This is a genomic window from Glycomyces buryatensis, assembly GCF_004912275.1.
Classification (GTDB): Bacteria; Actinomycetota; Actinomycetes; order Mycobacteriales; family Micromonosporaceae; genus Glycomyces; species Glycomyces buryatensis.
In genome coordinates, this window is sequence record NZ_STGY01000083.1 from 306,913 (window position 1) to 357,601 (window position 50,689).

A 50,689-nucleotide genomic window follows, 5' to 3' on the forward strand; every position below is an offset into this window, starting at 1 on the left:
CGAAGGGCGCAGTGGACCGCGGGACCCGATAGCACCAGGAGCTGAGAACCACTGCCCCAGCAAATGAGGCCGGTGTTCTCGGAATCAGTCAGAAGGCGTCTCGGCCAGAGGCTTGGCGTAGTCTGCTTACACCTGCTCGACTGCTGTACTAATTCCATATCTCTGTGCGTACCTCAATACTACTTTTACGTCACAGACCGATCCACTAACGACAAAGAGGCGTGGGTCACAATAACCTCGTGGAGTGACTGCGGCACAACACCTCTCGCCATGACTGCCGCCGGCACCGCCCCGCATCCCGCACCCTCGCACTCCGCCACCCCCTCACCCCGCGGCCGGGCGTGTCGCCCACTGAGGTCCCCCGTTGCAACCATGCCCGACAGGTCCGACATCCCGACCCTCCGCACCGACAGCCGGGCGGCCGGGCACGGAGGCCGCCCCCGTCCTCCCCGCTTCCGTCGTCGATGCCTTTAACGCAGCCCGACCATCCACCGACACCACTCCCGCCAGCGCCCCCACCCCCAATGCAGGCCTCCCCAAGCGCGACAATCCTACGAATCAGGCGGAGTCGCGCACCACCAGCTGCGTCGGCAGCGTCACCGACTCGACCTCCTCCTCGTCCATCAGGGCGATGAGGAGCCGCACGGTCTCCTCGGCGACCTTCGCGAGCGGTTGGCGGACCGTGGTCAGGGCCGGCCGCGTCGCCGTGGCGATGGCCGAGTCGTCGAAGCCGCCCACGGCCACATCGCCCGGAACGCTCCGCCCGGCAACGTGCAGGGCCTGAAGCGCGCCGGCGGCCATGAGGTCGGAGGCGACGAACACCGCGTCGAGATCGGGCACCGTCGCCAAGAGCTTTCGCATCGCGGACTCGCCGCCGGCCTGCGTGTAGTCGCCGTGGACGACCATCTGCTTGCCGGCCTTGCGGCCGAGCACGCTGGTGAAGCCCTCCAGGCGGAGTGAGCCGCCGGGCGTGTCGAGCGGGCCGGTGATCATGCCGATCTTGCGGCGGCCCTGCTCCACCAGATACTCGGTCATGGCGCTGGCGCCGCCGCGATCGTCGGCGGCCGCGTACGGGATCACCGACTCGCGGCCCAGGACCGCGCCGCAGGCGACGGCCGGGACCCCGGAGCTGACAATGGACTGCAGCAGCGGGTCACCGGCGTGGGTCGAGACCAGCAGCGCCCCGTCGGCGTGCCCGCCGCGCAGATACCGCACCACCCGTTCCCTGCCGCCGTCGTCACCGGCGATCATGAGCACCAGCGACATGTCGCGGTCGGCGAGCTGATTGGTGGCCACGCGCATGAGCACCGAGAAGTTGGGGTCCTCGAACAGTCGCTCCTGCGGCTCGGACAGGACCATCACGACCGAGCCGGTGCGGCTGGTCTTCAGGCTCCGCGCCGCCCGGTTGACGACATAGCCGGTCTCGGCCACGGCGCGGCGCACCGCGGTCTCGGCCGCGAGCGAGACATTGCCCTGCCCATTGAGGACTCGCGAGACGGTTCCCCGCGAGACGCCCGACACCGCCGCGACGTCGTGAATCGTCGGTCTTTTCCGTACCAAGTCGCTCAGCTCTCCCTTGCGTTTCATTAATTATCCCTCTCCGGTTCCGGAGAGGGGGAGACCGCCCAAGGGGTGGCGGCCTCCCGCTGTCTCACCCTGGACCGTCGGTCTGTCCCAGGACCCGCAGCGACGGCAGCGCATTTCCCTCGAAGTCGAACACGGCCTGGTTGGCCCAGGGATTGCCGCCTTCGGCGACGTCGTCGCCGTATTCCATGCCCGCCCGCGAGGCCCAGGTGGTGCCGTCCACCGGGAGCCAGGCAGGCTCCCAGTAGACGATGCCGAGACCGCGGGAGCCGGGTACCGCGGCCACGACGGCATACTGGTCGCGCAGGAAGGCCGATTGCCCTTCCAAGGTGGCCGGGTATCCGCCCGTCTCGGCGAACTCCGACCGGAAGACGGAGCGGTGCCCCTCGGGCTCGGCATCCGTCCAGGCGTAGGAGGTCTCGACCACCAGGACGTCCTTGCCGTAGCGCTCGGCGATGTCGTTCAGGTTGGCGCCCAAGTCATCGAGGGTGCCGTGCCAGAACGGGTAGTAGGACAGGCCGATGATGTCGAAGTCGAGGCCGCGCAGGTCCCTCCAGGCCTTCGGGGCCCGTTGCTTCTTGGGGTCGGTCCAGAAGTCGGAGTAGTGCAGGTCGAGCAGGATCCGGTGCCCGGCGGCCTTGGCGCGGCGGGCCAACTGGACGGTGTTGTCCAGGTCGTTGGTGCCGCCGAGGTACGCCTCGCCCCGCTCGTCGTGCGGGTCGACCCACAGCCGCAGCCGGACGGTGTTGACGCCGGACTCGTACAGGAGCCAGAACAGCTCCCGCTTGCGACCGCCGGAGTGGAACTGCGCGCCGAGGGATTCGATCTCGGCGGTCATCGAGACGTCGGCGCCTCGGATCGGGGAGGCCATCGTCCTATCCTTTCTCTGCGCCCGCTGCGGCGCCGGTGACCAGGTACCGCTGCAGGATGATGTAGAGGATGGTGATCGGGACGGCCAGGAAGACCGCTCCGGCGGCGAAGGTGGTGTACGCGTTGGAGTACTCATCGCTGATCATCTGGAACAGGCCGAGCGCCACGGTCTGCTTGTCGGGGCTCTGGAGCAGCAGCCTGGGGAGGATGAAGTCCATCCACGGCAAGGTGAACTGGGTGATGGCCACGAAGGTGAGCATGGGCCGCATGAGCGGCAGGATGATCTTGCGGAAGATTGTCAGGCGGCTGGCGCCGTCGATCGCCGCGGCCTCGTCCAGGCTCGCGGGCAGGTTGTCGGTGTAGCCCTTCATGAGCCAGATGTTGTAGGGCAGCGCCGCGGCGATGCTCACCAGCGCCAGGCCGGTCAGGGAGTCCAGCAGTCCGAAGTTCAGGAACAGCATGTAGACCGCGATGGCGGCGACGAACGCCGGGAACATCTGGAGGATGAGGATGCTGAGCATCCCGGCCTTGCGGCCCTTGAACCTGACGCGGGAGAACACGTATCCGCACAGCGCGGCCAGGGCGACCGAGCCGATCATGTTCAGCGTGGCGACGTAGAGCGAGTTGAGGTACCAGCGCCCGTAGTTCGTCTCGGTGAACAGGTCGATGTAGTGGTCGAAGGTGGCGTCGGCGGGGAACGGGGAGACGGCGCCGAGCCCGTCGCCGGGGCTGAGCGAGGCGCCCACGACCCACAGGAGCGGGAAGATCACGATGAGGGCGACGACGAGCAGTTCGAGGTGGATGAACACCGACGCGATGGTGTCCTTGCGTCCGCCGGAGATGCGGCGGCGCTGCGGCCGGGTCGGTGCGGGCCGTTCGGCGGTCTTGGCGGTCATGGTCAGAGCTCCCGGATCGCCTTGGAGCGGTTGAGGTTCCACACCGAGATGGTGCCGACGATGAGGAAGATGAACAGGCTCATCACGGCGCCGATGTTGTACAGCTGGTTGTTCAGTGTCAGCTTGAACAGCCAGGTCACCAGCAGGTCGGTGCTGCCTGCGAAGCGGTAGTCGGCATTGTCGGGTCCGCCCTCGGTGAGGAAGTAGACCAGTCCGAAGTTGTTGAAGTTGGTGACGAACGACAGGATGAGCAGCGGCGCCACCGTCCGGTGGACGACCGGGAAGGTGATGTGCCGCAGCTGCTGGAGGGGGCTCGCCCCGTCCATGCGGGCGGCCTCGTAGTAGCTGTCGTCGATATTGGTGAGCACGCCGCCGACCAGGGCCATGAAGAACGGGAAGCTGATCCACAGGTTGATCAGGAGCGCGATGCCGCGGGCCAGGTTGGGGTTGGAGGCGTCGGTGAACCAGTAGATCCGCTCGTCGGTGAGTCCGACGTCCATCAGCCATTGGCTGATGGGACCGAACTGGCCGTTGAACATCGAGCGGAACACCAGCGCCGAGACGATCGCGGGCACGGCCCACGGCAGCAGGAAGATCGAGCGCCACATTCGGGGGAACTTGACCTTCTGGTTGGCCAGCAGTACGGCCTGGAGGAAGCCGAATCCGTAGGCGGCGGCGGTCGAGACCACTGCCCACACGAAGGTCCACACCAGCACGCCCAGGAAGGTCTGGGTCCAGGCCGGGACCGAGAAGATCGCGCCGAAGTTGTCGAAGCCGACCCAGCCGACGAGGTTCTTGGGCGGCAGGTGGTCGCGGTTGTAGTTGGTGAAGGCGATGAGGATGCCGAACATAATCGGCAGTACCGACATGAACACCATGAGCACCATGCCCGGGGAGAGCATGATGTAGGCGAAGGCGCCCTCCCACAGCCGCTTGAGGTAGTCGAGCGAGGATTCGCGCTCGCCTCCGGCGTTGAGCGAGGCGCGGTAGCGCGCGGCGTCGCGGATGCTCCAGATCCAGATGATGGACAGCAGGGCGAGGGTCAGGAGGGCGATCAGGCCGTTGGCGAGCAGGATGATCGAGTTGTCGCCGTCGGTGAGGCCCGTCAGGGTCACCTCCCGGGCCTGGGAACCGAGGGTGAACAGGCCCCACAGTCCCTTGACGAAGAAGCCGCCGTTGCCTCGGGCGTCGAAGTCCATGCCGGCGTAGTAGTTGCCGGTCCCCATCTCCCAGCCGACCAGGGCGGCGAAGCAGACGAAGAAGCAGGCGGCCTTGCCCGCCTGGCGGTTGATCAGCTGGCCGGCCCCCCACACCAGTGCCGAGGCGAGGCCTGGCACCGGTGCGGGGAGGTGGCCGCGTGGAGCATTGCTCATCGCGCGGTGGTTCCTAGAGTCCGTGGAGCTCGTTGTAGGAGTCGAGGGCCTTGGTCTGGGCCTCTTCGACGGTGGACAGGTTGTCCCAGACGTCGACGGTCAGGGTGTTGCCGGTCTCCCAGAAGTACTCGGGGACCTGCGGGATGAGGTCGGCCTGGGCGGACTGCTCGATGATGCCGGCGACGTGCGGGTCGTCGGCCAGGCCCTCGATGCCCGAGAGCAGGTCGGAGTTGACCGCCGGGATCTGCCCGGTGGAGGCGTAGAGGGCGGCGGCACCGGCGTCGGAGGCCATGAAGTTGGCGAAGACGCGGGCGGCGGCCGGGTACTCGGTGAGGGTGGAGACGACGGCGATGTGCATGCCGGCGAAGGAGCTCGCGGGCTCGCCGCCCTCGATGCTCGGCAGGACGGTCACGCCGTACTCGTAGCCGTGCTCCTCGGCGCCGGCGTCGAAGTCGGCGAAGGCCCAGGGCCCATTGATGGCGTAGGGGACGGTGCCGGCGGAGAACTCCTGGCGGATGTTCTCCTCAGTGGCGTCGACGGCCGGGACGTCGAAGAGCTCGCGCAGTCCCGCGTAGTACTCCAGCGCCGCGGCCAAGGCGGGGTCGTCGAAGCCGGGGTCGTCGGGGTTCAGATCGGGGTAGACCGTCCAGCCGGCGGCCGAGAGCACCGAGTAGGCGTGGTAGATCTCGCCGGGGGTGAACTGGATGGTCCACCGGTTCGAGCCGGGCTGGTTGTATTCCTCGGCGAGGGCCGCGATCTCCTCCCAGGTCTTCGCGGGCTCTTCGGAGCCGGTCAGTTCCTTGAGGAGCGTCTTGTTGTAGAACAGGGCGATCGACTCGGTGGTGATCGGGACGGCGTGCATGGAGCCGTCGTCGCCGCCGGAGACGACACCGGTGAACGTCTCGTTCATGCGGGACTTGAGCACGGTGTCGTACTCGCCCATGGGCGCGGCCACGCCCTGGTCGATGGCGCGGGAGAGCTGGTCGTAGAAGGTCATGTACACGTCGCCGCCGTTGCCGGCCTCACCGGCGGTGGCCATCTTCTCGACCGCTTCGTCCTTGATCACGAGCTCGTACTCGACCTTGACGTCCGGGTACTCCTGGTTGAACGCCGCGATGAGGGCCTGAGCGAGGGGCTCGTCCTCGATCCAGATCTTGAGGGGCTGCTCGCCCTTCGCGATGGCGTCCTCCATGACGTACTGCTGGGCGTCCGCGTCCCACTGGAGGTCGGTGGCCTCCTCCTCTTCCTCCGGGCCGCCGCAGGCGGCCAACGTGCCGGCGGTCGCGGTGAGACCGCCCAGGACGAGCAGACGACGGCGGTTCAGCGCCAGGTCCGCGGCAGCTCCATTGCTTCGCATGTCAAGTCCTTGTCTCGATCGATCAGTGACGAGGGGAGTCCGGGCGTCGATGGGGGGTGCCGCCGGACTGTGAACGTTTACACGAATCTAGCGACTGATGTGACGCGAAGCAACAGTGTTACGTCCCCATTGACCGATATTGCGGCAAGAATTCTTCATGAAACGATCACAATTTAGAAACGGCAGCGTCCTGGACCGCGACTTGCGCTCGGTTTAGGCGTCGAGTACTGTGCACGTTCACAGGCATTTATGCAAGGAACCCCACAGGAGACCGCGTTGCAGACCATTCGCTACGGAGGCGACTACAACCCCGAACAGTGGCCGGAGCAGACCTGGCTGGAGGACGTTCGCCTCATGCGAGAGGCCGGCGTCAACCTCGTCAGCCTCGGCGTCTTCAACTGGGGCATCCTCGAGCCGGCCCCGGGCGAGTACGACTTCTCGGACCTGGACCGGATGATCGAGCTGCTGCACGAGAACGGGATCGGCGTCAACCTGGGCACCCCAACGTCCTCTCCCCCGGCGTGGCTGCGGCAGTCCCACCCCGAGATCCGGCTGGTCGACTTCGACGGCCGAGTGATGGCCGGCGGGTCGCGGCACGGGGTGTGCCCCTCGTCCCCGGCGTACACCGAGGCGTGCGCGAACATCGTCGAGCGACTCGCCGAGCGCTACGGCGACCACCCCGCGGTCGAGATGTGGCACCTGCACAACGAGTACGGCTGGGCCAATGTCGAGTGCTACTGCGATACCTCCGCGGCGGCCTTCCGGGGCTGGCTGGCCGAGAAGTACGTGGACATCGGCCAACTCAACGACGCCTGGGGCACGGCCTTCTGGGGCCTGGTGTACCGCTCGTTCGACCAGGTCGAGACCCCGTCCGCCGCGCCTCCCGGGGTCAACCCGGCGCTCAAACTGGACTGGAAGCGGTTCTCAGGTGACGCCCACATCGCCAACTATCTGCTCCAGCGCGACATCATCGCCCGCTATTCGAAGGCGCCGGCGACCACGAACTTCATGATCCCCAACTGCGAGGACATGGACTACTTCCGTTGGGCCCCGGTGGTGGACATCGTCTCCAACAACCACTACCTGATCGCCGAGCGTCCCGAGAACCACATTGAACTGTCCATGAGCGCCGACCTGACCCGCTCGGTGGCGGGCGGCCCGTGGATGGTCATGGAACACTCCACGTCGGCGGTGAACTGGCAGCCGCGCAATATCGCCAAGACCCCGGGAGAGATGCGCCGCAACTCGCTGGCCCACCTGGCGCGCGGGGCCGACGGCCTCATGTTCTTCCAGTGGCGGGCCTCGCGGGCCGGCGCCGAGAAGTTCCACTCCGCGATGCTCCCCCACGGCGGCACCGACACCCAGGTGTGGCGCGACGTGGTGTCCCTCGGCGGCGAGCTCAAGCGGCTCGCGCCCGTCGTCGGCTCGAATGTGGAGTCCGACGTGGCGATCCTGTGGGACTGGGAGTCGTGGTGGGCGCTCGAACTCGAATGGCGCCCGTCGGAGGACCTGCGCTTCCGCGAACGCGTCGAGGCCTACTACGCGTCGCTGTGGAAGCAGCACGTCACCGTCGACTTCGCCCACCCCGAAAGTGATCTGTCGGGCTACCGGCTCGTCGTCGCGCCGTCCTCGTACCTGCTGAGCGAGGCGGCCGGCAAGAACCTGCGCGGCTACGTCGAGAACGGCGGCAACCTGCTCGTCTCCTACTTCTCTGGAATCGTGGACGAGCACGACGGCGTCCATCCCGGCCCCCACCCCGGCGCGCTGCGAGAGACGCTGGGGCTGTGGACCGAGGAGTTCCACCCGCTGCACCAGGACGAGGCGCCGGCGCTCGATTCCGGTGCCCGGGGCCGGATCTGGTCCGAACGCGTCCGGCTCGAAGGGGCCGAGTCCGTCGCCGCGTTCGCGGGCGGCCCCGACGCGGGCCACCCCGCGATCACCCGCCACCGCCTCGGCGGCGGCACCGCCTGGTATGCCGCCACCGCGCTCGATGACGCCACCGGACTGCGCTCGCTGCTGGCCGAGGTGCTCGACGCCTCCGGTGTCCAGCGCCCGGCGGGCGTGGCGGAGTCGGTCGAGCTCATCCGGCGCGGCGACCACTGCTTCCTGATCAACCACGGCGATCAGGACACCACCGTCCCCGACCTCCGGGGCACCGACGCCCTCACCGGTGCCGACTACGACGGGGACGTCCCCGTCTCGGCAGGAGAGGTCGTCGTCGTCACGATCACCAAGGAGTGAACTCCACATGAGACACAGAACCGCTCTCACCGCGGTCGGCGCCTTCGGCGTCGCCGCCGCGGCGGCCACCCCGGCATTGGCCGACAGCTTCGACCGGAAGGACGGCAAGGGCAAACCGAAGCAACCGGCATTCGTGCGGGGCGCCGACATCTCGACCCTGCCGAAGAACGAGGACAACGGGGCCGTGTACTACGCGGCAGACGGCACCGAGAACGACGCCGTCTCGATCCTCGCGGCGTCGGGGCTGGGTTGCATCCGCCTGAAGGTGTGGGTCGACCCCGCCGACGGCTACAACACCAAGACGCAGGTGGTCGACATGGCCTCCCGCGCCAAGGCCGCCGGCATGGACGTCATGATCGACTTTCACTACTCGGACTTCTGGTGCGACCCGGGGCAGCAGGCCAAGCCCGCCGCCTGGGCGAACCTTGACTTCTCCGGGCTCATGACCGCCGTCTACGACCACACCGCCGACGTGCTCGGCGCCGTGGTCGCGGCCGGGGTCGACCCGTCACACGTCCAGGTCGGCAACGAGACCAATGGCGGCTTCCTGTGGCCGGACGGCCGCTACGACCAGCTCGACCAGATGGCACAGCTGATGACGTCCGGGTCGAACGCGGTGCGCGACACCGCACCCGGCGCCGAGGTGCTGCTGCACCTGGCCGAGGGCGGCAATAATGACGTCTTCCGCTGGTTCTTCGATGCCGCCCTGGACCGCGACGTCCCCTTCGACGCGATCGGCGCCTCGTACTACCCGTACTGGCACGGCGCGCTCTCCGGTCTCGAGTCGAACCTGGGCGATATGGCTTCGCGCTACGGCAAACCGATCTATGTCGTGGAGACGGCCTACCCGTTCACCACCGAGGACGCGGACGGCCACGAGAACGTCATGTACGACGCCGAACCGGTCTCCGGTTATCCGTCCACTCCGGATGGACAGTCGGCCATGCTGACCACCGTCGCCGACGTCGTCAAGGCCGTCCCGAACGGCCTGGGCCGCGGCCTGTTCTGGTGGGAGGCGGCCTGGACCGGTGTGGAGGGCTCGGGCTGGGACCCGACCGATCCGTCGGCGGGCAATGCCTGGGAGAACCAGGCCCTGTTCGACTTCGACGGGAAGGCCCTCCCCTCCCTGAAGACCCTCGGCACGCTGTAGTTCGACCTGCCGCCTCACGTTGGCCAGATCGGTCCGGGAGACGGCGGAATCGTGTCTGGCCGGCGCGCCGGGCCGCGCCCAGAATTGGGGCATGAAGAAAGCACTGCTCGTCATCGACGTCCAAGAGTCCTTCCGCCAGCTCCCCATCTGGGCGGCCATCTCGAACCCCGGCATCGTCGACAAGATCAATCCGCTCGTGGAGGCGGCCCGGGACGCCGACGACCTCGTCATGTGGGTCCGCCACTCCGAACCGGGCACCGGCGGCGTGTTCGATCCCGTCAACGGCTTCGTCGAATACCTGCCCGGGCTCAGGCCCGCTCGCGGCGAATACGAGTTCATCAAGACCTCGCACAACGTCTTCACCACCACGAACATCCAGCAGATACTCACCACGCACGGCGTCGGGGAGCTCGTCGTGACCGGTATCCGGACCGAGCAGTGCTGCGAGACGACCGCGCGGGTCTCCTCCGACCTCGGCTACACCACCACGTTCGTCACCGAGGCGACCGCCACCAACCCGGTCGAGCACCGCGACGCCCCGGCCGGGCGGAGTCTGGACGAGATTCTCGCCGACCCGCGCACACTCCCCGTCGCGGACATCATCGAGCGCACCGAGTACGCGCTGGCGGGGCGGTTCGCTACGGTGGCCACCGTGGAGGAGGCGTTGGCATCCTGGCAAGATTGACCCGCCCGAAAGGATTCTCCATTGACTGAGATCGTCTTCCTCCTCGTGCCCCGGCTGCATCTGCTCGATCTGGCCGGGGCGGCGCAGGTGTTCTCCACCGCGACCGACCTGGGGCTGGACTACCGGCTGCGGTATGTCGCGGATGAGGAGGACGTCCCCACCGCGCAGGGCGTCGGGCTCCGGGCCGAGACGGCTTGGCCCGCACTGGAAGCGAGTGATCTGGTCATGGTCCCCGGCTGGAGTTCACCGCGCACCGCCGGGAGTCCGCGTCTGACGCGGTCGCAGGTCGATCGCCTCAATGAACATCACCGGCGCGGCGGCACGGTCGCGAGCGTCTGTTCGGGCGCGTTCGCGCTCGGCCAGGCCGGTCTGCTCGACGGGCGCCGCTGCACCACTCACCACGACCTCCAGGATGCACTCGCGCGTCGCTACCCGCGGGCGACGGTGGTCCCGGACGTGCTGTTCACCGAGGACGACGGCGTCGTGACTTCGGCGGGGATCGCCAGCGGCATCGATTTGGCGCTGCATTTGGCGGCGGTGCGGCACGGCCCGGCACTCGCGGCGAAGATCGCCCGCGCGATGGTGGTGTACGCCCGCCGCAATGGTGGGGAACCGCAGTCGAGCGCGATGCTGCAGCATCGTTCGCACCTGTCGGACGCGGTGCACCGGGCACAGGACCTGATCGAGGCACGCTTTGCGGAGCCGCTGCCGCTGCCGGACCTGGCGGATCACTCGGGGGTCTCGCAGCGGACGCTGTCGCGGCTGTTCGCGGATGCGATCGGCATGTCCCCGTTGCAATATCAGTCGCGGTTGCGCTTGGAGCGGGCCGAGCACCTGATAGCGCGGGGGAACACGGTCGAATCGGCCGCGAGGGCGGTGGGCTTCGGCGACGCGAGGATGCTGCGCCGCCTGCGATCCAGGGAGACGGCCTGAAGTAGCCGCCGGGCGAACGGCCGCGTTGGCCGTCGGGCTCCCGTTTCGGTCAGCCGGTGGCGAGTTTGGCAGCGAAGGCGATCATGACGGCGCCGACCAGGCCGTTGCCGACCGCCGAGAGGCGGCGGCGTTCGCGGAAGGTCTGGGCGAGGCGGTCGCCGGTGATGATGAGCGTGGTCAGGTAGGTGATCGAGCAGACCTGGAGGATCACGAAGAGGACTGCGTAGCTGAGGACCGGCCATGCGTAGGTGGGGTCGACGAACTGGACGAAGAACGCCACGAAGAACAGGATCGCCTTGGGGTTGAGCAGGCTCGCGATGAGCGCGCGCACGAACGGACGCTCGCCGCGCTCGCCCTGCTCGGCTTGGGCCGTCATGATCGGGTCGCCCCGGCGCGCGGCGCGCCAGCTCTTCCAGCCGGCGCGGACCAGTCCGAGCGCGAGCCAGCCGAGGTAGACGACGCCGGCCCAGCGGATGAGGTTGTACAGGACCGGGGAGGCCGCGAACATCGACGCGAGCCCGGCAGCGGAGGCCACCATGAGGACCGAATCGCCGCAGAACACCCCGGCCGCCGCCGCGAACCCGGCCCGGCGTCCGCGCCGTGAGGCGACCGACAGCACGTACAGCGAGTTCGGCCCGGGCAGCAGAATGATCAGGACGGTCGCGACCAGATAGGTCCACAGGTCAACGGTGCCGAGCAAGGGCGCTTCCATTCTCGAACAGGGTGTGAAAATGAGCGGCCCGCCAGGGGGCGCCGGCCCAGTCTACGACCGAGCCGCGCACTCGCCAACTCCCAACGGGTCGGTGAGCACCGAGGAATAGAAGGCGTCGACGTCGCTCCGCAGCGCCGGTGAGTTTGCACTAACATGGCCGCGGGAACCGAACGAGGAATGCGGGGTCGCATGGACCGCAATCGGCACGGAGCCGGCCGCTTGGCCGTCTGCCTGGCCGTTCTCACCGCGTTCATGACCCTCGGTCACCTTGTCGGCATGCTCGGTCATGGGGACTTCGTCCATCACGGACATGCGGAGTCCGCCGAGACGGCGGCGACCGACTGCTCCCCCGCCGAGACCCCTGGCCGCCACGAGGCCCATGCCGAAGCCAACTGCGGCGCCCTGATCGAGACGGGCATTGCCGACAACACCGCAGCACCCGATAACCTGCCGCACGCCCTCGCCGGTCCCGCGCCCGTCTCGCCTTGGACCGCAGGCGAACTCGGCCCCAATGGGCGCGCACCGCCCGAACGCTCGCAACTTCAGATCAGCCGGGTCTAGATTCCCGGGCCCTCCGCCGAGGACCCGCCCCGTGAATCACGGCCCTGGCGGGCCCTGCCCGCCGACGCTGACCTGAAGGAGCGCTGTGCAATCCGATCCGACCCCAAGACGGCGGGCGCCGTCCCCTTCCACCCTCACCCCGCCGAGCACCGCCGAACGGACGGCGCTGCTCCGCCCCAGCGCCGGCCGGCCCCCGACGCAGCGGTCCGCACCCCGGCCCTCACCCCGTCCCGAGCGCCCGCGCGGTTATGCCGCCGGGCACCGCCCCGGACCCACCGACGCCAGGCTGGCAATGCTCATGGCGGCGCTGGCGAGCGCCGCGGCCGGAATCATCCACGTAGCCGCCGTCCCCTCCCATTGGGCCGAATGGCCCGCGGCCGGGGTGTTCTTCCTCCTCACCGCTGTGTTCCAGTTGTCCTGGTCGATCCTGGCGATGCCCTTCGAGCACCGGCTGCTGACGCTCAGCGCGATCCCGGTGAACCTCGGGCTGATCGCGCTGTGGGCATTCAGCCGCTGGCAGGGCGTTCCGGTCGGCCCGCACGCCGGGGTCCCGGAGGCGATCGGCCTGGGCGACACATTGAGCACGGCGCTGGAAGCCGGCATCGTCACCTGCCTGCTGTGGACCTTGATCCCGCGCGAGAGCCACGGAGTGCTCTCCACCCAGGGCTACCGGTTGGCGGGCATCCTGGCCTCGGTCCTGCTGGGGCTCATGACGATCCCCGGGATCGTCAGCGCCCTGAGCCACGGCGGCGCCGGGCATGGGCACGGCGAGACCGAGGACGTCCACGAGCACGGCGAGACCGAGGAAGAGGACGGCCACGACCACGGGTCCGAGACGGAGGACCCCGCCACCGATGCCGACGAAGCTTCGGAGCCGGGATCCGATGAGGACTCCGAGGCCCCGTCCGAAGCCGAGGACCACAGCCACGCTCCCGGCGAGGAGCACGACTGATGGGGGCGGTGCTCGTGCCGGATGGTGCGTTGGCATATGCTCCGGTCAAATACCCCCATGCGGTATTTGAGCACCGATCGGAATCGACCTTGAGTGAAGCGGAGGTGAGCGGACTGTTGCGTTGGCGCAGAGCGGGTCTGGTGGTCTTGATGATCGCCGTGGCCCTCGGTGTGGCCTGGATGCACGGGGCCGTTCACATCCACGATGGCCCCGCCTGCCACACCACGGTCGCGGAGTCGCCGATTCAGGCGACGGGCGAGTCCGCCCTCGCGGCGGATCCCGGCCCCGAATCGGCGTCGCACCTGGTGCAGACCTGCGCCGCGATGCTGACGATGTTCTGCCTTGCGGTGCTGACCGCCGCCATGTGGCACCGCGGCAGGGGCGCCCCGCTGCGGGCGCCCGGCCCGATCCGACGCCCCGCGTTTCGATGGACCTCCTCCCGCCCTCCGGGCGGCAGACTGTCCTTCATGGAGATATCGGTATTGCGCATATAGGCCGTACTGCTGGCTGCCCCGCCACCTCGACCCGCATCCCGAAATCACCGATCGACAGGAGTACTACCTATGAACCGCACCGTCATCACCCGCCGCGCACTGGCCGCCGGCGTCGCCGCCGTCGCCGCAATGGCCCTCGCCGCCTGCGGCGACGACCCCGCCGACGACACCGGCTCGTCCGAGGAAGCGTCCTTCAATGACGCCGACGTCGAGTTCGCGCAGATGATGATCGTCCACCACGAGCAGGCGGTGGAGATGTCGGCGATGGCCGCCGACCGGGCCCAGGACCCCGAGGTCCTCGAACTCGCCGACCAGATCGAGGCCGCCCAGGCCCCGGAGATCGAGACGATGACCGGCTGGCTGGAGGCCTGGGGCGAACCGGTCGAAATGTCCGAGCACTCCGGCCACGGCGGCACCATGCCGGGCATGATCGACGAAGAGCACATGTCCATGATGGAGGAGGCCTCGGGCGTCGAGTTCGACACGCACTTCGCGGAATCGATGATCGCGCACCATGAGGGCGCGATCGAAATGTCCGAGACCGAGATCGCCGATGGCGAGAACCCGGACGCGATCGCCCTCGCCGAGGCCATCATCGACGCCCAGCAGGCCGAGATCACTCAGATGGAAGCGATCCTGGAGCGCCTGTAGGCGAACGACGGGCCGGGATCCGATATGGAGCCCGGCCCGTTTACCGGTTTGGGGTCAGCTCGCGTCGAGACGCGGCAGGACGAGTTCCTTGCCGATGAGCCGGATCGCGGCGTAGATCGGGACCGCGAGGACCACGCCCACGACGCCGAAGAGCGTGGCGCCCACCAGCACCGCGACGATCGAGGCGAGGTTGGAGACCTTGACGGCGCTGCGCATGACCGTCGGGTAGACCACCCAGTTCTCCAGCTGCTGGTAGGCGACGAAGAAGATGATCGAGGCGACCGCCGTCATCGGCGAGACCGTCAGCGCCACCAGGGTGACGATGACGGCGCCGATGGTCGCGCCGATCTGCGGAATGAGGTCCATCAGGGCCACGATCAGCGCCAGGACCGTCGCGTACGGAATGCCGACGATCATCATGAAGATCCATGAGGAGACTCCGGCGACCAGCGCGATCGACAGGGCGCCGATCAGGTAGGCGCCGATCTGCTGAAGGATGCCGTCGAGAATGCGGCTGGTCTGGTCGCGCTTGGAGGCGGCGACGAGTCGGATGGCGTTGCGCCGCAGCTGGGCGTAACCGGCCAGGATGAACATGGTGAGGATGACGGTGGTGAACGTCCACACCACTCCGCTCCCGGCGGCGGCCCCCGCCCCGGCCACCCCGCTGAGGGCCTTGGAGATGTTCTCGGCGGTGACGACGTTCTTGGCGTTCTCCAGCAGGGCGCTCTCGCCACCGAACTGCTCGACCCACTTGCTGTTGATGATGGAGGTGTAGTAGCTCGGCACATTATCGACGAACTCGGCGGTCTCGCGAACCAGCGAGGGAATGATCGCCGCGATCCCGCCGCACAGGACCAGCACGGTCCCGAAGATGAGCACGGTGAGCGCCAGCCATCGGGGCATTCCCCGCCGGGTCATGCTCCCGATGAGGCGTTCAAGTCCAACGGCGAGGAAGGTCGCGACCACCAGAGCGGTGATAACGGTACCCAATTCCCGTACGGCCCAGGCAAGGGCGATGGCAACGAACAGCCCGAGCCCGAACAGGACTCCGGCTTGCAGGGGCGGTGATTGGGAGAGGCTTCTGCGCAACGGCAGTCCGGTTTTGTCAGTCATAGGGAATATCTAACAGGTCCCCCGCCAGCCCGCCGCCCGACGCGCCCCGCCACCGGTGTCGTACCCACTGGGCACCATTGCGAACGGGGGGTCGTCCTGCGCGACACACCCGACCTCCGGATCGCCGCAATCGCGGCATTCCATAAGCGGCTAGCTCTTGTCGTCCCGGGTGAGCGGGCTGAACAGGAGTTGTGGGACGCCGTCGATGTCGACCCGGCGCGTCGCAATTCGGTAGACCGGTTCGATGACTTCGGGGCGCAGGACCTTGTCGGGGTCTCCGTCCGCCGCGATGGCGCCGCCGTCGAGGAGGATCAGGCGATCGCAGTAGCGGGCCGCGAGATTGAGGTCGTGGAGCACCGCCACGGTGCAGAGCGGGAGTTCGGCGACCAGGGACAGGATTTCGTGCTGGTAGCGGACGTCGAGGTGGTTGGTCGGCTCGTCGAGGAGCAGGTGGGTCGCGTCCTGGGTGAGGGCGCGGGCGATCAGCGCCCGCTGGCGTTCGCCTCCCGAAAGGTCGCCGAGGGGGCGCTCGGCGAATTCGGTGATGCCGGTGCGGCGCATGGCCTCTGCCGCGACGGCCTTGTCGTCGGGGGTGTAGGAACTCCAGCCGCCCCGGTGGACCGAGCGGCCCAGGAGGACCGATTCCCAGACGGTGAGCGGGAACTCGCCGTGTTCCTCCTGGGCGACGGAGGCCAGGCGCTTGGCGCGCTCGCGCGGGCGCAGGCTCCCCAGGTCGTCGCCGCCGACCATAATGGTCCCGCCGGCGCGGCGGATCGCGCCGCTCACGGCTCCCAGCAGCGAGGACTTGCCGCTGCCGTTGGGGCCCACCAGGCCGGTGACCGCGCCGTCGCGGGCGTCGAATTCGACGCCCGCGACGGCCTCCACCGATCCATAGCGGACGGACAGCCCGGCCGTCTCGATCACTGCGCAGCGCCTTCGACCACGGCGCGCAGGCCCCGGATCGCGCCGGGGTCGGGGTTGAGGTCCCCGGCCGAGACGCCGATGACCAGGTCGTTCTTGACCGCTTGGAGGTCGGCCGCGCCGGGCTCGGCGAGCAGTTGGGCCTTTGCGGTCTCGAAGTCCTCGCCGTAGACGCCGTAGGCCAGGAAGATGACTTCGGGGTCGGCATCGATGAGCGTCTCGAAGTTGGCCTCGACGAATGCCGACTGCTCGTCGCCGTAGACGTCGTCGAACTCGGCGCGGTCGAGGATGTCGTGGGCGATACTCAGGCCCCCGTAGGCGCTCATGGTCGCGGTCGAGGACCAGTAGTAGACGGCCGCGGCGGTGCGGCCCGCGCCCGGTGCCGAATCCTCCATCTCGGACAGTTCGCTCGTCAGCCGCTCGGTGCTGGCCGCCGCGGCCTCCTGGGTGCCGAAGACCTCGCCGAAGCGCTCGATGTCCGCGAAGACCGTGTCGAAGCCGACCGAACCCACCACGGCCTCATCGTTATTGCACTCGCCGGTGATGACGAGGTTCGGAATGCCGGCGCTCTCCAGGCTCTCCGGCGCGGCCTCGAAGAGCCCGTAGCCGACGACGATGTCGGCCCCGGCGCCGATGATCGTCTCGGCGGAGGGGTCGGCGGGGTCGATGACCTCCACCTCCGTCGGCGGGTTCTCCAGGTCCTCGGGCAGCGGCGCGTCGAATTCGCCGGTGCGGGCCGTGATCCGGTCCGAGGCGCCCGCCGCGTCGAGCAGAGCGACCGCGGAGTGTCCGATGGTGAGCACCGACTCCGGCTCGGACTCGATCACGGTCTCCTCGCCGCAGTTGACGACGGTGAGCGGGTATTCGCTGCCGCCGTCACCGGCGCCCGCGGCCTCGGGGCCGGAGCCGCAGGCGGCGAGGGACGCGGCCAGCGCGGTCGCGGCGGCGACCGCCAGCGGCACGTGTGCGGCACTCTTCCGGTTGGTGCGCATAGGGATCAATCGCTCCTTCATTGGGTGTTGCGGTTCGGGTCAGCGGGAGTCGAGGCGGCGGACCAGGACGATGAGCAGCGGGGTGCCCACCAGCGAGGTCAGGATGCCGAGGGGGATCTCGCCGGGGGCGAGCATGGTTCGGGCCAGGGCGTCGGCCCAGACCAGCAGCAGGGCGCCGCCGAGCGCGGCGGCGGGCACGGCGAGCCGGTGGGAGGCGCCGACCAGGAGCCGCACGAGGTGCGGGACGACGAGGCCGACGAAGCCGATCGCGCCGGCCACGGCCACCGCCGCGGCGACGGCGAAGGCGACGAGCAGTGCGGCGAGGGCGCGGAAGCGGGTGGGGTCGGCGCCGAGGCTGTGGGCGGCTTCGTCGCCGATAGCGAGGGCGTCGAGGCGGCGGGCCTGCCAGGCCATGGCCGCGGTGATGCCGATGGCGGCCGCGGCGGCGATCGGGAGGCTGCCCCAGTGGGCCTGGGCGAGCGAGCCGAGGGTCCAGAACAGGACGGCGCGGGCGCCGTCGCGCGAGTCGGAGGCGAAGATCAGGAAGTTCGTGACGGCGGTGAGCGCGAAGGCGACGCTGATGCCGGCGAAGACGAGCCGCGCGCCGATGAGCGTGCCTCCGGTGCGGGCCACGGCGAAGACGAGGGCGATCGCGAGCAGGGCACCGGCAAAGGCCGATCCGGTGAGTCCGATGGTGCCGACACCGAGTCCGAAGAGGATTGTCGCCGCGGCTCCGGCGGAGGCACCGGAGGAGACGCCGAGGAGGTAGGGGTCGGCGAGGGGATTGCGCACCAGGGCTTGGACGGCGATCCCGGCGACGGCGAGGGCGGCGCCGACGCAGGCGCCGAGCAGGACCCTGGGGGCTCGCAGTTTCCAGACGATGTTGTCGTCGGAGACGGCCCAGTCCGCTTGTCCCGCACCGAAGAGGTGGTGGACGAGGATGTCGGCGACGACCCCGGGGGCGATCCGGACGGGTCCGAGTCCGACGGCGATGGGGATGGAGAGGACGAGCAGCACTGCCAGGCAGGCGATCCAGGTCAGGCCCCGCACCAGGCGGGCGCGGCCGGGCGGGGCGGGGGTGTGGGGCCGCCGGGTCGCGGGCACCGCTGCGGCGGTCATGTGGCTCCGATCTCGGACATGGCTCATTATTGACAATGGTTATCGGTACGCTAGTGTATTGAACACCATTTGCAATAAGACGCCGCCCCCAGGAAGCCGAGCGAACGTGATCCACCTCCGTCTGATCCCTTTGGCGCGCAAGGCATTCATGCCGCTGATGGGAGTGACCGCACTGGGGCTGGCGATCAGTGCAGCCGTCATCACCCAGGCACTGGCGACCGCCGCGATATTCTCCAACGTCATCACCGGATCCGCGCTCGCGGACCTGGGAACGCCGCTGACGGTCCTGGCCGCCGCCCTCCTCGCCCGGCCCGCCCTGAACTTCTGCCGGGAACTGGCCGTCCACCGCGCCGCCACCGGCGTCAAGATCGCGCTGCGCTCCCGCATCCTTGACGCCGGCGCCCAGGCCGGGCCCTTCGCGCTGGCGCGCGAGCGAACCGGGCACCGCCAGTCCCTCGTGACCGACGGCGTCGAGAATCTCGAACCGTACTTCGCCCGCTACCTGCCGCAGGTCACCGTCACCGCGCTCACCTCGATCGCGGTCGTGATCGCCTTGGCGCTCATCGACCCCGTGACGGCCGCCGTCGTCGGCGCCGTCGCCCTGGCCGTGCCGCTGTCGCCCCGGCTGTGGGACAAGATCATGGCCGAGCACGGCGACTCCCATTGGAACGCATACGCCGACGTCAATGCCGACGTGGTCGACTCCATGCGCGGCATGGCGACGCTGAACGCCTTCAACGCCGCCGCCCGGCGCCGCGAGGAGCTCGCACGCTCCTCCGACCGGCTGCTCGCCACCACGATCCGCCAGCTCAGGGTGTCGCTCCTCGAATCCGGGATCACCGCGCTGTTCCTGGTCGCCGGGCCCGCGATCGCCCTCGCCGTCGGCATCGCCCGGGTCGGCTCCGGCGCGGTCGAGGCCGCCGCGCTGTTCGGCATCACGCTCCTCGCCTTCGAGGCGTTCCGGCCCTTCCGGGAGCTCTCGATGCACTGGCACGCGGGCTACTTCGGCGTCGCGGCCGGACGCCGGGTCCTCGCCCTGCTCGACGAGGCGACGCCGCCGCTGCCCGGAGGCACGGCGGCGTCCCCCCGATTCGGCGGACCCGACGCACCGCCCGCGATCGAGGCGCGCGGCCTCACCTTCACCTACCCCGGATCCGAGACTCCGGCGCTCGACGGCGTCGACCTCACCGTCCCGGCCGGATCGACCGTCGCCATCGCCGGTCCCTCCGGCTCCGGCAAGTCGACACTCGCCGGGCTCCTGCTGCGCCTGGCCGTGCCCGATGAGGGCGAGCTGCGTCTCGGCGGCACCGCCACCGCCGACCTGACCAGCGAGCAGTGCACCGACGCGGTCGCGCTGGTGTCCCAGGCCCCCTTGCTGTTCGCCGGGTCCGTCGCCGAGAACCTGCGCCTGGTCGCACCCGGCGCCGACGACGACACCCTGTGGGACGCCCTCACCGCCGCCGGTGCGTCCGAAGTGGCCGATCCGCGCCGCGGCGGGCTCGACACGCCCTGCGGCGACGGCGGCGCGCTCCTGTCCGGCGGCCAGCGCCAGCGCCTCGCCATCGCCCGCGCGCTCCTCAAGGACGCGCCAGTCCTGGTGCTCGACGAGGCCTCCAGCGCCCTTGACGCCCGCCGCGAGACCGAGGTGTTCGCCGGACTGATCGGTCGAGCGGCCCGAACCGACGGCACCCCGTTCACCACCGTGGTGATCGCCCACCGGCTCTCTACGCTCCGCGAGGCCGATCGGATCGTGGTACTAGATGGCGGCCGCGTCGCCGAGACCGGCACGTGGGAGGAGCTGATCGCACGCGATGGACTGTTCGCGCGCCTGCACCGCGCCCAGCGGATTGAAGAGGTTGGAATCCGATGAGCCCCAAGCACACTTACGGGAGCGCGGCGCTGCTGCGCCCGCTGATCCGGCTGCTCGGGGTGCTGCGCGGGCACCGCGCGATGTTCTGGCAGTCGACGGCCTCCCTCGCGCTCTCGCTGCTGACGGCCGCGGCGGCGGCCGGACTCAGCGCCTACGCCGCGTCCCTGGTGGTCCAGGATCCGTCCGACACGGGTCTAGCGCAGTTGCTCCTGCTTGGACTCGCGTGCGCGGTGATAGCGCACGGCGCCTTCACCTGGATCGAATCCTGGCTCAGCCACGTGATGGCCTACCGCGTCATCGACGGGCTGCGCCTGGGCCTGCACGACGGGATCGAGCGGCTCACCCCCGGCGGGCTCGGCAAACGCCGCGGCGGCGAGGTGGCCGGGGCCGCGATGGCCGACGCCGAGACCCTGGAATGGTTCTACGCCCACACCGTCGGGGCGTCGCTGTGCGCGGCCGTCAGTCCGCTCGTCGTGGTCGGGGCGCTCATCGCCTTGACGGGCCCGATCGGACTCATCGCGTTCGCCGGTGTCGCCGCGCTCATCGCCGTCCCGTGGTTCCTGGGGCCGCTCCAGGCCCGCCAGGGCAAGGCGGTGCGCGATGGCCTCGGCGATCTCAAGGCCATCACTCTCGAAGGGGCCGAAGGGCTCCGGGAAATGCTCTCGCTGGGCCTGGCCGAGCGCCAGAAGCGGCGGGTGCTCGAGGCGACGGAGCGGGTGCAGCGGCGCAAGCGGGCGCTCGCGCTCCGGGCGGGCGCCGAGAGCGCCCTGGCGGACCTGATCGTGGCCGCGACGTTCATCGCCTTCCTGGTGGCGCTCACCGCGGCGGTCAGCGGCGGTCGGCTCGACCCCGCCCTGTTCCCGGCCGCGATGGTGCTGCTGACCGCGGCGTTCATACCCGCCTCGGCGATTTTCCCGATGTTCCAGCGGCTCGGCGAGATGTCGGCCGCCGCCACCCGGGTCCTGGACGTGATCGACGCACCGGCGCAGGTCGCCGATACCGGGACGGATTCGGCCGGAGCGCGACAGCGCGGGGACGGCGCGGTGCGCTTCGAGCACGTCGACTTCGCCTACGAGGCGGGCACTCCGGTCCTCGACGGCCTGGACTTCACCGTCCCGGCGGGCGAACACGTGGCCGTCGTCGGGGCCTCCGGCGCGGGCAAGACCACGCTGGCGCATCTGCTGATGCGGTTCTGGGATCCGGTCTCGGGCCGGGTGCTCCTGGACGGGACCGACCTGCGCGAACGGCCGATCGCCGCAGTGCGCGAACGGATCGCGCTGATCCCCCAGCATCCGTACGTCTTCCGGGGCACCGTCAGATCCAATCTGGACTTGGCCGTCCCGGGCGCCGACGAGGCGGCGATGTGGAAGGCGCTCGAGAGCGCGCAGCTCGCCGACACCGTCCGCGAGTGGCCCGCCGGCCTGGACGAGGCGGTCGGCGAGAACGGCGCGACGCTCTCGGGCGGCCAGCGCCAGCGCCTCGCCATCGCGCAGGCGTTCCTGCGCGAGGCCGACGTCCTGGTCATGGACGAAGCCGCCGCGCACCTCGACGGGATCGGCGAGCAGGCGCTGGCGCGCGCCGTCGCGGAGGTCATGGACGGGCGCACCACCCTCGTGATCGCCCACCGGGTCTCGACCATCCGCCACGCCGACCGGGTCCTGTTCCTGGACGGCGGCCGTCTCGCCGACACCGGCACGCACACCGAACTGCTGGAACGAAACCCCGCCTATCGAGCGCTGCTCGCCCAGGCGGAACTGCCCGCTGACGAACCCGCGGAGGGATAGGTCCAAGGCCGCCCGTGCCGTCAGCGCTCGCGCAGGTCGTCCGCGACCTCATCCACCTCTGGTCGGGGTTCCTCCGGTTCGCCTCTTCGCAGCGTCGCGCGTTGGTACAGCGGGAAACTGATCAGTTTGGTCAGTCGGCCCAGCCCGATCGCCGCGGTGACCGCGAGGGCGACCGCCCAGAGCATTCCCAGCGGCAGCCGCCCGTAGCCGGTCGGCCAGATGCGCTCGTACGTCTTGGATTTGACCAGCTGCAATTCGGTTCCGGCCCCGAATGGACGTGAGACTCGGACTTCTTCGGTCGAAGGTCCCGATCCGGGATGCCATTCGACTTCGGCGCTGCACACATGGCCGCCGAAGAAGGCCCGGTCGCACTCGACGCTCGAGGCCGTGCCCGTGGCGGTGACGCCGCCGTCCACGCCCGCGCCGTAGGGCCCGAGGGCCATGATCGCGAAGTACCAGAGCGGAAGCACGCTGAGGCAGCACACCAGGATCGCCCAATCCGAGGGCGTGAACCGCTGCTTGTCTTCGATACCCGGCAGCCGCTTCGCGCGTTTTCGCAGCGCGAAGCCGACCACGCTGAGAGCCAGCAGGCCCAGCAGCCAAGGATTGAGGGCGATCCAGGACGTCACGGCGGAGAAGAAATCGTTCAAGGGAGGACCTGTCAACCTTCAAGACGCGGGGCTACCCCGCACGGGCACACCGGAAGTGTAGGCCCGGCGGGCAATTCCACGCACCTCGACTCAACAGACGGAATGAACTCGGCATCGATAGTCTGGAGCTCATGGCCGAGCACCCCGCACCGCTGTCCATCGCAGCCGCGCAACCTCAGTTGCGCCGAAACGACCTTGCGTACAACGCGGCCGCTCATGCCGCGGTGATCCGTGACGCCGGGACGCGGCTGGTGGTGTTCCCCGAGCTGTCGCTGACCTCCTATGCGCTCGACGCCCCTGCGGTGTCCCTTGAAGACCCGGTCTTCGACGCGATCCGGGAGGCCTGCACCGAGACCGGGTCGGTGGCGTTGGTCGGGGCACCGGTCCGCGAGACCGACGGCGTCGAGCACATCGCCGCGATTCGCGTCGACGCCGAGGGCCCGATGGTCGCCTATCGCAAGATGTACCCGGACGAATCCGAGGTCCGCCGGTTCACGGCCGCCGCGGACCTGGTCGTCATGGAACTCGACGGCTGGCGACTGGGCATGGCGATCTGCCGCGACACCGGAATCTTCGAGCACGTCGCCCAGACGGCTGAGCTCGCAAAGCGGTCGGGCTTGGGTGGCATCGACGCCTACGTGGCCGGCGCTCTGTTCACCCCGAAGGGAGCGGGTCGCCGCGACAAGCGGATGCCGAAACTCGCCGCGGCGTACCGGATGTGGGTGGTGCAGGCCTGCTTCGCCGGGCTGGGGAGCGACTATCCGGTGACCGCGGGCGGGTCCGGAATTTGGGCACCGGACGGTTCGGTTGCGGCGCAGGCAGACGATCGGCCGGGACGGATCGTCACGGCACTGCTCGACTTCTTACGGAGCCGCGCGGCCACCGCGGCGAACTGAGCGTATTGGGGCGTGAGCGAAATCGGCCATGCCGTCCGCGAAGCCCGTCTCGGCGCGGCTCGCCCGAGGCGAGCCACGTGGGGTTGGAATGACCGTCAGAGGCCGACGGCCAGTTCTGCCAAGCGCCGATGCGAATCGAACAGCGCCTTGCGGTCGTATGTCGAAGTTCCTACGAGGATCTCGTCCGCGCCGGCCGCCTCGATCAGATCCTTCAGGCGCGGCGCCACCTCTTCCTCAGTGCCGTAGATGGCGTTCGACAAGCCCCGCCACAGGTACTCGGATTCCTTGCCCGTCTTCTCGGCGGACCGGATCTCGGCCGGCGGCCGCAGCGGCGAGAACTCGCCGCGCGTCCGCGACAGCGCCGTCGACCAGGCCTCGGGCAGGAGCAGATCCTGCGCCGCCTCGCAACTCTCGGCCACCGCCACCGTCTGGGCGACCACCACATAGGGCTCGTCCCGCCACGCGGACGGCCGGAAGTCGCGTCGGTACTCCTCGATCTTCGTACCCATCGCCCTCAGCCCCCTGGCCGGGGCGATCACCAGGCCGAGACCGTGCCTGGCGGCGTACTCGCCGCCGGAGCCGACCGCCAGAACGAAGGCCTCCGGGCGCAGCCCTTCGCCGGGCCGGGCGTGCACGCCGGGATACGTCTGCTGGTCACCCGTGAAGTAGCCCAGCAATTCGGTCAGCAGCTCGTCGAAATCGTCGGCCTCGTCCAGGTCGTGGCCCAGCGCGGCCCGCACGGCCGGGACGAAGCCGAGCGTGCGGCCCAGACCCATGTCGATGCGGCCCTCGAAAAGCGCCTCCAGGACCCCGAACTGCTCGGCCACCACCAGCGGCCGGTGATTGGGCAGCATGACACCGCCGGTGCCGACCCGGATTCGCGCCGTAGCGGCGGCGATGGCCGCCGCCAGGACGGTGGGAGCCGACCCGGCGATCCCGGGCACGCTGTGGTGCTCGGCCACCCAGTAGCGGTGATAGCCCAGCTCTTCGGCCCGCTTGGCGCTTCCCACCACGTCGCGCAGGGTCTCGGCGGGTGTCTCGCCCTCCGCGATGACGGCGCGATCGAGCAGGGAAAGGCGGACGGGTCGCTGGGAGCTCATGCGACGTGCAACGTCGGAAAGCCCCCAGATGTTTCGGGCCGGGGCCGGATGGTGCCCCAGTTCACGGGCCCCGCCTCACGCCCGGAGCGGAGCCGTCGCGAATTCCGCCATCCCCTTGTCGAAGCGGGTCTCGGCCCGAAAACCCAGGACCGCTTCGGCCAGGTCGGGCGAGGCGACGACGTGCCTCACGTCCCCGAGCCGGTACTCCCCCGTAACGACCGGCTTCGGCACCCCGGTGAAACCGGCGGCCAGGGCGTTCGCCATGTCACCGACGCTGTGCGGCTCGCCGCTGGCGATATTGCACGCCCCGTTCCAGTCCGAATCGAGCGCGAGCACGTTCGCCCGGGCCACGTCGTCCACGTGCACGAAGTCGCGCATCTGACCGCCGTCCTCGAACACCCTGGGCGCCCTGCCGGCCTCGAAGGCGCTGCGGAAGATCGCGGCGACGCCCGCGTACGGAGTGTCGCGGGGCATCCGGGGGCCGTACACATTGTGGTATCGCAACGCGCACACGTTCACACCCGCTTCACGTCCATACAGGAACGACAGGTGCTCGGTGTGAACCTTGGTGGCGGCGTACACATTGCGCGGGTCGAACCCGGCGTGCTCCGGCACCGTCTCCCAGTCCAGGTCCTCACCGCACGTGGGGCAGCGCGGTTCGAAGCGCCCGGCGTCGAGGTCGGCCGCGCTCCTGGGTGGGACGTCTCCCCGGCCGTGGTCGGGGCAGTTGTAGCGGCCCTCGCCGTAGACGACCATCGAGGAGGCCACGACGAGCCGACCCTTGAACGACCGGTTCCACAGGGCCCGCAGCAGGTTCGCGGTTCCCAGGTCATTGTCGCGGACATAGGCCGACACGTCGTTGAAGTCGACGCCGAGCCCCACCCGGGCGGCCTGGTGGCACACCGCGTCGACCCCGGCGACGGCGCCCTGCACCGCCGCCTCGTCGGACAGGTCACCGACCCGAAAGTCCACCCCGTCCGGCAGATAGTCGGGCAGGCCGTCCTGCACGGCAAGAGAATCGAGCACCACCACCTCGTCGCCGCGCGCGACGAGCCGGTCGACGATGTGGCTGCCGATGAATCCGGCCCCGCCGGTCACGAGCACTCGCATTTTCTTCCTTTCTAAGGCACAGTCTTCCCGGCGGCGCAGCGTCGCTGTCACCACGGAGTTTGGAGGACCGCCGCGAGGAGGACCGCGACGCCCAGTTGGACGGTCAGCCACGGGCGGATGCTCCGCAGCGCGCATCCGGCGAGGAGGATCAGAGGGATGAACGGCTGCCAGATCCGCTCGACCTCACCGGAGTACATGCCCGAGAAGGTCGCGATCGCGATCGAGGCGAGGGCCGAGCCGACGACGATCCACATTGCCCGGTTGCGCAGGAACACGAGAGCGGCCGTGATGGCCGGGCCGATCGCGAGCGCGAGGATCGCCGGGTTCCCGATCAGGAAGTACCAGTAGCCGCGGTGGGAGGCCACGCCGGCGTAGTACCGGATGCGGGTGGCGGCCATGCCGTCGAGATACCAGTAGCCCCAGGCGAGCGGGGCGAGGACGATTGCGGCGGCGACGGCTCCGCCGCCCAGGATGACGTCCCAGCGGCGGCGGAGGACGGCGACGACGAGGAACGGCAGGGCGACCAGGGCGCTGGAGAAGGTCAGCAGCGCGGCGGCCCCGGCCAGGAGGCCGCCGGCGACGGTGAGCGCCCAGGCCTTCGGCCCGGTGCGGCCGGTGGCGAGGACGAGCAGCGCCATCGCGACGAGGACGACGCAGAAGACGATGTCAGCGTTGTTGTGCCAGAACGCGGCCGGAACGATGACCAGGAACGGTGCGGCGCGGCGGGCGAGTCGCTCCCCGGCGATCTCGCGGCCGATGATCAGCGCGGCGCCGACCGAGGCGCCCGCGGCGAGCAGGATCAGCGTGTTGTCGAAACAGAGTCCGGACAGGCCGATCCGGTCGGCGCCCCACAACAGGGTGAGGAGGCCGGGCGGGTGGGACGAGAGGTGGGTCGGGAAGTCACCGGCGGCCTGGGTGGTCGTGTACGTCTCCAGGAAGGACCTGAGGCCCCCGGCGTCGTCGATGAGGTGGATGTGGGCGCCGTAGTCGCGGTGCAGGTCGGTGCGAGTGTTCTCGTGGGAGTGCGCGAAGGACAGCGCGAGGCTGAACGCGATCCCGCCGAGTGCCATGGGCGCGACGGTCCAGCGCCAGCGCCAGCGGGCGGCGATGACCGGGAGAGCGGCGATGAGCAGGGCCCCGGCGCCGATCGGAATGAGCAGTCTCGCGTCGATGTCCGGGTGCCAGTGCCCGTAGAGGGGCATGGCGCTGAGTTTGAGCCAGGCCTCGGTGGTGGCCACCTTGTATTGGCCCAGTGCCCAGGCGAGGACGAGCAGCAGCGCCCAGGCGCTGAGGATCAGGGCCGTGGCGACCGTTCTGCGTCGGATCACCAGACACCCCCTAGCGGCAGCCGGACGGTGAAGCGGCATCCGTTGCCCCAGTTGGCGACCGAGACGGTGCCGCCGTGGGCTTCGATGAGGCCGCGGGCGATGGCCAGGCCGAGTCCGCCGCCGCGTTCGTCCCGGCGGCGGGCGTCGTCGCCGCGGAAGGCGATGTCGAAGACGCGCGGCAGGTCGGCTTCGGGGATGCCGCCGCATTCGTCGCCGACCCGTACGGCGACGGTCCCGGCCTCGCCGACGGCTTCGACCCTGACAGTCCCACCGGGCGGGGTGTGGCGAATCGCGTTGTCGAGCAGGTTGGCAAGGGCGCGAGTGCATTCGCGGGCCGAGACCTCGGCGGGGGGCAGGTCGGCGCAGTTCTCGGTCAGGCCGACGCCCTTGAATTCGGCGGCGGCGGAGGCCCCGGCGAGCGCGTCGGCGAGGGCGTCGGACAGGTCGACCTTCTCGGCGCCGAGCCGCAGGACCCCGGAGTTGATGCGGGAGAGTTCGAACAGGTCGTCCACGAGGGCGGTGAGCCGTTCCGCGTCGGTGCGAATCTGCGAGTGGTAGCGCTTGAGGGTGGCGTCATCGTCCACGATGTCGTCGTCCAGGGCCTCGGCCATGGCGCGGATGGTGGCGAGCGGGGCGCGCAGGTCGTGGGAGACCCAGGCGATGAGCTCGCGCCGTGAGGCTTCGAGGGCGCGTTCGCGGCGCTGGGATTCGTCCAGGCGCCGGGAGACGTCGTTGAGTTCGGCGGCGAGCATGGCCAGTTCGCCGGGCCCGGTGACGGGGGGCGCGTTCTCGGCGTGGATGCGGCCGTCCGTGCCGACGAGGGTGCGGGCGTAGTCGCCGACCTGGCGCGCGCCGGCGCCGATGTCGTCGCCGAGCTGCCAGGCGGCGCCGAGTGCGATCCCGGCGGCCACGATGAGCACCACGAACAGCACGACCAGGTCGTGCGCGGAGATGAACATGGCCTGGGCGGCGGTGACGACGCCGGTGGCGGCGACCAGGACCGAGGACATGGCGACGGTGAGGGCCTGGATGCGGGCGGGCCGGTTGCGCAGCAGGCGCAGCACGATGCCGCCGAGGATGCTGGCGATGGTGGAGGCGACGGCGGCGATGCCGATCAGGACGGCGATGTCGCGGGGCGGGAAGTCGGCGGCCAGCGCGATCGCCCCGGCCGCGGCGAGCGCCGTGGCGAGGATGAGGAGGAAACCGATGCGGCGCATCATGCCTCCCACCGGTAGCCGACACCGCGCACGGTCTTGAGGTGGGTCGGCGCGGACGGGTCGTCCTCGATCTTCTCGCGCAGCCGCCGGACGTGCACGGTGACCGTCGACGTATCGCCGATGCTCCAACCCCACACCGATTCCAGCAGCTCCTCGCGGCGGAAGGCCCGCCCGGGATTGGTCAGGAACGACACGAGCAGGTCGAACTCCTTGGTCGTCAGCGTCAGCGGCAGGCCGGCCCGGCGGACCTCGTGCGCGACGGTATCGACTTCGAGCCCGCCGCCGGTCAGGAGCTCGGCGGGTCCGGAGCTGGCGGCGGCGCGCCGCAATACGGCTCGGACGCGCGCGGCGAGCTCGCGCGGAGAGAAGGGTTTGGTGACGTAGTCGTCGGCCCCGAGGTCGAGACCGGTGATGCGGTCGTTCTCCTCGCCGAGCGCGGTCAGCATGACCACGGGGATGCCGGTCGCGGCGCGCAGTCGCCGGCACACCTCGAAGCCGTCCATGCCGGGCATCATCAAGTCGAGGACGACCAGGTCGGGAAGGGTGTCAAGGGCGCGCTTGAGCCCGATGTCGCCATCGGGGGCGTAGTCGACTTCGAAGCCCTCGCGGCGCAGGTATCGGGCGACGACTTCGGCCAGAGCGGGATCGTCGTCGACGACCAGCACTCGCGGCGCGGCGTCCAGGTTCATGGCACTACCTTGACCCATCCTTGCCCGGGGTGCCATCCGAAGGCCCAGACTTTCGCATACCGTAAGGAACTCCCGGGCCCGCAGGGGCGATTCGGCTCGTAGCATCGGCCTCATGCAGCGGACTCATCTCCTCGTATTGGCGAAGTCCCCGGTCCCCGGCCGGGTCAAGACTCGGCTCTCGCCTCCCCTGACCGCGGCGGAGGCCGCCGAGGTGGCGGAGGCGGCGCTGGCCGACACGCTCGAAGCGGTCGCCGGTTGCGGCGCCGACCGGAAGATTATCGCGCTTGATGGCGAGCCGGGGCCGTGGCTGCCGGCGGGTTTCGAGATCGTCGCGCAGGTGCCGGGCAGCTTCAATGAGCGGCTGGCGGCGGCGTGGGCGTTCGCGGACGGTCCGGGGATCCAGATCGGCATGGACACGCCGCAGGTCACCGCCGGGCTCCTTGACGAATGCCTCGCGGTCATCGAGTCCGGGAACGAGGCGGCCCTGGGCCTGGCCGAGGACGGCGGCTGGTGGGCGCTGGGTCTGGCCCGGCCGCACCCGGAGGCGTTCGACGGGGTGCCGATGAGCCGGGACGACACCGGCGTGCATCAGTGGATCCAACTGGATGCGCTGGGCCTGACGGTGGCGGAGCTGCCGAAGCTGCGGGATCTGGACGACGCCGAGGACGCGCGGGCCATCGCCGCCGCCGCGCCCCGCACTCGTACGGCCCGGAAGGTGTGGTCGCTGCTCGAAGCGCCGACGGCGAAGGTCGACGTGATCCTGCCGGTGCTCAATGAGCGCGATGCGATCCCCTGGGTGCTCGATCGGATGCCGAAGGGCTGCAACCCGATCGTGGTCGACAATGGCTCCGATGACGGTTCGGCCGAGGTCGCCGCCGAGCACGGGGCCCAGGTCGTCTCCGAGTCAAGGCGCGGTTTCGGGGCGGCCTGCTTCGCCGGGCTCGAAGCGGCTACGGCGCCGGTCGTGGCGTTCATGGACTGCGACGCCTCGCTCGACCCGGGCGACCTGGAGGCGATCTGCGGGCCGGTCCTGGACGGCGAGGCCGACCTGGTGCTGGGCGCCCGCAAAGCCGAGGCCGGGGCGCTGCCGCTGCACGGTCGCGTCGCCAACCGGTACCTGGCGCGGCGGGTCCGCCGGCTCTGCGGCGCGCAGGTCACCGATATCGGCCCGATGCGGGCCGCGAGGCGAGAAGCCTTGCTGGACTTGGGCATCAGCGACCGGCGCTCGGGCTGGCCGCTGGAGATGGTGCTGCGCGCGGGGCTGGCGGGCTGGCGGATCGCGGAACTTCAGGTGCCGTACACCGCGCGGATCGGCAAGAGCAAGGTCACCGGCACCGTCCGCGGGACGCTGCGGGCGGTCAAGGACATGCGGGCGCAGCTGGCGAAGGCCCGCGAAGCCGCCCACCACCGCTGACGAACAGAATCCTATAGGATATATCCTATACCATTAAGGAGAGCGATGAGCGAGCAGGCACGGGCCGAGGTCGGCGTCTTCGGCGGCACCGGCTTCTACGAGTTGGACGGCGAGATCGAACAGGTCGAGATCGAAACCCCTTGGGGCGCACCGTCAGCCCCGATCACTATCGCCGATTTCGGCGGGGTGCGCACCGCGTTCCTGCCGCGACACGGCATCGGCCACCGCTTCCCGCCGCACCAGGTCAACTACCGGGCCAATGTGGACGCAATGCGGCAGTTGGGGGTGCGGTCCCTGATCTCACCGTTCGCGGCCGGTTCGCTCCGCCCGGAGGTGCGACCGGGAGAGTTCGTGGTGTGCGACCAGATCGTGGACCGCACCTGGGGCCGCGCGTCGACCTTCCATAAGGAATTCACCGACGGCCCGGTCCACATCCCGTTCGCCGACCCGTACGACCCGGCACTGCGAAACGCGGCGCTCGCGGCGGCCGCGGAGATCGGTGTGACGGCGCACGACGGCGGCACCGTGGTGGTCATCAACGGCCCCCGCTTCTCCAGCCGAGCCGAGTCGAAATGGCATCGGGACGCGGGCTGGCACGTGGTGAACATGACCCAGTCCCCCGAGGCGCCCTTGGCAATGGAGGCCGGAATCCCGTTCTGCGGCATAGCACTGGTAACCGACTACGACGCGGGCCTGGAAGAGGACCCCGACATCGAACCGGTCACCCAAGAAGCGGTCTTCAAGGTCTTCGAAGCCAACCTCGCCAAGGTCAGAGAACTCCTCAAGACCCTGATCCCCCGCCTCGCCTGATCCCTAAGGGCGCGAATCCCCGCCGGGTCCAATCGCCGTGCGACTCGGCCGTGCGACATGCTTGTCAGACCCCCCGTACACACTGGTGAACGGGGGGTCTTTCCTTGCGCCACACCCGACCTCGGGGGTCAGCGCCACCGCGGAGTTGACAAGCACCGGTACGCTGTCCGCCAGCGCGACCCTCCCGCGCCCACCCCGTCTACTGAGGAAGCCATGGATATTGTTGCCGCCCTTCACTCCAACCTTGAGGTGGAGCCGTTCCCCGGAGTCGACGACGCCTGGCTCGCCGGCGGCCGCGTCCGTGCCACGCGGCAGCTGTACCTGACCGACCGCGAGCGTCAGGTGATCTTCCAGGTGAGCGTGAAGCCCGAGACCGACCTGGAGGAGGTGCGGCGCTTCCTGCTGTTCGCGCGGGCGAACCTGGATCGGCTCTGGCAGGCGGTGCCGATGGTCGCCGTTCCCGGGTTGCGGCTGGAGCAGGCGGAATTCGACAGCGCGATCGCGGTGCTCCCTGCCGCCAATAACCTACGACCGACTCAGGTCGAGGAGACCGACCTGCGGGTCTACCAGCTGTTCCCGGGGTGTCAGTACGAGGTCGCGATGACCGAGTCCGAATCGGATGCCGTCTATCGGTGCCGGTACGGGCTCAAGTCGACCGACTGGACCCGTGACCCGAGTCCGGCGCTGCTGCTGCGCTGGGGATACCACCGGGAGGGCCAGCATCCGGTCAATCGCGATCAGGGTTTCACGGTCGACGCCGGTTCGGTGCGGACAAATTTTCGGATCATTACCAAGTGCCGAACCGGATGGATCTGGTGCGAGAACTTCACCGGCCGGGAGATCCGCTTCGACTACGACCAGGACACCGGATTGACCTGGCAGGGCGACGGGGGCGTCGGGTCGGTGTCCCCGGAAGATGCCGGTGATCTGCTGTGGACGTTCGCGACCGGGAAGGCATAAGCGATGCAGTTGAATTCGGATTACACCACGGAGGCCGATCCGGCCTCCCGTGATCAGGTCTGCGACCTGATCACATCGCTCGCGTTGGCGCCCGGGGAAAAGACGATCGCGATCTTGTCCCACGCCCCGCAGGTCTACATGCAGACGATGATCACCCCGGAGGAGACCTTCGCCCTCGAGTTCCGCGACGCGAGCGATGGCAGGCACTTCTCAGTCGAGACCGGTTCGCGTTACGTCGTCAGCGAGGCGTTCCTGAGCTACTTCGACGGCACCAACAATTGGAAGACCAGGGTCGAGTGGAAGGGCGAGCAGGTCAGCGGCGATCGGCGGGCGCAGCCGGGAAATGGCCCGGACAGTCCCCTGATCAGAGACCTCCCCGACCGGGACGGCCTGTCCATGATGGCCTTCACCGACGCCTCCGATCTCAGTTGTCAGGCCTACGCCGCCGAGCTCGCCCGCTTCGAAGCACAGGAGCGCGAAAGACTCTCCCTCACCGTGATCGACACGGCCGCTTCACCTGAACTCTGCGCAGAGTGGGGAGTCGACGGTTCCAGGCTGCCGATCCAGATCATCTTCAAGGACGGCGTGCTGCAACGAGTCCTCCGAGGCGTCCGCTCGGCCAGGGCATTGACCCATCAGCTCGATTCCGCCATGGGCAATCACCACTGACGTGGCGGAGGCCCCTGCCGATTTCGGATCGGCAGGGGCCTTCGGCGGTTTACACCTCGGGCACCGGGCGGCGCTTGCCGAAGACGGGGAAGAGGATCGCGACGACGACCGCGTGCATCACCAACAACGTGACCGTCGTGCCGGTCGAAGCCTCGGCCATCAAGGGCGGGAAGAGCTCGAGCAGAAAGATGATCGAGGCACCGGTCAGCCAGATCCAAGCGGCACGGCGCCTCGCGAAGCGGTCGAGCAGGGCCCGCACGATCCAACCGGCACCGCCCGCGACCAGGGTCGCGAAGATCGCTCCCCACACGGTCACCGTCATCTCGGCCTGGCCTGGAGCCTCGGTCACCATTTCGACCCCTGCCATCGCCGCGATCGCTACGACGATCACGTTCGCGGCCGTCGCCGCGAGGAGGGCGATGAGCCGAGGACGCCAGACCGAAGCGCCCTGCACCGACTCTGAACGCGTTTCTTCTTCCACATTGGACATTTTGTGTCTCCGCTGCCTTGGGTTTCGTTTCGGGTCTCTGCATTGAAGGTATGGCAGCGGGGGCCCGGCGCCCATCCTTGAACGTCCCCGGTTTATACGCGATCGTCCTGGCCCGGATACGATTCCGGGGTGGATGTGCTCAGCGATGTCATGAAGGTACTGCGAACCGGCCGCCCGTTCGTGGCCCGATTCGCCCGCGTCGCGCCCTGGTCGAACCATCACCGGAGCCATCCGGACGGATTCGGCGTGCAGATCATGGTGCGTGGCACCGCGATCGTGACGACCCCGAACGGCCGAACCCTGAAACTGGAGGAGGGAGACGCGCTGCTGCTCCCCCACGGCAGCGAGCACTACGTCGCCGACTCCCTCGGCACGCCGGTGGGACAGCCGTGCGCGGCCGGCGAGGAACGCTCCGGAGTCGTCGTGCGCTCCAATGACGACGACGCCACGCACGTCGCACTGTGCATGGCCTACGAACTCTCGCCGGGCCGCACCCACCCGATGATCGCCTCGATGCCCAACTTCGTGCGCATACCCCGCGACCCGGGCGCCCGGCCCGAGCTCTCCCATGCGATCGCCATGCTGGACAACGAGCTCCGCTCCGAAATCAGCGGAGGCGACACCCTGGTGCCCGCACTGCTCGACGCGATCCTGATGTACCTGCTGCGGGCGATGCTCGGCCACCGCTCCAGGGACTGCCGCTTCACCGGCTGGGCGGACGCGCTCGCGGACGGCTCGGTCGCGGCGGCCCTGGAGGCGATCCATGCCGACCCGTCCCGGCAGTGGACCGTCGCGTCCCTCGGGGAGGTGGCCGGACTGTCGCGGTCGGCGTTCGCGCGCCGCTTTACCGACCTGGTCGGCCAACCGCCCCTCGCCTACCTGACGTCCTGGCGCCTGACCCTCGCGGCCCGCCTCCTCTCCGACACCGACGCACCCCTGTCGTCGGTGGCCAGGCAGGTCGGTTACGCCTCCGAGTTCGCGTTCGCCGCCGCGTTCAAACGCGACTTCGGAACGCCCCCAGGCCGATTCCGCAAGGACACCCCCGCCTGCGAGCCCGATGCGGCGACCTTGTTCCTCGCCGAGGCGGTCCCCGCCTGATAAGCAGCGGCCGCCTCGCCTAACGCGGTCACGAAGGTCGTCACGCTCTGCGTGGGAAGCTCTCCCGTGAAGGAGCCGTCCGACATGCCGATCTCGGCCTGCGCCTCCAGATTCCGGTCGGCATCCGTCAACCACGATGCGACACCCGTCGCGGCACTTCCCTCGACGGTGAACTCCTGGCTCACCGCCGAGGTGCCCTTATTGACGGCGACGATGACGACCTCCGAGCCCTCCCCCTTGAACGCCGAGGTGTAGACGTTCGACTGCGGGCTCGCGGTCGCGTCGACGCGCACATGTCCGGGGCGGACGAACCGCGAGAAGTGCGCCATGTTCGCGCCGCGCTTGCTGATCTGCCCGTCCTCCCTCATGGGGCCGTAGGAACGCCGGATGTACCACCAGATGTAGGTCTGGAACTGGCCGTCCACCAGGGCGCGGTGGACGTGCTCCCCCACGTCGAGCGCCTGCGGCCAGAGGTCCGCCGAATCGCTGCTGTTGGGGTGGTAGACCTCGGTCATCCACAGTTCCTTGTCGCCGCCCTTCTCCTCGAAGAGCGGATACGGGAAGTCGGCGACCTGCGTGCCGTAGAGGTGCGCCCCGAGGATGTCCATATTGGCGAGTGCCGTTGAGTCGTTGAGGATCGGGTCCGAGAGGTTCTTCCGGTATTGGAACGACTCCGGCGCAATGACCTTGGTGTCGATCGCGGCGGCGTTCTCCTGGAGGAACCGGACGATCTCGTCCGACGTCCACGCCGTCCAGTCCTCCGCGTAGTCGGGCTCGTTCTGCACCGAGATGGCGTAGAGGTTCACCCCGTTGTCCGCCATGAACGTGTAGAAGTCGTTCAGGTGCTGCGCATAGGCGCCGTACATGTCGTATCGGAGCCGCTGCCCACCGGAAAAGGTCTCGACCATCTCGGGCGGCGGATTCCACGGCGACGCGATGACCTTCGCGCCGAGCTCTGACGCGCGGACCGCGGTCTCCACCTCACCGCTCCAGTTCGCCTGGTCCTCATGGACGGGAATTCGCAGCACCGAGAAGCCCAGCTGCCCCTCGTCGGTCCCGAAGGCCGTGTCCCGTTGGGCGGCGGTCAGGTCGCTGATCCACACGGTGTGGTTCATGCCGCCGAAGCCCTGGATCGTCTGCCGCTCCGCCGACGGGTCGACGACCACGGCGGCCTGCGTGGCGGACGGCGTTCCGGGGGTCGCGGCATTCGCCGTCGCCACCGCCGCCGCGCCCGTGAGCACCGGAACGGCACCAGCCACGGCCAGGACGGTCCTCCGACTCGGCGATTTCGACCCCGCGACTCCGGCTTCGTTCGGACGTGACTTCATGGTTGGCCCTCCGGTGCATAGACGTTGATCTGCGCCGCCTCGGCCCCCTCCACCTTGGTCGACTTCGGATGGCCGCATCTGAGTTTGCTCCAGGGACTCGCCGAAACTTTCACTCAGGCACGGCATCCATCGAAGGGTATGTATGCCTAGACATTCCTGTCAACCCCCTCTAAAGCAGGAATTATCCGCATTTAGCATCGACACGCTTCGGTAACGCTGACCGAAACTTTCGCTTCGAACGTCACCGGATTCGGGGGCAGACCGTCTCACCCGGTCATGCTCCGGAAACCGGGCGGCGAGGGCGACGTTTCGGACACCGCACGGCTACGGACGGTTGTGCGAGAATGCTTCCGATCCCTTATAACCGGCTGTTCCCCGGAGCAACATTTGCCCAACATACCGATCAGTACCCGCCTGCTCAATGCCTTCCTGGGGCCCGGCGCCTCCGGACACCAAGCGCCCGAGCAGGTCTTCAAGCAGCTGCTCGACAAGGCCACCGAAACCGGCGGGCCCGCCGACGGCGACGACGCCTTCCTGTCCGACTTCCGCCGCCTCGTCGCCGAGATGTGCTCTACGAGCGGATGGACGGCGCTCGGCTGGCAGAGCGCGGTGGCCGACCTCCAACTCCGGCTCCAGAACCGGCTGCGCATCGTCCGCCTCCACCGCGAAGTCCCCGAACTCGCCGCCGAGCGAGTCGTGGCCCCGATCTTCGTCGCCACCCTGCCGCGCACCGCCACCAATTTCACCCGCGGCGTCATCGGCCGCTCCACGCATCACCGCGCCCCCCTGCTGTGGGAGATGACCTACACCGATCTGCTTCTGCCCGAACGACAACGGCGAGAGCGCATCAAGTCGGTCACCCAGCTGTACAAGCAGATCGGCCAGCTCGCCCCCAAGTACCGCAAGGCCGTCGGCCTCGAAGCCGAGGAACCGGACGACTGCGCGCACCTGCTTCCCCACGGCCCGAGCCACCTGATGCGGGCGGACATGCCCGGCTACCGAAAATGGCTCGCCAAGCGCGACTTCCGGCCCGACTACATTCGGCTCAAGCAGGCCCTCCAGGTCCTCCAGCACGGGCGGCCCCCGGCCCGCTGGGTCCTGGAATCACCCGCGCACCTCGACAATCTCGAGGCGATCCGCGAGGCCTTCCCCGACGCGAAGATCCTGTGGGTCCACCGCGACCCCATCACGGTGCTCGGTTCCCTTTGCAGCCTCACCGAGATCTCGCAGGCGATGCACCTGCGCGGACCCGACCGGGAGGCCATCGGCCAAAACTGGATGGAGATGCTCGCGGCCTCGATCGAGCGCGCCCGCAGGGCCCGGGTCGCCCTGCCCCGCGAGGCGATCGTCGACGTTCCGTACCCGCAACTGGCCGCCGATCCCCGCGGCGCGTTGCCGCTGCTGTACGAACGGCTCGGATCACGGTGGACGCAGAACGATTCGGGGAACCTGGAGAAGGTCCTGGCCGGCCCGGGCATCGCCCGCTCCCACGAGCAGGAGCTGTCCCGCTACGGCCTGACCTCGGCCGATGTCGAAGCCGCCTTCGGCGACTACCCCCGCATCATTACGGGGCTCTGGCTGCGCTGATGCGGGAGGCGGCCAGACGGCCGCCTCCCGCTCGGTTGTCAGACCGTCTTCAACTCAACTTGCCAGTCCTCGATTGAAGAAGCGGAGGGTCTGGTACGAACGGCCCCAAGCGATGACGGCGAGGGGAACCAGCAGGATCAGGGGCGTCGCGACCGGCCAGTAGCCGTCCACGATGAACGCGTTCGTGTAGGCCGCGCCGACCATCACCAGGCACAAGCCTATCGCCGCCAGGCCCGACAGCCGCGGGATGAGCAGGCCGATGCCTCCGGCGATTTCCACGACGCCGATGAAGTACATGAACCAGACGCCGGCCCCGATCAGTTCGAAGCCTTCGGCGGCCGCCTCGACACCGAACAGTTTCGGTGCGCCGGAGGCGATGACGAAGAACGCGCCGAAGAGGCCCTGCAGAATCCAGAAGGTGACATTGAGCGCGCGGCCGGGCCCGGCAGAGGCCACTGTGGTGGGGGGTTCGGAAGTCATGATGGGTGGTCCTTCCACTGAGGGAGTCAATCTGTAGTCACTGGAATAGACCAACCCCACACCTGGTATTCATCGTTCGGGCAGAACTTTTTTCACACCGGGCAGACCGATGGCCCCATGCCGGGGCATGGGGCCATCGACCGGCTGCGTGCCGGGTTGCCGCCGGTGCTACTCCGCCAGGATCTGCTCGCGGATCCACTCGCCGGCGGGCTTCAGGCTCGAAGTGCCGGTGAACTCGCCGCTCGGGCAGGTGCCTTCCTTGAACACCGCGCCGGAGCGCATGTCGTCCGAGAAGTTCCAGTTAGTCCAGCTGATCTGGTGCTCGGCCATCATGTCCGTCCACTGCTGCGACATCTCGAAGTCGTTCTCGCCGTCGCCGGTGTAGGTCTGCGTGCCCCACTCGGTCGCGAACAGCGGAATCTCCTCTGCCGCCGCGGACACCGCCGCGATGTAGTCCTCGCGGTGCGAGGCCGCGTAGAAGTGGAAGGCGTACATGACGTTCTCGGCGTCGACCTGGTCGTCGATGACCTCCGACGGGTCGCTGCCCTCGCTGAGACCCAGCGAGGAGTACCCCGGGGTGCCCAGGATGACGACGCTGTCGGGGTCCTGCTCGCGAATGACCGGAATGATCTGCTCGTGATAGCTCTTGATATCCGACCAGGCCACGCCGTTCGGCTCATTCGCGGTCTCGTAGATGACGCCCGGGTTGTCGGCGTGGGCCGAGGCGATCTCCGTGAAGAAGGTCTTCGCGGCCTCGAGGTTCACGTTCGGGTCACCCGGGGTGAGAATGTGCCAGTCGACCAGGGCGTACATGCCGCGCGCGGTGACCGAGTCGATGAGCTCGCTGACCTTGGCCGTGTATCCGGCCGGGTCGGCCTCGTAGCCCTCCTCCTGGACGTAGAGGGACAGCCGCACGATGTCGGAGCTCCAGTCCTGCTGCAGCGCGTCCAGCGAGGCGTCATTGACGCAGTCGCTGTACCACTGCAACCCGTGTGTGCTCATTCCCTTGAGCTGCACCGGATCTCCGGCCTCGCCGCACAGGTTGACGCCGCATACCGACAGCTGCCCGTGCTGCTCGATCGCGGACTGCGCGACCTCTTCGGTCTCCTGTGGCGCGGCGGTGTCCTGAAGGTTGTCCGCCACCGCGAACCCCGAGGGGACCAGCGCGGCCGCCACAAAGGCCGCGGCCACCATGAGACCCTTTCTGCGCCTTCTATTCTTGTGATCAGACGTCAAGTCGTTGTCCCTTTCGTCCGGTGCCCGGCGCCGCCCTCCGCCGGAGAACGAGCCGGACAATATAGAGCAATTGATGGCATTCTATACCTGGGAAATGTGGCATTCCCGACAAGGCGGACGATGCGACGGTCGACCTGGTGAGCGCATTCCGAGCTAGATTTAGGCCCGGATGAGTCGACACTGGATCAGTTGAAGACCTACGAGAGGGACTCTGCATGGGCGACTACGACATCGATGAGAATTTCGTGCGAGCGCTCCTGGAGGAGCAGCACCCGGACCTGGCCGAGCTGGAGCTGCGCCCCACCCCGGGCGGCTGGGACAACCGGATGTGGCGCTTGGGAGAAGACCTGGCCGTGCGCATACCGCTCACGGCCAACGCCCCCACGCTGCTCCGCAATGAACATCGGTGGCTGCCGATCCTCGCCCCGCGCCTACCACTCCCGGTACCGGTACCGGCGCGAATCAGCGAGCCCTCGGAGCGCTTCGCCCGCCCCTGGATCATCACGACGTGGGTGCCCGGCGAGCCGGCCGACCGCGCCCCGCTCACCCGCGTCCCGCAAGCGGCGGAGGCCTTGGCGGGCTTCTTGAGAGCGCTCCATCTGCCCGCGCCGCCCGAGGCCCCGGTCAGTCCGGGACGCGGCGTTTCGCTCGGCAGCCTCCCCGCGCGATTCGAACACCAGATGGAGTACCAGGCGCAGACCGATATCGATGCCGTCCATCTCCGGGACATCTGGGACGACGCGGTCGCGGCGCCCGAATGGACCGGCCCGCCGGTTTGGCTCCACGGCGATCTGCATCCGGCGAATGTGGTCGTGGCGGACGGGACCTTGGCCGGGGTCATCGATTTCGGCGACCTGTGCGGCGGCGACCCGGCCACCGACCTCGCCAGCGCGTGGCTGCTGCTGCCGGACGGCGAGGCCAAGCGGTTCTTCGCGGCCTACGGGGGCGCCGATGCGGCGACGATCCGGCGGGCGCGAGGATGGGCGCTGCTGGGATGCCTGTCGCTCATGGAGATCGGCCACGCCGGCGATATGGGGTGGCCGGGCGGCAAACCGACGTGGGGACCCGCGGGCCGGGCGGCAATGGAGCGATTGCTGGTCTCCGGTGATGTCACCGGCCTGGCCGACCGGCCTTGACGCTTCACCGGTCGGCTCCGCTCGCCGATATGGTTGCGGGACAGTCCAAAAGTGGGGGTTCTCGTGACATCGCATGGCAGTGACACCGAACTGGCGATCGCGGCGGCCTCCGCCGGGGCCGAGGTGGCTCGCGAGATGTTCGCCGGGCCGTTGCAGCGCTTCGACAAGGCGCCCGGCGACTTCGCCACCGATGCCGATCTCAAGGCCGAACAGGTCATTCTCGATCTGCTCCGCACCGAGCGCCCCGACGACGCGGTGGAGGGCGAGGAGAGCGGACAGAGCGGGGCCGTCGGATCCGAGCGGCGGTGGCTGGTCGACCCGCTGTGCGGGACGCTCAACTACGCGGCCGGACACCTCCTGGTCGCCGTGAATGTGGCGCTGCAAGTGGGAACCGCGATCAGTGCGGCGGCCGCGGCCGATCCCGCGACGGAAGAGGTGTTCTGGACCGATGGCGGGCGATCCTGCGTCCGGCGCGGCTCCACCGATGAGGTGTTGCGGCCCTCCTCGCGAACCGGACTCGTGGACGTCAATCTCGACGACCCCTTTTTCAGCGACGACAGCTACCGGCCTACGGATCTATTGGCGGATCCCGCCTTCGCCGCGCGGTTCCGGCCCCGGGTCGTCTCTTCCACGCTCGCGCTCACCTGGGTTGCCGCCGGACGGCGCGCCGCCTATGCCACCGGCCGTTCGATGCTCGGCAGTGTGCACTTCTCCAGCGGCATAGCGATTTGCCAGGCGGCCGGATGCACCGTGACAGACCTGCGCGGCGAGCCACTGTCCGCCGATTCGGTCGGGCTGCTCGCGGCCGCCGACGAGGAGACGCACGCCGCGCTCCTGGAATTGATCCGAGTCGCATAGACCCGTCCGGGTGAAATTCTGTTGACCGGCCTCTGGCGCGCGTCGTACGGTTGGCGCGTTTTCACTGGTGATCTACTCAAGTGGGGTGCATTTCATGAAGGTTCATGCGCACGCGGTCGGGCCTGTCGGGCCGAACGCCGAATCCGCCATGACCTCAACCAAGACAAGGATTTCCACCAGTGGATCTGCCACGAACCTTTACCATCCGCGAGAGCGAACACCGCATTCATAATCCGTTCGACGAACGGAAGCTCGCCGACCTCGGCGCGGCCCTGCACCTGAAGCCGGGCATGCGCATGCTCGATCTGGCCAGCGGGTCGGGCGAGATGCTCTGCAGCTGGGCTCGAGACCACCGCCTCACCGGCACCGGTGTCGACGTCAGCACCGCCTTCACCGCCAAGGCACGCGCCCGCGCCGCCGAACTGGATGTGGCCGAACAGGTCTCATTCGTCCACGGCGACGCCTCCGGTTACGTCTCCTCCGAACCGGTCGACGTGGCCGCCTGCATCGGCGCCACCTGGATCGGCGGCGGGGTCGCCGGGACCATCGAGTTGCTGCGGCGCAGCCTGCGTCCCGGCGGACTGATGCTGATCGGCGAGCCGTTCTGGCGCAAGACGCCTCCGGACCGGGAGACCGTCACCGCCTGTCACATGGGCAGCCGGGACGACCTCTTCGCGCTGCCCGGGCTCGTCGCTCACTTCGGACGGATCGGGTACGACCAGGTCGAGATGGTGCTGGCCGACCAGGACAGCTGGGACCGCTACGCGGCCGCGCAGTGGCTCAATACGCGCCGCTGGCTCGACCAGAACCCGGAAGACGAGCTCGCCGCCCAGATGCGGGCCGAGCTCACCGCCGCCCCGCTGCAACACATCCTCTACCAACGCGAATACCTGGGCTGGGGCGTCTTCGTCCTGATGGCCCGCTGACACGCGGGCCCGGACGTTATCGTCCCCATGGCCCGCAAGCGAATCCGCCGGCCCGACATCGAGGTGTCGGGCCGGCGCCCGCGTTCAACACCGCAGCTCCCACCACTCACCCCGATGTCTCGGGGGCAAGGGGAAGGTCCGGTCGAGGAAGATTTCATCGAGAGGTTCGACTAGGAGACGCAGCTCTCGGGCCGGGCGTTTCGGCAGCCTGTGGAACGCTCGTTCGAGGATCCCTCTGTCGTAGCGGCAGCAGTGGTAGCAGCTGTCGATCGGACCATCGAGAATGGTGCGGATAGGGGCCCTGACCTGCTTGCGCCACCACGCGTATGTGCTGGCGACGACGCCCGGGTAGAACTGGGGGTCAACGACTTCAAGCTGCCGGATCGCCGCGTTCAGCGATCCCGAGGCACCGGGGATTTGACGGACATTGGTTCTGCGCCGCTCAGGGCGGCGCGGAGGGTGAATGGCGCGTACTCGCGCGGGCGACCTACGCGGCATCGCCCTTTCTATTGTCGACCATGACCTCAGTATGCCTCGCCGGTGCCACCGCTGCCCCACGTCCTACCTCCCCGGGCTCGGGTACGGCACCATGTACCGGGATTGCGGACCGGACGTACAGTCCCTTTGCATCCCTTGGCAACCCACCGACCCTGAGGACGAGCCGATGAACGACGCACCCGAGTGGAAGCGGCACCTGGATTCGACCATCCAATCGTGGGAGGCCGCGCCTTCCGGCGAGTTTGCCGTGTTCGCCAGTCGCGACGCGCTGACCTGTGTGGACCGCGTGGGGAACGAACTCTGGCACTTCGACTTCGGGCCCCGTCCGGGAACCGACCACGGCATAGGTAGGGCGTCCTGCACCTACTCGAAGGACGGGTCAGTGGTGTGGCTCTACCGGCCGGACATCGGCCGCGGGCGCGGTGACACCGACCGCTGGTTCGCCCTCGACGCCTCCCACGGCGCGGTGATCGGGGAGGCGCCGCTGGTGGTCCCCTGCGGGCTCGGGGGCTGGTACCTCCCCCACCCCGACGGCCGCACCATGTTCATGGAGGTCGGCTGCGGCCAGGACGGCGCTTACCTCTTCAGCGGCACCGTCGCGGACGGCGGCCTCACCTGGGCCCCGTGGCCCGAGCCCGATCACCCCGACCTCGGCGACCGCAGCCTCCTCGACTTCACGCCCGACGGCACGGGGATGCTCGTCATCGACTTCGACGGAGACCACGTCATGATCTACGACTATCCCTCGGCGGCAGTACGGTTCACCATCCCACTCGAAGCGTTCGGTTTCGATGGCGAGGAAGCCGGGGTCGAGAGCGTCTCCCTGTTCCCCGCAGGCCGCTTTCTCGACGACCGGATCGCGCTCGTCCGCTTCCAGGGCGAGACCACAACTGACGCGGACTACCTCGTCGACCGGTCACTTGTCAGCATCGGACCGGGGACCGACTTCATTGCCTACCAGGCCATCGACATCCAGACCGGCGCGGTCCTCGGTCCGTGCACGCCCGACGGCGACCGGCCCGAGGGCCAGCCCCGGTACCTGCCCCACCCCTGAGGTGTGGCAGAGGTACCGAGGCGCCCAAGGTTCAGCATCGCCCTATCCACCAGGGCCCCTGCCGGGCATGGGGATCGGGGTAGGTGCGTCCCAGGAAGTGCTCGTCCAGCGGGGCGACCAGCCGCCGCAACTCACGTGCCGAGGACCTGGGGAGCCGATGGAGGGCCAGTTCGATGGTCTCCCGGCCCGGCATGGGATCGCAGTACTCGCAGCAGTAGTAGCCGTCGGCATACGGCGCTCGACCCCGAGCCCCGTAGGCCTGCCGGTGCCAGTTCCTCCACGCCAGATTGACCGCTCCGACGTAGAGGCGGGAGTCCTCGACTTCGAGCCGCCTGATCGCGGCATGGAGGGATCCCGAGGCGCGGGGAATCGGCGGTGCCAGAAATCGGCTTATCGCCAAATGACGGAGCCAGGAGGGAGTGGACTCGGATTGCAGTGCGCGTATACGCGCGGGCGGCCTACGCGGCATCGCCCTTTCTATTGTCGTTCACGCCTTCGATTATGCGATATGCCGTCAAGCGACGAGCAGGCTCTCCAGGTGCACCCGAAGTTCGGCGGTCACGTCGATCTCCTCGGGGTCGTAGAGCCACTGCACCTGAAGCCCGTCCCACAGGGCGACGAACCAGATCGCCTCGCGCCGTGAGTCGCGGTCCTCGGCGATCTGTCCGCTGGATCGCAGGAGTTCGAAGACGCTCTCGAAATGGTCCACGGCCCAATGGAAGCGGCGGGTGAAGAAGTCGTGGGCCGGGTGGTCGGCGGCGGTGGCCTCGTGCGAGAGGACGGTGTAGATCTCGATGAGGCCGGGTCGCTCGGCATTGTTGCGGGCCCCCTGCACGAGGCGGCGCAAGTGCTCACGAGNGTGGTCGCCGTATCATTAAAAAAGTTGCGGGCCCCCTGCACGAGGCGGCGCAAGTGCTCACGAGGGGGAACCGGTTCCCGCGGGTCCTCGCCGGCGCGCTCGTCGCGCTTGGCCAGCACGGCCGCGAGGAGCGCGTCCTTGGAGCCGAAGTGGTGCAGCAGTGAGGACTTCGAGGTCCCCACCTGCATTGCAATGTCGCTCAGGCTGGTCTGGGTGAAGCCGCCACCGGCGAAGAGCTCCGTCGCGCTGTCGATGATGCGGGTCTTGCTCTCGCGGCCGCGGGCGTAGCCGGACTCGTCGGCGGGCGGCGGCTCCGGCAGGCGCACCAGGCCGTCGCCTTCGGAGCGCGGCTCGGCGTCGAGGTCCGCCCCGGACTCGGGGGTTCGGGCGAAGTGGGCGGCCAGCGCGGCGGGCACCTCCACTTCGTCCAGATAGAGCGACATGACCTGGAGGCCGTCCCAGACCGAGGTCAGCCGCACCACGTCGCGGTCGTCGTCGTGATAGTGGCGCAGCGATTCGTAGCGGCGGCGCATGTGCTCGTGGGCGGGGTGGGCCGCGGTGACGGCCTCGCCGGTGAGCGCGGCGAACAACGGGACGTATCCGGGGGTGGCGGCGTTGCGGCGGGCCAGGCCCACCATCGCTTCGGGCCGGGGCAGCTCGGCGTGCGCCTCGATCCAGGCGAAGTTGGCGGCCTCCCAGCGGTTCAGGAGGGCGAAGAGCAGGTCGTCCTTGGAGGTGAAGTAGCGCAGGAGGGCGGCGTGGGAGACGCCGGCCTTCGCGGCGATCGCGCGGAGCGAGACCCCGCTGAAGCCTGCGGCGGCGAACAGTTCGTACGCCGCGTCGAGGAGTTCTTCCTGGCGGGCGACACCGGTGGCGTAGCGGCGCTTCGTGGCGGCGGTCACCTGAGGGTCCTCACGGTCGACGGGTCGGGCGCGGTACTGGCTGCGCGGCCAAGCCTAGCCGTTCGGTGGAGAATTCCGAACCAAACAAGCTAACCACTCGGTCAGTTTTTGAGCTACAGTCCTTCGCAGGGCAACGTCGCCCCAGGTTGAAAGGTCTCCCATGACAGAGTTGTCTGCGCCTGCCGCTCCCCCGGCGCCCCCGCGCCCGCTCGCGAGCCGCGCTCCTACCCCTACGCCCTCGCCGGAGCCAACTTCGGCATCTACGTCGCCGTGCTCACCCCGGTCATGGTGTCCATGGCCTTCAAGGTCCAGCACATCACCGCCTCCCCCGAGGCTGCTGCCAGCGCGCTCGGCCTGGTCCTGGGCGTCGGCGCGCTCTTCGCGCTCATCGCCAACCCGCTCGTCGGCCGCCTCTCCGACCGCACCACCTCCGGCTGGGGGATGCGCCGCCCGTGGATCGCCGGGGGCGCCGCCACCGGATTCGTCGCCCTGGCCCTCATCGGCGTGGCCGACTCGGTGTGGCTGGTCCTCCTCGGCTGGTGCGTCACCCAGACCGCGCTCAACGCCGTCATGGCCGCCGCCAACGCCACCCTCGCCGACCAGGTGCCCGCCGAGCGGCGCGGCAAGGTCTCCGGGATCGTTGGCATCACCACGCCCCTGGGAATCCTCGGCGGCACCTTCCTGGTGAACCTGATCGACGGCGACCTGCTGCGGTTCACCGTCCCCGGCGCGCTGGCGCTGGCGCTGGCCCTGTTGTTCGCGTTCTCGCTCAAGGACCGCGTCCTCGCCGAGAAGCCCGCCGAGCGATTGACGCTGCAGCAGTTCCTCGGATCGTTCGTGTTCAACCCGGTCGAGCACCCCGACTTCGGTTGGACGTGGCTGACGAAGTTCCTCATCATGTTCGGATACGCCGGGATCGCCGCCTACCTGCCCTACTACCTCACCGAGCGGTTCGGACTGAGCGAGCAGGAGGCCATCAGCGCGATCCTGTTCGCGCACATCGCCTCGATGCTCGCGATGGCGGTCTCCAGTCCCGTCGGCGGGATCATCTCCGACAAGCTGGGCAAGCGCCGCGTGCCGGTCGCCTTCGCCGGACTCGTGATGGTCGCCGGGCTGGTGCTGCTCGCCTTCGCGCCCAACGTCGGCGTCGTCATCGTCGCGCAGGGCGTCATCGGGCTCGGCGCGGGCGCGTTCCTCTCGGTCGACCTCGCCCTGGCCACTCAGGTGCTGCCCAATCCCGATGACACCGCGAAGGACCTCGGCGTCCTGAACATCGCGAACGCCCTGCCGCAGTCGATCGCCCCGGCCATCGCCCCGGCGATCCTGGCGCTGGGCAACGCGACCCCGCTGGGCGGCTACCCGCTCTGGTACCTCTTCGGCGCGCTCACCGCGCTGGCCGGGGCGGTCCTGGTCTACCGCATCAAGTCCGTGAATTGACATCCATTGGCCACCAGGAGGAACCCATGACCAAAGTCGACACCCGCTATAAGGACGCGTCGCTGTCCATCGAGGACCGGGTCGAGATCCTGCTCTCGCAGATGACGTTGGAGGAGAAGGCCGGGCTCTTCTTCCACACCATGATCACGGTGGGCGAGAACGGGGAGCTGTCCGGGCCCGACCCGGCGTTCGGGCTGCCCTCGAACGAGGAGTACGTCTCCGGCCGCTTGATGAACCACTTCAATGTCCTCGGCGCGCTCCCGTCCGCCGGGTCGGCCGCCAAGTGGCACAACCGGCTCCAGGAGCTGGCCGCGTCCACTCGGCTCGGCGTCCCGGTCACGCTCTCGACCGACCCGCGCCACTCGTTCAGCGACAATCCGCTCGCGGCGCTGAACACGACGGCGTTCTCCGAGTGGCCCGAGATGCTGGGCTTCGCGGCGCTGCGCGACGAGGCGCTGGTGGAGCGCTTCGCGGACATCGCCCGCCGCGAGTACACGGCCGTGGGCCTGCGCGTCGCGCTGCATCCGCAGATCGACCTGGCGACCGAGCCGCGCTGGGCGCGCCAGCTGCCGACGTTCGGGGAGGACGCCGACTTGACCTCGCGCCTGGGCGCGGCGTACATTCGCGGGTTTCAGGGCGCGGAACTGGGCGCGGAGTCGGTGGCGGCCATGGCGAAGCACTTCCCCGGCGGCGGCCCCCAGCAGGACGGCGAGGACCCGCACTTCGCGTACGGGCGCGAGCAGGTCTATCCGGGTGGGCGGTTCGAGCTGCACCTCAAGCCGTTTGAGGCCGCGTTCGAGGCCGGGGTCTCGCAGATCATGCCGTACTACGGGATGCCGGTGGGCACCGAGCACGAGGAGGTCGGCTTCGGCTTCAACAAGTCGGTCATCACCGGGCTGCTGCGCGAGCGCTTCGGCTTCGACGGAGTCGTCTGCACCGACTGGGGCCTGATCAGCGACGCCGAGATCATGGGCCAGCCGTTCCCGGCCCGCGCCTGGGGCGTCGAGCACCTGACACCGCGCGAGCGCATGATCAAGATCCTCGACTCGGGCGCCGACCAGTTCGGCGGCGAGGCCATTCCCGAACTGCTGGTTGACATCGTGCGGTCCGGCGAGGTCAGCGAGGAGCGAATCGACGTCTCCGCGCGGCGGCTGCTGCGCGAGAAGTTCACCCTCGGACTCTTCGATCAGCCCTATGTGGATGCGGAGGCGGCCGTCTCGGCTGTCGGGACTGCGGAGTTCCGAGCCGAAGGCGAAGCGGCGCAGCGGGCCTCGGTCACGATGCTGAGCAATGACGGCGTCCTGCCGCTCCAAACGGGACTAAAGCTGTATGTCGAGGGCATCGACGCGGCGATCGCCGCCGAGTACGGCACCGTCGTCGCTTCCCCGAAGGAGGCCGACGCGGCGATCCTGCGGCTCCAGGCCCCTTATGAGCAGCGGGAGACGATGTTCGAGAACTTCTTCCACGCCGGATCGCTCGACTTCCCGGCCGAGGTGCGCGAGCACCTCGCCGCCGTGGCCGCGGCGGTGCCGACGGTCGTGGACGTCTTCCTCGACCGCCCGGCCATCCTCGGCCCGATCGTGGAGGCGGCGGGCGCCGTCACCGCGAACTACGGCACGAACCCGCGGGCGATCCTGGATGTTCTGACTGGCCAGGCCACCCCGAAGGGCAAGCTGCCGTTCGACATCCCGTCCAGCATGAAGGCCGTCGAGGCGAGCCGCCCCGACGTCCCGTTCGACACCGAGGACCCGCTGTTCCGTTTCGGGCACGGGCTCTCGTACTGACGGGCAAGGAGAAGGAGCCCCGCCGCAAAGCGGCGGGGCTCCCTTCGGGCGTGTGCGGGTGTTAGCCGGCGGCGGTGATCAGCGCGCCGAAGTCGCGGGGGGCGAGGTCGAAGACGGGGGAGCCGTCACCGAGCTTCGAGTCCCGAAGGTGAAACCCATCATCATCGGAGCACAGGGCTACTTCCACGCAGTTGGAGTCGTTCCCGGCTCCGCTGCGGGTGCTCTTGCGCCATGCTCGACGGACCTCGACGCAGTCAGAGTTGTTCGTCGCGCCACTCCGGGTGCTCTTGCGCCACGCGGTCACCTCAAAGGTCATAGCGGTCGTCCTCGATTCGGTTCGACATCTTCCACATGCTCTTGCGGAAGTCATCGTAACCCTGGACCACGGCGGGGTCTTCGATGCACTTGCTGGTGTCGAAGTGTTCGAGGTACACGTAATTCGGGCCTACCAGACCGGACTCCCCAATTTTGAAGATGTTCAAATTGCCCTCGCGGGCGCGGACCGGTTTGGGGAAGACACGAATCTCCCAGCCGAACTCCTCAACGCACGCACGCAGATGGGCGATCTGCTCTCGATAGAGCTCCTCCGAGAGATGCCTGAGGAGAACTAGTGCCGCCTCACCGATGAGGAACTGCGCTATGAAGTTGTCAGTACGCTCCTCCAGCGTCTCTCGCCGCGTAACTTTGAAGACCCACCCACCTGCGACGTCCTCGTCTGAAGCTCCCGGTTCGGTCAGACGGACGAACTCGAAGTGATACCGCTCCGTTTGGAGCGGGCCGGGGATGATGAGCGCATCCCACTTGAAGATCTCGCCGTAGTATTCCTCCCCCATGGCGACCATCAGGGCATTGAGCCGCAGGTCGGTCTCGATCGGGCCGTCCTTCTTCTGGTTCCGGGTGAGGAGCTTCATGTACCGCTTCAATTCGTCGTCCATCCCACAGGCCTCTGCGATGTCGGAGATGGAACCATACGGAATGTTGTGCCGGCCGTTCTCCCAGAACCGCACGGTATCTCGGTGGACGAAGATTTGATCGGCAAGGCGCTCTTGCGACAAGCCCGCTAGGATGCGGTACTTCCTCAGCATCAGCCGCTTGTACAAGGCAGTCAGGTCATCCGCCGACATTGACGTTCTCCTGATTCGGTGCGGTGGGTGAATGAGGACTATCACTATGACACAGTCCCAATGAAATCGGAAACTGCGGAATGTCTACCTCCATTCAGCACACCGTGATTCAAACCCGCCGAACCGCTCACGCATAGAACGCTCACGCGGCCCGACATGCAGGCCAACGCTCGCCTTGTGACCTGCTAAAACATCCCCTAGATTCATGGATGTCGCGAGTTTCCGCCATACAACTCTCGACACTGGTGGGGATAAACCCGGGGCCGCGCTCTCTCAATGACAGCCGCGGCCCCGGGCGCCAATCAGTCGGATTTCTGACATTCCTTTATGGAATCAGTCGTGAACCGATGAATGGAATGGCATTCGACTCATGAATCGAGGGGCAAGGGATGAGACCGACCACTGAATCGACACCGCCCGAACACAACTCGCTGGAGCGCGGGCGCTTCAGCGACGGGCAGCGGGCCTTCGCCGTACGAGCTTCGGGAGAGCACGCGCCCGACTCATTCCAGGTGTACGCCAACGAGAACGCGGCGGACATCGTCGTGGTCGTCACGGGCCTGAACTCGGACCGGCCGAAGGCGGCGTGGGGCTCCGCGTGGGATACGGCGAGTCTGGAATGGAAGCGCTGGTTCGAGGACCGGGCGTTCATGGTGTTCTACAACGGCCGAGTGCCCACGATCGTCCGGGCGCCGGGTGGCACGGTGAGCGGCAAGGCGAGCGGCACGGCGGAGCGAAAGATCAGGTTCTGACGTTTCTATGTCTGTCAAGTCGGTGTCGGTGTGTCCTGT

General features: G+C 68.7%; 47 protein-coding genes and 2 pseudogenes. 25 read left to right on the top strand and 24 right to left on the bottom strand.

Features of this window, described 5'->3' with window-relative positions:
* Positions 1-558 precede the first annotated feature (558 nt).
* The 5 genes from FAB82_RS26235 to FAB82_RS26255 form a co-directional block, all read right to left on the bottom strand.
* A complete protein-coding gene (locus FAB82_RS26235; RefSeq protein ID WP_136537517.1) occupies positions 559-1,587 on the bottom strand; it encodes a LacI family DNA-binding transcriptional regulator in 1,029 nt (342 codons plus the stop codon).
* 64 nt (positions 1,588-1,651) lie between these two features.
* A complete protein-coding gene (locus FAB82_RS26240; protein WP_136537518.1) occupies positions 1,652-2,455 on the bottom strand; it encodes a glycosyl hydrolase 53 family protein in 804 nt (267 codons plus the stop codon).
* 4 nt (positions 2,456-2,459) lie between these two features.
* A complete protein-coding gene (locus FAB82_RS26245; protein WP_136537519.1) occupies positions 2,460-3,350 on the bottom strand; it encodes a sugar ABC transporter permease in 891 nt (296 codons plus the stop codon).
* A gap of 2 nt (positions 3,351-3,352) precedes the next feature.
* Positions 3,353-4,723: a carbohydrate ABC transporter permease gene (locus tag FAB82_RS26250; RefSeq protein WP_136537520.1), complete on the bottom strand. Its 1,371-nt coding sequence runs from the start codon at positions 4,721-4,723 to the stop codon at positions 3,353-3,355.
* A gap of 13 nt (positions 4,724-4,736) precedes the next feature.
* Positions 4,737-6,080 (bottom strand): sugar ABC transporter substrate-binding protein, encoded by a 1,344-nt coding sequence (locus tag FAB82_RS26255; RefSeq protein ID WP_136537521.1) that lies wholly within the window; start codon positions 6,078-6,080, stop codon positions 4,737-4,739.
* 249 nt (positions 6,081-6,329) lie between these two features.
* On the opposite strand from FAB82_RS26255, the gene FAB82_RS26260 reads away from it, so the two are divergent.
* The 4 genes from FAB82_RS26260 to FAB82_RS26275 all read left to right on the top strand — a co-directional run bounded on the left by FAB82_RS26260 (position 6,330) and on the right by FAB82_RS26275 (position 11,089).
* Entirely contained in the window at positions 6,330-8,321 is a 1,992-nt protein-coding gene (locus tag FAB82_RS26260; RefSeq protein WP_136537522.1) for a beta-galactosidase, read from the top strand.
* Between the two features lie 7 nt (positions 8,322-8,328).
* Entirely contained in the window at positions 8,329-9,471 is a 1,143-nt protein-coding gene (locus tag FAB82_RS26265) for a glycoside hydrolase family 53 protein (protein WP_136537523.1), read from the top strand.
* 91 nt (positions 9,472-9,562) lie between these two features.
* Entirely contained in the window at positions 9,563-10,156 is a 594-nt protein-coding gene (locus tag FAB82_RS26270) for a cysteine hydrolase family protein (RefSeq protein WP_136537524.1), read from the top strand.
* A gap of 21 nt (positions 10,157-10,177) precedes the next feature.
* Positions 10,178-11,089, top strand: a complete 912-nt coding sequence (locus FAB82_RS26275; RefSeq protein WP_136537525.1) for a GlxA family transcriptional regulator — start codon at positions 10,178-10,180, stop codon at positions 11,087-11,089.
* 49 nt (positions 11,090-11,138) lie between these two features.
* On the opposite strand, the gene leuE is transcribed toward FAB82_RS26275, so the two are convergent.
* A complete protein-coding gene (gene leuE / locus FAB82_RS26280) occupies positions 11,139-11,789 on the bottom strand; it encodes a leucine efflux protein LeuE (RefSeq protein WP_136537587.1) in 651 nt (216 codons plus the stop codon).
* 201 nt (positions 11,790-11,990) lie between these two features.
* Between leuE and FAB82_RS26285 the strand changes: the two genes are divergently transcribed.
* From FAB82_RS26285 to FAB82_RS26300, 4 genes are all read left to right on the top strand, one after another.
* Positions 11,991-12,362: a DUF6153 family protein gene (locus FAB82_RS26285; protein WP_136537526.1), complete on the top strand. Its 372-nt coding sequence runs from the start codon at positions 11,991-11,993 to the stop codon at positions 12,360-12,362.
* Positions 12,363-12,447: 85 nt separating this feature from the next.
* Positions 12,448-13,314: a hypothetical protein gene (locus FAB82_RS26290; RefSeq protein WP_136537527.1), complete on the top strand. Its 867-nt coding sequence runs from the start codon at positions 12,448-12,450 to the stop codon at positions 13,312-13,314.
* An 89-nt stretch (positions 13,315-13,403) separates the two neighbouring features.
* Positions 13,404-13,808, top strand: coding sequence for a hypothetical protein (locus tag FAB82_RS26295; protein WP_136537528.1), 405 nt, complete (start codon positions 13,404-13,406; stop codon positions 13,806-13,808).
* Positions 13,809-13,877: 69 nt separating this feature from the next.
* Positions 13,878-14,459 carry a DUF305 domain-containing protein gene (locus FAB82_RS26300; RefSeq protein ID WP_136537529.1) on the top strand — a complete coding sequence of 194 codons (582 nt, stop codon included), beginning with the start codon at positions 13,878-13,880 and terminating at the stop codon, positions 14,457-14,459.
* Between the two features lie 54 nt (positions 14,460-14,513).
* Here FAB82_RS26300 and FAB82_RS26305 read toward each other — a convergent pair whose 3' ends face one another.
* From FAB82_RS26305 to FAB82_RS26320, 4 genes are all read right to left on the bottom strand, one after another.
* Positions 14,514-15,572, bottom strand: a complete 1,059-nt coding sequence (locus FAB82_RS26305) for an AI-2E family transporter (protein WP_136537530.1) — start codon at positions 15,570-15,572, stop codon at positions 14,514-14,516.
* A 150-nt stretch (positions 15,573-15,722) separates the two neighbouring features.
* Positions 15,723-16,496 carry an ABC transporter ATP-binding protein gene (locus tag FAB82_RS26310; protein ID WP_136537531.1) on the bottom strand — a complete coding sequence of 258 codons (774 nt, stop codon included), beginning with the start codon at positions 16,494-16,496 and terminating at the stop codon, positions 15,723-15,725.
* Complete coding sequence (locus FAB82_RS26315) at positions 16,493-17,485, bottom strand: ABC transporter substrate-binding protein (protein WP_168801792.1); 993 nt, start codon at positions 17,483-17,485, stop codon at positions 16,493-16,495. The genes FAB82_RS26310 and FAB82_RS26315 overlap by 4 nt, the downstream gene beginning before the upstream one ends.
* Before the next feature lie 39 nt (positions 17,486-17,524).
* Positions 17,525-18,604, bottom strand: coding sequence for a FecCD family ABC transporter permease (locus FAB82_RS26320; RefSeq protein ID WP_136537533.1), 1,080 nt, complete (start codon positions 18,602-18,604; stop codon positions 17,525-17,527).
* Between the two features lie 106 nt (positions 18,605-18,710).
* Here FAB82_RS26320 and FAB82_RS26325 point away from each other — a divergent pair, with 106 nt between their 5' ends.
* Both FAB82_RS26325 and FAB82_RS26330 read left to right on the top strand, forming a co-directional pair.
* Positions 18,711-20,474 carry an ABC transporter ATP-binding protein/permease gene (locus FAB82_RS26325; protein ID WP_168801793.1) on the top strand — a complete coding sequence of 588 codons (1,764 nt, stop codon included), beginning with the start codon at positions 18,711-18,713 and terminating at the stop codon, positions 20,472-20,474.
* Entirely contained in the window at positions 20,471-22,258 is a 1,788-nt protein-coding gene (locus FAB82_RS26330) for an ABC transporter ATP-binding protein (RefSeq protein ID WP_136537535.1), read from the top strand. Before FAB82_RS26325 ends, FAB82_RS26330 begins: the two co-directional genes overlap by 4 nt.
* Before the next feature lie 20 nt (positions 22,259-22,278).
* Here the strand turns inward: FAB82_RS26330 and FAB82_RS26335 are convergent, their stop codons facing one another.
* Positions 22,279-22,908: a hypothetical protein gene (locus FAB82_RS26335; RefSeq protein ID WP_136537536.1), complete on the bottom strand. Its 630-nt coding sequence runs from the start codon at positions 22,906-22,908 to the stop codon at positions 22,279-22,281.
* Between the two features lie 131 nt (positions 22,909-23,039).
* Here FAB82_RS26335 and FAB82_RS26340 point away from each other — a divergent pair, with 131 nt between their 5' ends.
* Entirely contained in the window at positions 23,040-23,804 is a 765-nt protein-coding gene (locus FAB82_RS26340; protein WP_136537537.1) for a carbon-nitrogen hydrolase family protein, read from the top strand.
* 95 nt (positions 23,805-23,899) lie between these two features.
* On the opposite strand, the gene FAB82_RS26345 is transcribed toward FAB82_RS26340, so the two are convergent.
* The 5 genes from FAB82_RS26345 to FAB82_RS26365 form a co-directional block, all read right to left on the bottom strand.
* Complete coding sequence (locus FAB82_RS26345; protein ID WP_136537538.1) at positions 23,900-24,904, bottom strand: MsnO8 family LLM class oxidoreductase; 1,005 nt, start codon at positions 24,902-24,904, stop codon at positions 23,900-23,902.
* Positions 24,905-24,979: 75 nt separating this feature from the next.
* A complete protein-coding gene (locus FAB82_RS26350; RefSeq protein ID WP_136537539.1) occupies positions 24,980-26,014 on the bottom strand; it encodes an NAD-dependent epimerase/dehydratase family protein in 1,035 nt (344 codons plus the stop codon).
* A 47-nt stretch (positions 26,015-26,061) separates the two neighbouring features.
* Positions 26,062-27,342 carry a hypothetical protein gene (locus tag FAB82_RS26355; RefSeq protein WP_136537540.1) on the bottom strand — a complete coding sequence of 427 codons (1,281 nt, stop codon included), beginning with the start codon at positions 27,340-27,342 and terminating at the stop codon, positions 26,062-26,064.
* Positions 27,339-28,562, bottom strand: coding sequence for a sensor histidine kinase (locus FAB82_RS26360; protein WP_211116872.1), 1,224 nt, complete (start codon positions 28,560-28,562; stop codon positions 27,339-27,341). Before FAB82_RS26360 ends, FAB82_RS26355 begins: the two co-directional genes overlap by 4 nt.
* Positions 28,559-29,248 (bottom strand): response regulator transcription factor, encoded by a 690-nt coding sequence (locus FAB82_RS26365; protein ID WP_211116873.1) that lies wholly within the window; start codon positions 29,246-29,248, stop codon positions 28,559-28,561. Before FAB82_RS26365 ends, FAB82_RS26360 begins: the two co-directional genes overlap by 4 nt.
* Positions 29,249-29,360: 112 nt before the next feature.
* On the opposite strand from FAB82_RS26365, the pseudogene FAB82_RS28735 reads away from it, so the two are divergent.
* The 5 genes and pseudogenes from FAB82_RS28735 to FAB82_RS26385 all read left to right on the top strand — a co-directional run.
* Positions 29,361-29,807: pseudogene (locus FAB82_RS28735) on the top strand (TIGR04282 family arsenosugar biosynthesis glycosyltransferase); the annotation flags it as partial.
* A gap of 165 nt (positions 29,808-29,972) precedes the next feature.
* Positions 29,973-30,662 carry a glycosyltransferase family 2 protein gene (locus FAB82_RS28740; RefSeq protein ID WP_211116877.1) on the top strand — a complete coding sequence of 230 codons (690 nt, stop codon included), beginning with the start codon at positions 29,973-29,975 and terminating at the stop codon, positions 30,660-30,662.
* A gap of 45 nt (positions 30,663-30,707) precedes the next feature.
* Positions 30,708-31,472 carry an S-methyl-5'-thioadenosine phosphorylase gene (locus FAB82_RS26375; protein ID WP_136537543.1) on the top strand — a complete coding sequence of 255 codons (765 nt, stop codon included), beginning with the start codon at positions 30,708-30,710 and terminating at the stop codon, positions 31,470-31,472.
* Between the two features lie 213 nt (positions 31,473-31,685).
* Positions 31,686-32,432: a hypothetical protein gene (locus FAB82_RS26380; protein ID WP_136537544.1), complete on the top strand. Its 747-nt coding sequence runs from the start codon at positions 31,686-31,688 to the stop codon at positions 32,430-32,432.
* A 3-nt stretch (positions 32,433-32,435) separates the two neighbouring features.
* Positions 32,436-33,101 (top strand): YbbN family protein, encoded by a 666-nt coding sequence (locus FAB82_RS26385; protein WP_136537545.1) that lies wholly within the window; start codon positions 32,436-32,438, stop codon positions 33,099-33,101.
* A 49-nt stretch (positions 33,102-33,150) separates the two neighbouring features.
* Here FAB82_RS26385 and FAB82_RS26390 read toward each other — a convergent pair whose 3' ends face one another.
* On the bottom strand, positions 33,151-33,582 hold the full coding sequence (locus tag FAB82_RS26390; RefSeq protein ID WP_136537546.1) for a DUF6069 family protein: 432 nt from the start codon (positions 33,580-33,582) through the stop codon (positions 33,151-33,153).
* A 144-nt stretch (positions 33,583-33,726) separates the two neighbouring features.
* Here FAB82_RS26390 and FAB82_RS27705 point away from each other — a divergent pair.
* Positions 33,727-34,566: pseudogene (locus tag FAB82_RS27705) on the top strand (AraC family transcriptional regulator); the annotation flags it as partial.
* On the opposite strand, the gene xynC reads toward FAB82_RS27705, so the two are convergent.
* Positions 34,554-36,017 carry a glucuronoarabinoxylan endo-1,4-beta-xylanase XynC gene (gene xynC / locus FAB82_RS28745; RefSeq protein WP_136537548.1) on the bottom strand — a complete coding sequence of 488 codons (1,464 nt, stop codon included), beginning with the start codon at positions 36,015-36,017 and terminating at the stop codon, positions 34,554-34,556. The pseudogene FAB82_RS27705 and the gene xynC sit on opposite strands and share 13 nt — an antisense overlap.
* 387 nt (positions 36,018-36,404) lie before the next feature.
* On the opposite strand from xynC, the gene FAB82_RS26405 reads away from it, so the two are divergent.
* Positions 36,405-37,604: a sulfotransferase family protein gene (locus FAB82_RS26405; RefSeq protein ID WP_168801794.1), complete on the top strand. Its 1,200-nt coding sequence runs from the start codon at positions 36,405-36,407 to the stop codon at positions 37,602-37,604.
* A 54-nt stretch (positions 37,605-37,658) separates the two neighbouring features.
* Here the strand turns inward: FAB82_RS26405 and FAB82_RS26410 are convergent, their stop codons facing one another.
* Together FAB82_RS26410 and FAB82_RS26415 are read right to left on the bottom strand one after the other, a co-directional pair.
* Complete coding sequence (locus FAB82_RS26410; protein ID WP_136537550.1) at positions 37,659-38,084, bottom strand: DoxX family protein; 426 nt, start codon at positions 38,082-38,084, stop codon at positions 37,659-37,661.
* A 168-nt stretch (positions 38,085-38,252) separates the two neighbouring features.
* On the bottom strand, positions 38,253-39,278 hold the full coding sequence (locus tag FAB82_RS26415; protein ID WP_136537551.1) for a glycoside hydrolase family 5 protein: 1,026 nt from the start codon (positions 39,276-39,278) through the stop codon (positions 38,253-38,255).
* A gap of 257 nt (positions 39,279-39,535) precedes the next feature.
* Between FAB82_RS26415 and FAB82_RS26420 the strand changes: the two genes are divergently transcribed.
* From FAB82_RS26420 to FAB82_RS26435, 4 genes are all read left to right on the top strand, one after another.
* Positions 39,536-40,456, top strand: a complete 921-nt coding sequence (locus FAB82_RS26420; RefSeq protein ID WP_136537552.1) for an aminoglycoside phosphotransferase family protein — start codon at positions 39,536-39,538, stop codon at positions 40,454-40,456.
* Positions 40,457-40,519: 63 nt separating this feature from the next.
* Positions 40,520-41,314 carry an inositol monophosphatase family protein gene (locus FAB82_RS26425; RefSeq protein WP_246039854.1) on the top strand — a complete coding sequence of 265 codons (795 nt, stop codon included), beginning with the start codon at positions 40,520-40,522 and terminating at the stop codon, positions 41,312-41,314.
* A gap of 179 nt (positions 41,315-41,493) precedes the next feature.
* Positions 41,494-42,240: an SAM-dependent methyltransferase gene (locus tag FAB82_RS26430; RefSeq protein WP_136537554.1), complete on the top strand. Its 747-nt coding sequence runs from the start codon at positions 41,494-41,496 to the stop codon at positions 42,238-42,240.
* 664 nt (positions 42,241-42,904) lie between these two features.
* Complete coding sequence (locus tag FAB82_RS26435) at positions 42,905-43,792, top strand: hypothetical protein (protein WP_136537555.1); 888 nt, start codon at positions 42,905-42,907, stop codon at positions 43,790-43,792.
* A gap of 31 nt (positions 43,793-43,823) precedes the next feature.
* On the opposite strand, the gene FAB82_RS26440 is transcribed toward FAB82_RS26435, so the two are convergent.
* Together FAB82_RS26440 and FAB82_RS28995 are read right to left on the bottom strand one after the other, a co-directional pair.
* Positions 43,824-44,192, bottom strand: a complete 369-nt coding sequence (locus tag FAB82_RS26440) for a hypothetical protein (RefSeq protein WP_136537556.1) — start codon at positions 44,190-44,192, stop codon at positions 43,824-43,826.
* Between the two features lie 158 nt (positions 44,193-44,350).
* Positions 44,351-45,553, bottom strand: coding sequence for a TetR/AcrR family transcriptional regulator (locus tag FAB82_RS28995; protein ID WP_136537557.1), 1,203 nt, complete (start codon positions 45,551-45,553; stop codon positions 44,351-44,353).
* 258 nt (positions 45,554-45,811) lie between these two features.
* Here FAB82_RS28995 and FAB82_RS26450 point away from each other — a divergent pair, with 258 nt between their 5' ends.
* On the top strand, positions 45,812-46,990 hold the full coding sequence (locus FAB82_RS26450; RefSeq protein ID WP_136537558.1) for an MFS transporter: 1,179 nt from the start codon (positions 45,812-45,814) through the stop codon (positions 46,988-46,990).
* Positions 46,991-47,016: 26 nt separating this feature from the next.
* On the top strand, positions 47,017-48,774 hold the full coding sequence (locus tag FAB82_RS26455; RefSeq protein WP_136537559.1) for a glycoside hydrolase family 3 protein: 1,758 nt from the start codon (positions 47,017-47,019) through the stop codon (positions 48,772-48,774).
* 61 nt (positions 48,775-48,835) lie between these two features.
* Here FAB82_RS26455 and FAB82_RS26460 read toward each other — a convergent pair whose 3' ends face one another.
* The gene (locus FAB82_RS26460) at positions 48,836-49,090 is read right to left on the bottom strand and encodes a DUF397 domain-containing protein (RefSeq protein WP_136537560.1); all 255 of its coding nucleotides are present in this window, start codon (positions 49,088-49,090) and stop codon (positions 48,836-48,838) included.
* Positions 49,080-49,898: a Scr1 family TA system antitoxin-like transcriptional regulator gene (locus FAB82_RS26465; protein ID WP_136537561.1), complete on the bottom strand. Its 819-nt coding sequence runs from the start codon at positions 49,896-49,898 to the stop codon at positions 49,080-49,082. Before FAB82_RS26465 ends, FAB82_RS26460 begins: the two co-directional genes overlap by 11 nt.
* A 389-nt stretch (positions 49,899-50,287) precedes the next feature.
* On the opposite strand from FAB82_RS26465, the gene FAB82_RS26470 reads away from it, so the two are divergent.
* Positions 50,288-50,650, top strand: a complete 363-nt coding sequence (locus FAB82_RS26470; protein ID WP_136537562.1) for a hypothetical protein — start codon at positions 50,288-50,290, stop codon at positions 50,648-50,650.
* The last annotated feature ends 39 nt before the right edge of the window (positions 50,651-50,689 follow it).

What these genes read in the sequence shown, in the direction of transcription:
- FAB82_RS26375 (WP_136537543.1), top strand. Translation starts at nt 30,708, where the DNA reads ATGAGCGAGCAGGCACGGGCCGAGGTCGGCGTCTTCGGCGGCACCGGC.
- FAB82_RS26345 (WP_136537538.1), bottom strand. Translation starts at nt 24,904, where the DNA reads ATGAGCTCCCAGCGACCCGTCCGCCTTTCCCTGCTCGATCGCGCCGTC.
- FAB82_RS26470 (WP_136537562.1), top strand. Translation starts at nt 50,288, where the DNA reads ATGAGACCGACCACTGAATCGACACCGCCCGAACACAACTCGCTGGAG.
- FAB82_RS26270 (WP_136537524.1), top strand. Translation starts at nt 9,563, where the DNA reads ATGAAGAAAGCACTGCTCGTCATCGACGTCCAAGAGTCCTTCCGCCAG.
- FAB82_RS26330 (WP_136537535.1), top strand. Translation starts at nt 20,471, where the DNA reads ATGAGCCCCAAGCACACTTACGGGAGCGCGGCGCTGCTGCGCCCGCTG.
- FAB82_RS26415 (WP_136537551.1), bottom strand. Translation starts at nt 39,278, where the DNA reads ATGGTGGCCGCGGCCTTTGTGGCGGCCGCGCTGGTCCCCTCGGGGTTC.
- FAB82_RS26285 (WP_136537526.1), top strand. Translation starts at nt 11,991, where the DNA reads ATGGACCGCAATCGGCACGGAGCCGGCCGCTTGGCCGTCTGCCTGGCC.
- FAB82_RS26380 (WP_136537544.1), top strand. Translation starts at nt 31,686, where the DNA reads ATGGATATTGTTGCCGCCCTTCACTCCAACCTTGAGGTGGAGCCGTTC.
- xynC (WP_136537548.1), bottom strand. Translation starts at nt 36,017, where the DNA reads ATGAAGTCACGTCCGAACGAAGCCGGAGTCGCGGGGTCGAAATCGCCG.
- FAB82_RS26420 (WP_136537552.1), top strand. Translation starts at nt 39,536, where the DNA reads ATGGGCGACTACGACATCGATGAGAATTTCGTGCGAGCGCTCCTGGAG.
- FAB82_RS26465 (WP_136537561.1), bottom strand. Translation starts at nt 49,898, where the DNA reads ATGTCGGCGGATGACCTGACTGCCTTGTACAAGCGGCTGATGCTGAGG.
- FAB82_RS26385 (WP_136537545.1), top strand. Translation starts at nt 32,436, where the DNA reads ATGCAGTTGAATTCGGATTACACCACGGAGGCCGATCCGGCCTCCCGT.
- FAB82_RS26265 (WP_136537523.1), top strand. Translation starts at nt 8,329, where the DNA reads ATGAGACACAGAACCGCTCTCACCGCGGTCGGCGCCTTCGGCGTCGCC.
- FAB82_RS26305 (WP_136537530.1), bottom strand. Translation starts at nt 15,572, where the DNA reads ATGACTGACAAAACCGGACTGCCGTTGCGCAGAAGCCTCTCCCAATCA.
- FAB82_RS26460 (WP_136537560.1), bottom strand. Translation starts at nt 49,090, where the DNA reads ATGACCTTTGAGGTGACCGCGTGGCGCAAGAGCACCCGGAGTGGCGCG.
- FAB82_RS26300 (WP_136537529.1), top strand. Translation starts at nt 13,878, where the DNA reads ATGAACCGCACCGTCATCACCCGCCGCGCACTGGCCGCCGGCGTCGCC.
- FAB82_RS26235 (WP_136537517.1), bottom strand. Translation starts at nt 1,587, where the DNA reads ATGAAACGCAAGGGAGAGCTGAGCGACTTGGTACGGAAAAGACCGACG.
- FAB82_RS26340 (WP_136537537.1), top strand. Translation starts at nt 23,040, where the DNA reads ATGGCCGAGCACCCCGCACCGCTGTCCATCGCAGCCGCGCAACCTCAG.
- FAB82_RS26435 (WP_136537555.1), top strand. Translation starts at nt 42,905, where the DNA reads ATGAACGACGCACCCGAGTGGAAGCGGCACCTGGATTCGACCATCCAA.
- FAB82_RS26410 (WP_136537550.1), bottom strand. Translation starts at nt 38,084, where the DNA reads ATGACTTCCGAACCCCCCACCACAGTGGCCTCTGCCGGGCCCGGCCGC.
- FAB82_RS26260 (WP_136537522.1), top strand. Translation starts at nt 6,330, where the DNA reads ATGCAAGGAACCCCACAGGAGACCGCGTTGCAGACCATTCGCTACGGA.
- FAB82_RS26350 (WP_136537539.1), bottom strand. Translation starts at nt 26,014, where the DNA reads ATGCGAGTGCTCGTGACCGGCGGGGCCGGATTCATCGGCAGCCACATC.
- FAB82_RS26315 (WP_168801792.1), bottom strand. Translation starts at nt 17,485, where the DNA reads ATGCGCACCAACCGGAAGAGTGCCGCACACGTGCCGCTGGCGGTCGCC.
- FAB82_RS26455 (WP_136537559.1), top strand. Translation starts at nt 47,017, where the DNA reads ATGACCAAAGTCGACACCCGCTATAAGGACGCGTCGCTGTCCATCGAG.
- FAB82_RS26250 (WP_136537520.1), bottom strand. Translation starts at nt 4,723, where the DNA reads ATGAGCAATGCTCCACGCGGCCACCTCCCCGCACCGGTGCCAGGCCTC.
- FAB82_RS26240 (WP_136537518.1), bottom strand. Translation starts at nt 2,455, where the DNA reads ATGGCCTCCCCGATCCGAGGCGCCGACGTCTCGATGACCGCCGAGATC.
- FAB82_RS26360 (WP_211116872.1), bottom strand. Translation starts at nt 28,562, where the DNA reads ATGATGCGCCGCATCGGTTTCCTCCTCATCCTCGCCACGGCGCTCGCC.
- FAB82_RS26320 (WP_136537533.1), bottom strand. Translation starts at nt 18,604, where the DNA reads ATGACCGCCGCAGCGGTGCCCGCGACCCGGCGGCCCCACACCCCCGCC.
- FAB82_RS26365 (WP_211116873.1), bottom strand. Translation starts at nt 29,248, where the DNA reads ATGAACCTGGACGCCGCGCCGCGAGTGCTGGTCGTCGACGACGATCCC.
- FAB82_RS26245 (WP_136537519.1), bottom strand. Translation starts at nt 3,350, where the DNA reads ATGACCGCCAAGACCGCCGAACGGCCCGCACCGACCCGGCCGCAGCGC.
- FAB82_RS26255 (WP_136537521.1), bottom strand. Translation starts at nt 6,080, where the DNA reads ATGCGAAGCAATGGAGCTGCCGCGGACCTGGCGCTGAACCGCCGTCGT.